This window comes from Methylobacterium nonmethylotrophicum, from assembly GCF_004745635.1.
GTDB classification, from domain to species: Bacteria; Pseudomonadota; Alphaproteobacteria; order Rhizobiales; family Beijerinckiaceae; genus Methylobacterium; species Methylobacterium nonmethylotrophicum.
Genome location: NZ_SRLB01000044.1, coordinates 1 through 49,749 on the forward strand (window position 1 = coordinate 1; position 49,749 = coordinate 49,749).

Sequence of the window (49,749 nt, forward strand, 5' to 3'; positions counted from 1 at the left end):
ACTGCATGCCGCGTGAGCCGAGACCCCAGAGCTTGGCTGGACAAGCACCCGTCAGCACCGAAAGTGCGGATGAACCCTTATTCCACGCCTAATCACACACGATCGCACCTTTCCGCCAGCCGGAGAGCGACGGCGATCTGTTCGCCATCCGCTCGCGGGGCGTGGCATCCGCCGTCCTTCAATGTTCATGATTCTTAAAAGCGCTCTTTCGGCGCGAACGACATTGACGGATCATGGTTACGTCACGATCAATGTAAGCTATCTCCTGTTTTCGACAAATTTTCTGGTTGGATGTCAGAGATTTCCCTTTCCGATTACCTGCATGAACCAATCGGCCGCGATGTCCGGGTCAACCCGTGCGTCGACCACGAAGACTCCGGGCGCGCCACGCTCGACCCAGGCTTTGAGGGCGGCAAGGTCCTCTGGCTTGCGTATCGTAGCCCCGTCGGCCCCGAGCCCTCGGGCAGCACGGGCGAAATCAGTCTCGGGGAAGCGCACGATGTCCAGAGCGTAGCCATGCTTGAAATGATGAACCTCGGCACTGTACGCCGCATCGTTGTAGATCAGGATGCACATCCTGCAATCGAGGCGCACCGCAGTCTCGAGTTCCGCCAGCGACATCAGGAAGCCGCCATCGCCGGCCGCGAGAACCACAAGGCGCTGGGGGAAGGAGACCGAGGCACCGACCGCGGCGGCAAGACCGAGGCCGATCGATTGAAACGCGATCGGAATGCAAAAGCTCCCGGCATTGGGGACCGAGAGGTGGTGGATGGGCCAGCCCGTGAAATGCCCGCCGTCGAGCACTACGATCCGGTCGGCCGGCAGGATCGCATCCACCGCTTTGGTGAAGGTGCGCGGGTCGATGTAACGTCCGTCGCTCCGATCGCCGTAGATCAGGTGCCGATGGCTCTTGTCGTGGATCACGGCCGCGACCTCAGGAGTACGCCAGCGGCCGATCGGGGAAGAGCCGCTGGCTGCGAGGGCTTCGAGGATCCGGCGGGCGGTCTGCGCGGCATCGCCATGGATGCGCAGCGCGACCTCGCTGAAGCGGCCGAACCGCCCGGCGCGGGACTCGACCTGAACGATACGTGTGTCGTTCCGGATGAGCCGTCCGTTCTTCGTGGTCCACATGTTCAGCGACGCGCCGAACACGATCACGAGATCGCTCTGCCGGATCAGGTCCGAGGCAGCCGGTGAGGCATAGCCTCCGGCGATGCCAAGGTTCCATGGATGATCCGCGAACATCCCATGCGCCTGAAGGGACGTTGCGAGCAGCCCATCGACAGCACCTGCGAGGCGATCCAGCAGGCTCTCCGCATCGGCGACATCGGCGCCATGGCCGGCAAGAATCAACGGCCGCCGCGCCGTACGAATCATGTCCACCACGGCATCGATCGCGGTGTCGTCCGGCTGCGGCGGTGTGAGGCTGTCGAGCGGAGACCATGGACCCGCCTCGGACATCTGCTCCTGGACATCGGTCGGGAGGCTGATCACTACCACCTGACGCTCGCGCAAGGCGTGGGCCGCTGCCTCCCGCACGCTCCGGTAGCTGCTGGAGGGCTCGTCGATCTGGATCCAGGATGCACCCACTGATCGGACGAGGTCCTCCTGCCGGATGCTGAAGCTCGACGTGCGGTCACCCACGGGCACGTCGCCGGCCAGGATCACGAGCGGCGTGTCGCTCTTCGCAGCCTCGCCGATCCCGGTGATCGCGTTGGTCAGCCCAGGGCCCGCCGTGACGCTGACGATCGTCAAGGCGCCGGTGAGCCGCGCCGACGCATCCGCCATCGTGACGGCACCGCCCTCATGGCGAGCCGAGACGAACGGGATGCCCAACTCGGTGAGTGCATGCGTGACCTTGAAGTTCGCTCCACCAACGAGGCCGAAGCACCGGATGGCTCCGTGGTCGCAGAGCGCTTGTGCGACTTGGCGCCAGACCGGCTGATCGGCCATCGGCCGTGTTGCCAGAGATGATGCATGCATGCCTCTTGCCCCATGATTCATGGTTGCTACGTTGTCGCGAAAATATCGAAGCGGATTGACCCACATTTTCTGATTTGATAATTTAATTGCGCAATATCTATGTATCCGGCTATTGCTGTATATGCCGATCAAATTTTCTCAGGTTCTTCTGAACAAACCAACTCTACAAACTGGATAAATTATTAGGTGAATTGCGCGATCGATTATCTGTGATTTTGTGACAATGAGATAGTTAGTACTTAAAATGTCAAATTATAATGTATTTTGCTGACAATATTGTTTAACAATTCCAATTCACTTTTACTTAAGCCATCAAAGGCCCTATCCGATAATCGCGAAACCTTTTTTCTGATTTGCTGAATCACCTCTCGTCCGGACTCTGTGATCGTCACAATCGTCGTCCGTGCGTCGTCCGGCGACTGTCTTGTCGAGACGAGATCTTGAGCGGTCATCCTTTGAATGATTTTGGCCATAGTTGACATCTTCGTGACCGCAATCTCTGAAATCTCGGTGACGCTGGAGGGGCCTTGGCTCGAGACGATCATCAGCACGCGCCAACGCGGGACATCCATCCCGATGGGCTTGAGCATCGCATCGAGTTTCAAATGATAACGGCCGGCAAGCTGAACGATGCCGAAGAACGGCCAATTCCTGATATCGAAATCTTCACTTTCCGGATCAACATGGATCCGATCAGACGCGCTATGCTTGATCGACACTCCAGCTCCCCAACCATCTCCGGGATGAAGGGGCGCGATACCCGACGCGGCACGTGCACGGCGGTACTGCTCGGCGACCCTCTCCGGGTATTGCGTTTGACCGATGCCCCGTGCGACCTCGCGTCGGCGTAGGTCCAAATCGATTGATGTGTCAACCGCGTCCCGTCTCCCAGCCGCGTGGCGCCAGAGGCCGCGTCGGCGCGAAGCGTGATTGCCGGCTCGGGAACCGTCAGCGGGCGACGGCGTGAGATGCCGCTCCCCCTTCATCGCGCAAGGCCGTTTAGGCAAGTCCATCATCATACGTCTGATCAGGATCATGGTCGAAAGGTCGGGTTAGCCGTTTGCGCGCCTGCGAGACGACGGGTTTCCTGGTCGGCCTCAAGCGGAGTCGACAGATTTGTGGCTGCCGCCCCGCAGCACCATCGCGGTCACGAGCGCGCCGACACGACCGCCGAGGGCGTCCGCCGTCATCGCGCCACTTTCCTCCGGCCAGCGATGAACGGAGTTGACCAAGCCGATGATCGCGTGAGCGGCCACCGCCGGATCGGCCACGTCAAAGTCTCCCGACACCGTGCCGTGGGCGAGAAGCTCCGTGAGCTTGCCTTCGACGCCCCGCTTGAGCCGGTCGATGGTGTGGAGGCTTTGCGCAGGGGCGACGGCCTCCCGGTCGAAGAACTCGCGCACGATCCCGAGCGAACCCGCGCTGATCTGCGAGAATTGCTGGATGAAGTCGTCGAGCTGCTGCGCCGGGGGGACTCGTTTCGCGACGGCAGCCTCGATCGCGGCGTCGATCCGGCCGATCACCTGCTCGTAGGCGCGGAAGTCGTGATCATTGGCCCGGACGAGACTCGCCCAGGTCCCGTCCATGAAGAGGAGCGGGGTTGCCGCCGGTGCCGCCAGGATGGCCTCCACCTGTCCGACGAACAGGACGTGCGAGCTGAGGTCGATCGCCTGTACGACGCGGCAGTCGAAGGCCGCCGCGCCGTCGAGGAGCACCGGCGAGCCGGTCGCGGGGCAGCTCCAGCGGCCCTCGGTGAAGCGCTCCTCGCCCTTCACGCCGTCGGCGCCGGCGAACCGGCGCGCCAGGCCGGCCTGATCGTGGCGGAGGACGTTCACCGCGAAGACGCCCGAGCCGGCGATCGCCGGGCAGGACGCGCCGCTGCGGTTGACCGCGATGCCGAGTTGCGGCGGCTCCGCCGTCAGCGACATGACCGCCGTCGCCGTCATGCCGGCCCGGACGCCCTCGTGAATCGTGGTCACGATGGTCACGGCGGCGGCGAGCTGGCGCATGCCGGCGCGGAACTCCCCCGGGAGACGGGCGTGGGCATGGCGCGCCCCTGGACGGCCGTGAGGGGACTGGATTCGTCGATCATCGGGGTCCTCCTGGCGGCGGGGCCGAACGTCACTCGAAGTCGGGATCGTCACGGGCCGGGAGCGGGACGGCGGCCTGCATGAAATCCGCCTCCGCCAGCCCCATGGCCCGCTCCGGATCGGCGATGTCGGCAATCCGGATCATCGCCCTGCCGTAGGGATCGGCCCACTTCTGGACGACGCGGACCTGAAAATCCTGATAGGCATAGCAGCCCCACATCTGCGCTTCCGCGTCCGGCATCGTTGTGTCCCCGGTCCCTCACGCTTCCATGGTCTCGTGCAACGACATCCAGACGGGTGTCGGACGATCCGGCCGGTCGAGGAGAAGGGCCGTCGACCGGCGGAGGTTATCGACCTCGCCGAAGGTCTGCCGCTCGCGGTAGGTGACGAGGGCGGAGCGCGCGTCGGCGAACTGCACCATGACGTCCGTGATCGTCATGACGAGGCCCGGCCGGCTGCCGCGCAGACCGGGGAAGGCGCGCGCGAAGGTCTCGAAGGGGAGAATGCCGCCGGCCGGCGTCGTCATGCTGAAGCGCTCGTCGAAATGGGCGAGGACCGGCGCGGGATCGTCGGAGCCCTCGGCCCGGAACCACGCCTGGAGCAGGCGGTGCAGGGCGTCGATCTCGGCGGCGGCGCGCTCGGGAAACGGGAGGGTCGGGGCGGTCATGGTCGGGTTTCCGAAGGCGTGAGGAGGGAGGGGCGACGGGCCGCGGCGGCCAGGCGCGGCAGGATGATCAGGGACGCATCAGGACGGAGGTCTGCGGATGAACGACCCCGTGCGCCGGGGGGAGCGGCGTCACGAAGACGTTCTCGGTCCGTGTCCGCGTGATCTTCCACGCCCCGTCGATGCGGCGGAACGCATTGTTGAGGCGGCTCGAGCGCAGGAGCGCCGAGCCGTCGGAGAAGATCCAGGGCTGGCAATGCACCCACTGGCCGTCGGCCTCGTCGCCGGACACGTGGATCTGTTCCGATGTCAGGTAATGAACGTTCAGCACCAGCGCCGGATCGCGCTTGCCGCCCCAGAAGCTGCGGAAATGGGCCCGGATGGCGTCGTGGCCGACCGCGCGGCCGAACTGGCCGTCGTAATAGGCGCCGACGCCCTCCCAGACCGCGTCCGGCGCGTAGAGCGCCATGATGCGCGCGATGCGCTCCTCGTCGTCGGCGATGCCGAATTCCGGGCAGGGCGTGTCGCAGAGGAACATGTAGCGGGCCTGGATGCGCCGGATCTCGGCCTCGGCCTCCAGCACGGCGACGCGCTGCGACAGTTCGGCCAGCCGCGCCGGAAGATCATCATTAGTCATGGGTCGCATCCTTCCGTCGCGGGCGCGGTCAGAGTTCGATGACCAGCTGCGGCGTCTTCGCGCGCGAGCAGCAGAGCAGCATCTGGTCGTTGGCTTGCTTCTCCTCGTCGGTCAGGTACGTGTCGCGGTGGTCGGGGATGCCGTCGAGGACGGTGCAGAGGCAGGTCCCGCAGACGCCGTTCTCGCACGAGACCTCGACCGTGATGCCGGCCTCGGCGAGTGCCTTCACGATCGACAGGCCGCTCGGAACCGTGACGGTCCTGCCGTCGACCACCACCTCGAAGGCGTCGCCGGTGGCGTCGATCGCGGCCCTGAAGTCCTCGCGGTGAAGCCGGTCCTCACCGAAGCCGGCCTGGCGGGCCCCGGCGACCACCCAGTCCATGAAGCCGGTCGGGCCGCAGACGTAGAGATGCGTTCCGGGCGCGGCGGGAGGCAGGCCAGCCAGGTCGAGGCGTTGGTCGGCCGGGCCGTCGTCGAAGTGGAGATGCGTCCGCGCGGCGAAGGCGGGTTCGGCCAGCTCGGTCAGGAAGGCGGCCCTGGTCTGGTCGCGGGCGCAGTAATGGAGCTCGAACGAACGCCCGGCGGCGAGGAGCGCGTGCGCCATCGACAGAAGCGGCGTGATGCCGATGCCGCCGCCGATCAGCACCGTATACGCCGCCTCCGGCACCAGCGGGAAGTGATTGCGCGGCCGGCCGACCAAGACGCTCTCGCCGACCCGGAAGGTGCGGTGGATGGCCGCCGATCCGCCGCGCGAGGCCGGGTCCAGCAGGATGCCGAGCCGGTATCGCCCGCGCTCGGCCGGGTTGCCGGCCAGGGAATATTGCCGGACGAGACCGTTCCCGACATGGACATCGACATGCGCCCCCGCCTCGTAGGCCGGCAGATCGGCGCCGCCCGGGTCCGCGAGATCGATGACGACGACGTCCGCCTGCGTCTCCCTGCGGACGATGCAAAGGTTCATGACGTCCTGGGTCACGACAGAAGCTCCTCAGCATCCTCCGCCGAAGTGGTTACCGGTTCGGCGAAAAAAAACGATGCAAAAACAACAACCTAAGCGGAGCTGCATGACGCAGCTCTGCGGCGCCAGGGCGTCAGCGCATGAAGAGGCCGCCGTTCAGGTCGATCGTCGCCCCGTTGGCGAAGGCCGCCCGCGGCGAGGCGAGCTGGACGATCATCTCGCCGACGAAGCCGGGATCGCCGATGTCGCCGACAGGGATCGCCTGCTTCAGCGCGGCGAGCCGCTCCGGCGGGACCATCCGGTGCACCGCCGGCAGGTCCAGCGGCCCGGGCGCGACCGCATTGACTGTCACCCCGTGGGGGCCGAGGTCGCGGGCGAAGACCTTGGTCAGGGTGACGATCGCCCCCTTCGAGGCAGCGTAGTGCGCGCCGGTGGCGGTGCCGCCGTTCTGGCCGGCCAGCGAGGCGAGGTTGATGATCCGCCCGTAGCCGCGGTCGCGGAAATGGGCGCCGAAGACCTGGCAGCCGAAGAAGGTGCCGCGCAGGTTCACGGCGATCACCGCGTCGAATTCCTCCGCGGTGATGTCCATGACCGGCCGGGCGGCGGTCACGGCGGCGTTGTTCACCAGGACCGCGACACCGCCCCAGCGGTCCGCGAGGTCGGTGCAGGCCCGTTCGAAATCGCCCTTGAGGCGCACGTCGAGTCGCAGCGGGTGAGCGGTGTCGCCCGAGGGATCAAGACGGGCGGCGGCCTCCCGTGCCGCGTCGAGGTCGAGATCCGCGAGGGCGACCGCGTAGCCGGCCCGGTGCAGGCACCCGGCGACCACCGCGCCGAGGCCGTTCCCGGCCCCGGTCACCAGGGCGGCGGAGCGTGGAGCGGTCGCGCTCACAGGATGTAGCTCACGCCGGTGATCGCGTCGGACGCGTTGATGAGGCGCACGACCTTCCGGGCGATGCGCAGGCCGTCCGGGGTCCGCACCAGCACGAAGGTGATGTCGGCCGTATGCATCCGTTCGCGCTCGCGCCGGTACTCCGTGAGGATCTGCGCGCAGCGCAGCTCGCACCGCCCTGCCTCCGAGGACAGGATGCGGAATCGCGAGAGCAGGCGGACCGTCCGCGCCACCGGCGAGGCCGATACGGACTGGCCGCTGCGCAGGCGCTCGACCCGCTTGGCGCGCATCGCGGCGTCGTCATAGGCGATGTTGAGGGTGTTCTCGAAGTCGTCGCCCGCGGGCTCCACCGGCACGACGTAGATCGCATCCGGTGTCCAGAGCGCGAGCCACGGGTCGTAATCGGCACTGTCGAGAAGGTCGGCCTCGAGCCAGGCGACCTCCATGGCGTCCTGCAGCGAGATGGCGGTGGGGGTCGTCGCGTCCATGGCGTTCAGGCCTCCATCATCCGCTTCCACTGCCGGTAGGCGGCGCGCATGCCGGTCTCGGCGCTGACGTCGCTGCGCTTGCGGCCCTCAGCCCCGACCTCCTCGTGGCTGAGGCCGCGGTGCAGCATGATCGGCATGCCGGCGGCCCCTCGGGCGCCGTGCTGGACGCGGTCCCAGACCTCGGCGTCGTCCGGGCTGCCGAAGCCCATCGGCCCCTGGAAGAACTCGTGGATGCGCAGGCGCGCGCGGTTCGCCGCCGCGGGTCCGCCCTCCATGCCGAGCGCGACGTGGCGAACCTCGGTCTCGTCGACCGAGATCGGTTGCAGGACCCGGAAGAAGGCGGCCGAGCAGCCGAGATTGGGAAACAGGTTCAGGTTGAAGCCGCATCCGCCGACCGCGCGGACGATCCGGCGCACCTGGTCCTCGGGATGGCTCTGCCGAAGCTCCTCGGCCAGGGCCGCGAACTTCTCGGGGATCGGCGCGTCCAGGTTCTCCTCGAGATCGACGAGTTCCGGCATCATCACCATGACGCTGTGGCCGTTGCCGAGATCCTCGACGAAACCACCCTTGTTCATGATGTCCCACGAATCCTCGGTCTCCTGGTCGGCTGCCGACAGGAACGACTTGTGGACGAGCGGAAAATGGTAGGCGTCGGTGGTGTTCTCCAGCTGGATCTTCCAGTTGCCGGGGAACCGGAACTTGTGCTCGCCTATCGCCTTGATCGGGAAGCCGGCGCCCTGTTTCATGAACAGGTCGATCCACGTCTTCGCCGGACCGAGAAAATCGGAGAGTGATTGGATCTCGCGGGCGAACGTCGCGAAGATGAGGCCGTGATACTCCTCGACGCGGAGAGACAGGAGCGGGAAGTCGGCCTTGTTCAGGCTGTCGTCGTACCCCTTCTCGTAGGGAACGCCGCGCAGGGAGCCGTCGAGGGCGTAGGCCCATCCGTGATAGGGGCAGACGAAGCTGTTGGTCTTGCCCTTGCGGACCTCGCACAGGGTCGCGGCCCGGTGGCGGCACCGGTTGACGTGGACGTGGACCGCCCCTTTGCGGTCGCGCACCACGATCACCGGCTGAAGGCCGACCTGCGCCATCTTGAAGTCGCCGGCCTTCGGGATCTCGCTCGCATGCGCGACCCAGACCCAGGTGTTCTCGAAGATCCGGCTCATCTCGGCCGCGAAGATGGCGGGATCCGTGTAGAGCGCGGAACCGGCCCGGTCCTCGCCGACCAGGGCGCCGGCATCCAGCATCGGCGTGACGGGAAATGCGACAGTCATCGTCGTCGATCCTCGGCGGGGGCGGTGCGGGAGGGTCACGGGAAACCGGCCGTGGTCGGCAGGCCGAGCAGGACGCGGCCGGCGCTCATCAGCGTGCCCTCGCCGAGGAAGGCGTGCTGAGCCACGACGAGGCTGTCGCAGAGCGCCCGCGAGAGGCGGTGGCCGTTGTAGATCGCGGTCGTTCCCGCCAGTGCGAAGGCGGCCCGCGATACGTCCGCACCCGTGCGGGCTGCATGGGTCGCCGCGAGGCGCAAGGTGGCGACAGCCTCGGTCGAGGGCCGATCGCCGGCGAGCACGGTCTGCCAGGTCGCCTCGGTCGCCTCGTAGAAGAAGGCCTGGGCGGAGCGCAGGGCCGCCTCGGCCTTGGCGACCTCGATCTGGACATGGGCGCGGTCGGCCATGCGCGGCGCTCCGGTGAGCGAGGCCCGACCCCCGGCCATCGCGGCGACCTCGCTCAGCGCCGAGCGGGCGACGCCCAGGCCTACCACCGCCAGCACCTGGGCGGCGAAGGCCATCGTCGGGTAGCGGTAGATGGCGGCGTCGACGGAGGGGGCGCCGCCGCGGATCAGCGTCCATTCCTCGGGCACGAACACGTCCCGGACCACGAGGTCGTGGCTGCCGGTCCCCTGCAGCCCGATCACGTCCCAGTCGGGGACGATCTCGACCTGGGCGGCCGGCATCACGGCGACCCGCGGCAGGCCGCCGGTCGTGTCGCCCTCGACGGTGATGCCGACGCCGATGTGACTGGCACCGGTCGAGCCGCTGCCGAACTTCCAGCGCCCGTTCACGACGAAGCCGCCCTCGACCTTGCGGGCCGGCTGGAGCGGAAAAAGGCCCCCGGCGAAGACGATGTCGGGGCCGTCGGCGTAGAGCGCCTCGAGGGTCGGCTCAGGCAGGGCCGCCAGGTAGGTGGCCGAGACGCCGAAGCTCGCGACCCAGCCGGCGGAGCCGTCGGCCTCGGCGATGGCCTCGATCATCCGGCAGAACTCGGCCGGGCTCCGTTCGTCGCCCCCGAACCGGCGCGCGACCACCGCCCGGTAGAGGCCGAGCGCCTTCAGACGCTCGATCACGTCGGGGGCGATCTGGCGGGTGGCCATGAACTCCTCGCGCCGCTCGGCGAGCACGCGCACCAGAGCCGGCAGGCCGGCCTCGAACCGCCCCGGGGGCTCGGTGCCGAAGGGCACGGCGGGCAGCCGCGTCGTGTCGAAGGCGTAGGTCACTCTCCCCTCCTCAAGGCTCTGATCCGGCGTGTGCATCGCGAAGGGCGGCCTCGATCCGCGCCGCGACGGCGCAGAGTTCCGCGTCGCCGTTCATCGGGCCGACCAGCTGAAGGCCGACCGGACCGGCGGCCTCGCCACGAACCGGGAGCGACAGGGCCGGGTGACCGCTCAGGTTGAACGGACGGACGAGGCGGGTGCTCTCGCGCGCGGCCATCGCATCGTCGGCCCGGTCGACGGTGAGCGGCAGGTCGGGCAGGGTCGGGAGCGCGAGAGCGTCGCACCCCGCGAGAGCGCGGTCGACCTCGGCGCGGAAGCGGAGCCTGACCGTCTCCGCCGCAGCGACCTGCTCCGGTTGAATGGAGAGGGAGTGGCGCAGGCGCGCCTCGATGTCGGCGCCGAGCCGGCCGGATTCGAGCAGATGTCCGAAGCTCCGGGCCATCTCGGCATTCATGATCGTCAGGCCGGCCTCGTAGGCGGCGTCGAGGTCCGGCAGCGACACCGGCACGATCGCCGCGCCGCAGGCATCGAGGCAAGAATCGAGAGCGGAGCGGACCTGCGCGCCAACCCGCGGGCTCGCGCCGCACTCGACCCAGCCGAGGCGCAGGCGCCCCGGCGCCGCGGCGGGCACGAAGGCCGGATCGAGGATCGCCATGGCCTGGACGATGGCGGCGACGCTGCGGCCGAGCGGCCCGACGCAATCGAGGGAACTCTCCGCCGGCGTCAGGCCCCGGCGGCTCAGGCGGCCGACGCTGGGCTTGAGGCCGACCACCCCGCAGCAGGCCGCCGGGATGCGGATCGACCCGCCCGTGTCGGTGCCGAGGGAGAAATCGACCAGGCCGGCGGCCACGACGGTCGCGGACCCGCTCGACGATCCCCCCGGCACGAAATCCGGGAAATCCGGGTTCGGCGGCGTGCCGGCCCAGGCGTTGATGCCGGTCACCCCGAAAGCGAGTTCGTGCATCCGCAGCTTGCCGACGATCCGGCAGTCGGCGGCCAGCAGCGCCTCGACCACCGCCGCGTGACGGCTGGCCGGCGCGGCATCCGCGAGGGCGCGGGATCCCGCCCGGGTCGGGCGGCCGGCGACGTCGATCACGTCCTTGATCGCGACGACCGGCCCGGCTCCGCCGAGCGCGAGCGTCTCGCAGAGATGGAGCGCCAGGGCGTCCCGATCCCGGGACGCGGAAAGGGCCGGACTTGTTTCCACGACCTGCCTCCATCGAGCGCGACGAGCGACCAAGGCGTCTCAGTCTGATAGCGATTTCAATGTAATTTTCAAGTGAAAATTACAACATCTTCCATGTCGGGGCCCGTCCCGGGTGGCACCGTCCCGGTCAGCCGCCGGAGCGCGTCCCGAGATAGGTCTGGATCACCCTGGGATCGCTCGCGATGTCCCGCGCCGGCCCCGTCGCGACGAACCGGCCGGATTCCATCACGCAGGCCGTATCGGCGATCGCCAGGGCGGCGCGGGCGTTCTGCTCGACGAGCAGGCAGGAGAGGCCGCGATCCCGCAAACGAGCGACCGTCGCGAGGATGTCGCGGGTCACGAGCGGCGCCAGGCCGAGGCTGGGCTCGTCGAGCATCAGGAGCTTAGGCGCCGACATGAGGGCCCGCCCCATCGCGAGCATCTGCCGCTCGCCGCCGGAGAGCGTTCCGGCGGCCTGTTCCCTGCGCTCGTGCAGGCGGGGGAACAGGGCGTAGATCTCGGACAGGCTCGCCGCGAGGGTGCGGTCGCCGCGGCGATAGCGGTCGAAGGCACCGAGACGCAGGTTGTCCTCGACCGACAGGCTGGTGAAGAGTTCGCGCTTCTCGGGGATGAGGGCCACCCCGCGCCGCACGAGCGCGCCGACCTCGGGCCCGTCGGCCAAGGTCTCGCCGAACACCGCCATGGTGCCGGACAGGGGAAGCAGGCCCATCAGGCCGGCGAGCAGCGTCGTCTTGCCGGCGCCGTTCGGCCCGATGATCGCGACGATCTCGCCCTCGCGGATCGTCAGCGACACGTCCCGGACCGCCTCGACCCTTCCGTAGGCGATGCGGACGTCGCGGACCTCCAGGACGGGCTTGCGGGAAGGGGCGGGAAAGGCCGCGACGGTCATGCGGCGGCTCCGAGATAGGCCTCGATCACGGCCGGGTTGCGCTGGATCGACGAGGGATCGCCCTCGGCGAGTTTCACGCCGAACTGGATGACGAGGACGCGGTCGGCGATTCCCATGAGGAAATCCATGTCGTGCTCGACGAGGAGGATACCCATTCCCTCCGACCGGAGCTGGACCAGCAGGTCCGCGAGGGCCTGCTTCTCCAGGTGGCGCAGGCCGGCGGCCGGCTCGTCGAGGAGCAGGAGGCAAGGATCGCTGGCGAGCGCCCGGGCGATCTCGAGCAGGCGCTGCTGGCCCAGCGACAGGCTTCCGGCGCTCCGCATCGCGAGGTGACCGAGGCCGACCCGATCGAGCTGGCGCTGGGCCTCGGCGATGATCCGGGCCTCCTCGCCCCGGTCCAGGCGCAGGGCCGCACGGACCAGCCCGCTGCGGCCGCGGGCATGGGCGCCGAGCGCCACGTTGTCGAGCACCGACATGCCGGGAAGGATGCGGACATGCTGGAAGGTGCGTCCCATGCCGCCGAGCGACAGCGCCCGCAAGGACAGTCCGGTCCGCCCGCGGAACGCGACCGTGCCGGAGGTCGGCGGGGTGATGCCAGAGACGATGTCGAACAGGGTGCTCTTGCCGGCTCCGTTCGGGCCGATCAGCGCCAGGATCTCGCCGGCCCGCACGTCGAGGCTGATGTCGCGGTTGGCCATCAGGGCGCCGAACGCCTTGTGGATCCCGCGCACCGCCAGAACCGTCTCGCCCAGGCCCGGCTTGTCGCGGGCCGTCAGGGCCGGGGTGCCGAGGGCGGGCGGGCCGGCGCCGGGGGGCCGCAGCCGCAGCAGGGCCGCCACGGCCGGCCAGATCCCGTTCGGCAGCCATTGCAGCATCAGGATGGCCGCGAGCCCGAACACGATGACCTCGAAATCGCCCTGCGCCCCGAGAAGCCGCGGCAGCACCGACTGGAGCCACTGGTTGCCCATCACCACGATCGCGGCCCCCGTCACCGCGCCGAAGAGGCTGCCGGCGCCGCCGATCACCGCCATGAACAGGTAGTTGATGCCCTGGGTGATCGAGAACGGCGACGGGTTCAGGAAGCGCTGGAAATGGGCGTAGAGCCAGCCCGAGAACCCGGCGAGCAGGCAGGCGACGACGAAGCTTGCGATCTTCATCAGGCGGGTGTCGACGCCGACGCTCTCGGCCATCACCAGGCCGGACCTCAGGGCACGGATCGCCCGGCCGGGGCGGGAATCGAGCAGGTTGCGCAGGGCGAGCATGCCCCCGAGGACGGCGACCCAGATGACGGCGTAGAACGGCCGCGGCCCCTGGAGCGGATGGCCGAAGAAGGTCAGTCCGGGCACGTTGGCCATGCCGGACTGGCCGCCGGTCACCTCCAGGGTGCCGAACAGGGAGTAGGCGACGAGGCCGAGCGCGAGGGTCGCGAGCGGCAGATAGTGGCCCGACAGCCGGACCGTCAGCAGGCCGGCGGCGAGCGCCAGCACGCCGGAGGCCACGAGGACCGCCGGCAGGGTGAGCCAGGGCGACAGGCCGTAGGCCGAGGACAGGTAGCCGGTGATGTAGGCGCCGAGCCCGACATAGGCCGCCTGGGCGAAGGAGGTCAGCCCGGCGATCCCGGTGAGCAGCACGAGGCCGAGCGCCACGATCGCCGCGAGGCCGACATAGTCGAGGATGGCGAGGGAATAGTCGGACAGGACGAAGGGGGCCGCGGCGAGGCCGGCGACGAAGGCGGCCGTTAGCGCCCGCTGCGTCCAGGCCTGCCGCCGCAGCGCCTCCGGGCTATCGTCGAGGACGACCACCGGCGCTGCCTCGTGGTCGTCCTCGTTCAGGCGACCCTGGCGGAGGGTGCGCGCCAGCAGGATCGGCACCACCAGGCCGAAGACGATCACCTCCTTGTAGGCGCTGGCGAAGAACGAGGCGTAGCTCTCCAAAAGGCCGACCAGCACCGCCCCGAGGGCCGCGAGGGGGAAGCTCGCGAGACCGCCGAGGATCGCCCCGACGAAGCCCTTCAGCCCGAGCAGGAAGCCGGTGTCGTAGAGGATCGTGGTCGAGGAGGCGGCGATGACCCCCGACAGCGCCCCGATGATGCCGGCGATCAGGAAGCACAGCCGGCCGGCGAGCGGCGCCGAGATCCCCATCAGCCGCGCGCCGACCGGGTTGATCGCCGCCGCGCGCATCGCCTTGCCGTAGAGCGTGTTGCGGGAGGCCCAGGAGAGCGCGCCGATCAGGAGCACGGTCGTGGCCAGCGTCATCACGGTCTGACCGGTGACCGGCACGTCGAGGATTGGAACGCGCAGGTCGAGGAGCGGGGCCAAGCGCACGCCCCCGGGCCCGAACAGCGCCAGGGCGCCGCCGACCAGCACGAGATGGAGCGCCACCGACACGATCAGCAGGGTGAGGACCGACGCCTCGGCGAGGGGCTGGTAGACCAGCCGGTAGAGCAGCGGGCCCAAAGCCGCCACCAGGGCGACCGCCAGGACGGCATTGACGGCGAGGGGGAACCCGGCCGTGGGCAGCACGACGCTGCCGAGGGCAAGGCCGAGGGGCAAAGCGGCCTGGCGCAGGCCCGCTCGCAGGGCCGGCACCGGACGCCCGCGGCGCAGGCCGGCGACCGCCTCCACCGCGAGGCAGGCCATCGCGAGAAGCCCGACGAGACCGGCGGTGGCGCCGCCGTTGCCTTCCTGAAGCCCGAGATAGGTCAGCGCCCCGAAAGCGACGAACTCGCCGAGCGGGATGAAGATCACCCGCGTCACGGAAAACACCAGGACGATCGCGATCGCCAGGAGCGCATAGATGGCGCCGTTGGCAATTCCGTCCTGGGCGAGATAGAGGGCGACGAATGGTGTCAAGGTCTCGACTCCAGGCAGACTACGAGACGGTTCGACGCGAGTGGAATCGAGGAGCGTGACCGGACCGTGCGGACTACTTCTTCAGCAGCGTCCACGTCCCGTTCTTGACCACGATCGGCACGACGTTGCGGGCATCGAAGCCGCTATGGTCCTCGGGCGTCATGTTGTAGACCCCCTGGGCGCCGACGAGGTCGCGGGTGCCCTCGATCGCGTCGCGCAGGGCCGCCCGGAACTCGGGCGTGCCGGGACGGGCCCTGGCGGCGGCGATCGGGACGGCTCGCTCCAGCAGCAGGCCGGCATCGAACACGTTGGCGCCGAAAGTCCCTGGCTCGGTGCCGTACTTCGCCTTGTAGCGGTCGATATAGGCGAGGGCGACGCGCTTCGACGGGACGTCGTCACCCAGTTCGTTGAGGACCAGCATCGGGCTTGCGGCGAGCAGCGTCCCCTCGACCTTCTTGCCGCCGAGTTTCAGGAATTCCGGTGTGGCCGCGCCGTGCGTCTGGACGAGCCGGCCGCGATAGCCCTGATCGACCAGGGTGACCTCCGGCAGGATCGTCGCGGCGCCGGCGGTCCCGATCAGCACCGCGTCGGGGTTGGCCGACAGGATCCGCAGCGCCTGGCCCGTGACCGAGGTGTCGGTGCGGGCATAGCGCTCGCTCGCGACGATCCGGATGCCCGTCTTCTCGGCCGCGATCCGCGCGGCCTTCTCGAAGCTCTCGCCGAGGGGGTCGCTGGTGCCGATGAAGGCGAGCGTCTTGCCTCCGCTCTTCTTCAGTTCGCCGAACAGGGCGTCCATCACGAGGTCGTCGTTCTGGGTGGTCTTGAAGACCCAGCGGCGCTGGGCATCCATCGGCAGTACCACCGCCGTGCTGCCGACCGGCGCCAGCAGCGGTGTCTTCGCCTCGGCGATGAACGGCAGCACCGCCATCGCGCCCGGCGTGCCGGACGGTCCGATGATCGCGTCGACCTTGTCCTCGATCAGCAGCCTCTGGACGTTCTTGACCGACTGCGTCGGATCGCTGGCGTCGTCGAGGAAGACGTAAGCGACGTCGAGCGAGCCGATCTTGCGGGGCAGGATCTCGACGGTGTTCTTCTGCTGGATCCCGACCACCGACACCGGCCCGGTCGAGGACGAGATCACCCCGACCTTGACCTGTGCGCTTGCCCCGAACGCCGTCACGGTGAGCGCGGCTGCCACGAGAATTCGCGCGATCATGGTGTCCTCCGATGCGGCAGCACGCCAGCCAAGCCGCAGGTTGCCGACTTGGCGCTTCCAAGGGATGGCAGAACCCACCACATTTCGTGTGAATATTCCACGTATTTTGCGATCTTTGCAATATATTCATGCGATATGCCTAAGAGTTAGGCACATTAGTGCGACCTAGCCTTCGATCCGGGCAGTCTCGGGAACTCTTGGGCTGGACGTCTCCCACCCCATCGGCGCACCTGACCCTAACATTCCACTCGGGCCACCCCGTGGGGGCTGATCATTCGCAGCTCGCTGGACAAACGAGTTCGGCGGTCTCCGTCTCCGCCGGAAATCCTTACAAGGCGCTGACTTAAATTTGCTCGGTCACGACACGTGAGGGGCGCATCGCTATCGCCGCGCTTCGATGGCCGAGGCAGGCCCGTTCCAGGCCGGGGGCGGGGCGAGCTTGCACCGGGCGGGCCGCCCGATGGCGCCATTCGCTCGGTGCCGCGTCCTGTGTGCCCGCGGTCGCGTCACGGTAAACCCGGCCTTGCGACGTGCCGCGCAATCCGACCCGCCGCCGGTGCGCCGATCTTTACGTCTCCCTGCGAGCCTCGGCCCATCCGCCTGGAGACGCCCGATGCCCGCCCGCCCCGACACTGAACCCGTGACCTCGGTCCGGCCGTGCGCCGCGACGGACCCGCAGCGCCTCGCCTGGGTCGACGTCGCCAAGGGTATCTGCATCATCCTGGTGGTGATGATGCACGCGACCCTCGGGGTCGGCGAGGCGATGGGGGCCGAGGGCTTCATGCACCACGTCGTCGCCTTCGCCAAACCGTTCCGGATCCCGGACTTCTTCCTCCTGTCCGGCCTGTTCGTCGGCCGCGTCGTCGACCGCGACTGGCGGCTGTTCGCCGACCGGCGCATCGTCCACTTCGCCTACTTCTACCTGCTCTGGCTGGTGATCCAGTCGGCGGTGAAGTACGGCCAGGTCACCGACGGGGCGGGCCCGGCGGCGTTCCTCGCCCATCTCGCCCACGGGTTGATCGAGCCCTACTCGACCCTGTGGTTCATCTACCTGCTGGCGGTGTTCTCGGTCGCCGTGAAGCTCCTGCGCCGGGTGCCCGGGCCGCTGCTGCTGATCGGCGCCGCCTTGCTGCAGCTCGCCGGGATCGAGACCGGCTCGACCCTCGTCGACGAGTTCTGCGCCCGCTTCGTCTACTTCGTCGGCGGCACCCTCTTCGCGGCCCGCATCTTCGCGCTCGCCGACGCGGTGCGGGAGAAGGCGGCCCTCGCGCTCCTCGGCCTCGCCGCCTGGGCGGTGATCGAGGGCGTGCTCGCCTTCACGGCTTCCGGGGTGCCGGCCCATCCGACGCTGGCGAGCCTGCCGGGCGTGAGCCTGGGGCTGGGGGCGGCCGGGGCGCTCGCCATCGTGGCGGCGGCCGCGCTGCTGACCCGGGCCGGCGGCCCGGTGACCGCGGCGTTGCGCGCCTGCGGCGAGCGCTCGATCGTGATCTACCTCGCGTTCTTCCTGCCGATGGCGGCGGCGCGCACCGCCTTCATCCGCAGCGGCATCGTCGACGATGTCGGGCTCGTCTCCCTCGCGGTGACGCTGGCGGCGGTGGCGATCCCCCTCGGGATCGAGCGGCTGGTGCGTCACACCCCGGCCCGGTTCCTGTTCCGCCGGCCCGCCGCCCTCCACCTCGTCCGCGAGGAGCAGCCGCGCCCGGCGCCGCACCTCGCCCCGGTGCGCCCGACCTGAGGCCGGGGCTCCGGTCCGCCCTCGCGCGGCGCCCCTCGGGGCGCCGTCGTCATGTCGGGGCCATGACTGAGAGGACGGATCTGCATTTATTCCTGATCATCCGGGATCCGGCCTGCCGGTCGTTCCGCTAGTGTTGCGATGACTTGCGTTTACCACTCGCCAGCGATTTTGACGCAATTTTCCCGTTAGTTCACGGAACCGGAGCGAACCGGGATGGATGCGCGAGCCCGCCTCCGGGACGGTGCCGGCCTGCTGCTCCTGCTCCTCACTCCGCTGCTGGTCGTCGCCCTGCCGCGGTCGGAGACGGTGGCGGTGCTCGGTCGGCCCGGGGGCGGCGCGCGCGACGCGGTCGCGATCGTGGCGGCGGCGGGCGGCACGCTCCTGCGGGCGGGCGGCGCCGGGCTGGTGGTAGCGCGATCGGACGAGGCGGGCTTCGTGCGGCGCCTCTACGGCGCCGGCGCCTGGCTGGTGCTCGATCCGGCCGTCGCCGGCGGCTGCGACCCCGTCGCGATGCCCAAAAATCCCTCACCACCCTCGAGCCCTGCCCGATGATGACCGACATCGACGATCTCCGCCGCTCCTTCGCCCGTATCCTGATCGGCCTGCTCTGGGCCCACCTGCCGGTCGCCGCCGCGGTGCCGCTCATGGCCGGCGCCGGGGTCTCGGCCGGCCCGGCCGCGGTCGCGGCCCTGATCGCCGGCCTCGCCACCCTGTCCTGGTGGCGCGACCCGATCGGACTGCGGACCCGGATCGCCACCGCCCTGGCCCTCGTCGGGATGGCGGCGGTGCTGCTCTACGCCAGCGCCGGCCATCCCTGGCAGATCGACCTGCACATGTACTTCTTCGCCTGCCTGGCGGTGCTGGCCGGCTGGTGCGACTGGCGCGTCATCCTGACAGCCACCGGCGCCACGGCCCTGCACCATCTCGTCCTCGACCTCGCCCTGCCGGCCGCCGTCTTCCCGAGCGGGGGCAGCCTCGAGCGGGTGCTGCTGCATGCCGGGATCCTGGCGATCGAGGCGGCGATGCTGGCCTGGATCGGCCGCACCGTCGCCCGCACGCTGGCCGGGCTCGCCGCCTCCGAGCGGGAGGCGCAAGGCCGGATGGCGCGGCTCCTGGAGCTCGAGCGCGACGGCGAGGCGGCCCGCAGCGCCGCCGAGCACCACCGTCGCGAGGGCGTGTTGCGGATGGCCGCCGCCTTCGAGGCGGCGGTGGGCGGCATCGTCGGCGAGGTCGCGGCGGCCGCGGGCGAACTCCAGGCGACCGCCCGCGCCATGTCGCAGCAGGCCGGCAGCGCCGCCGGGCGCTCGGCCGAGGCGAGGGCCGCCGCCGGCCAGGCGGCCGACGACGTCGGCGCGGTCGCGGCGGCGACGGAGGAGCTCGGCGCCTCGGTGCGCGAGGTCGGCCAGCAGGTCGGCGAGTCGGCCGGCCTCGCCCGGGCCGCCGTCGCCGAGGCCGACCGGACCGCCGCCCTGGTCGGGGACTTGAGCGAGGCCGCGTCCCGCATCGGCGACGTGGTGACGATGATCTCGGGCGTCGCCGACCAGACCAACCTTCTGGCCCTCAACGCGACGATCGAGGCCGCGCGGGCCGGCGCCGCCGGCCGCGGCTTCGCGGTGGTGGCCGCCGAGGTCAAGGAGCTTGCCGCCCAGACCGCCCGGGCCACCGAGGAGATCGGCGGCCAGATCGGCCGCATCCAGGGCGCCACCCGCGATGCCGTCCGGGCGATCGAGGCGATCGGCGGGCGCATCCGCGGCATCGACGGCGTCGCGGCCGCGGTCGCGGCGGCGGTGGAGGAGCAGGGCGCGGCGACGCAGGAGATCATCCGCGCCATGGACCGGGCCGCCTCCGGCACCGGGTCGCTCACCGCGACCATCGGCGCCGTCGCGGAGGCCGCCGACCAGACCGGCTCCGCCGCCGACCGGGTGCTCGCCTCCGCGGGCGCGCTGACGCACCAGGCCGAGCATCTCGGGGCCGAGGTCGAGCGGTTCCTGCGCGGCGTGCGGGCGGCCTGAGGGCCGTCAGGCGGCGCGTCGGCGCACCCGCACCAGCCGGTCGAGGAAGTTCCCGATCTCGCGCCGCCGCCGCTCCGGCACCAGCACCTCGGCGGTGACGCCGAGGCGCCAGGCGAGGTCGGGCCGTCCCTCCGGGTCGCGGTGCAGGTCGCGCAGGGCATCGGCATAGGCGTGGAGCGCCGCCTCGTCCGGGCACAGGCCGGCTTCCACCACCCCGGCGGCGGAGAGGCGCAGCATCGCCGCGACCTCGTCGAGGTCGAGCTCGGGATGGTACTGCGTGCCCCAGAACACCCCGTCGCCGACCCGGATCTCGATCGCCTGGACGTCGAGGCGGTCGTTGCCGGCCAGCACCGTGCTGCCCGGCGGCGGGTCGATCACCGCGTCGTCGTGGATGGCCGGCGCGTCCCAGGCCGGCGGCCGGCCGGCGAGCAGCGGGTGGTCCGCTCCCGCCGGCGTCCGGCTGATGGCGCGGGCGAGCCCGTATTCCGGGCCGCGCGGGTTGCGGGCGGCCCGGCCGCCCGCGATCGTGGCGGCGACCTGCACGCCCCAGCACGAGCCGAAGACCGGCAGGCCGGCCGCCAGGGCCGCCCGCACCAGGTCGCATTGCCGGGTCACCGCGGGGCCGCCGTCCTGGACATGCAGGGTCGAGCCGGTGAGCACCAGGGCGTCGCACGCGGTGAGCGCCCGGGGCAGCACCGCGTCCGCATCGGCCGGGGCCGCCAGGTGGCAGACCGCGTCCGGCGCGAGGTGCTGCAGGACGCCCGCATAGGTCTCGGCCGAGGTCTTGCCGCAGACCGATTCGTGCGTCGCGCGGCCGGACCGCTCGTTTCCATCCGCGACCAGCAGGTGCAGCATGTCGGCTCCGTGTTAGAGCGACCGCAACGCTCGCGGGTGCGCGCCGTTCCGGCGCGGCTTGCCGCAGCCCGTCCGCCCATCGGCTAAGCCCCCGGATTTGCAGAGGAAAATTTCGGTTAACGGCCCTTAAACCCGCCTCATTTAACGTGCCTTGAATGCCCCGCGCGGACCGGCTCGTCCGGGGGCGATGGGAAAACGGCAGGATGGCGAAGGGACGCGAGCGGACACGTCGGGTCGAGCCGCGGTTCGAGGCGGACGGGCCCGCGGACCCGGCGATCCTCGACCTGCGCCTCTCGCGCGGCGACCGGGCGGGGGGCGGCGTGGCCAAGGGAACCGCGAAGTCAACGGCGGGCGGAGCCGGCAAGGACGCCGGCAAGCGAGCGAAGAAGCCTGCGCGCGGCCGCGCGGTCGCGGCGCCGCGCCGGCGGCGCTCGCTCCTCGGCCACCTCGTCCACGCCACGTTGATCCTCGGCCTGTGGGGCCTCGTGGCGGTCGCCGGCATCGTGGCCTACCACGCCTCGCAGCTGCCGCCGATCGACCAGCTGGCCGTCCCGAAGCGCCCGCCCAACATCGCGATCCTGGCCTCCGACGGCTCGCTCCTGGCCAACCGCGGCGAGACCGGCGGCCGCACGGTGAGCATCCGCGAATTGCCGCCCTACCTGCCCCGCGCCTTCGTGGCGATCGAGGATCGGCGCTTCTACAACCATCTCGGCATCGACCCGATCGGCATCGCCCGCGCCATCGCCCAGAACCTGACCCGCCGCGGCGTGGCCCAGGGCGGCTCGACCCTGACCCAGCAGCTCGCCAAGAACCTGTTCCTGACCCAGGAGCGCACCGCCTCGCGCAAGATCCAGGAGGCGATCCTGGCGCTCTGGCTCGAGCACACGTATTCGAAGGACGAGATCCTCGCGCTCTATCTCAACCGGGTCTATTTCGGCGCCGGCGCCTACGGCGTCGAGGCGGCGGCGCAGCGCTACTTCGCCAAGCCCGCCAAGGACGTGACCCTGGCCGAGGCCGCGATGCTCGGGGGCCTCGTCCAGGCCCCGTCGCGCCTTGCCCCCAACCGCAACCTCGCGGCGGCGCAAGCCCGCGCCGCCCAGGTGCTCGCGGCGATGCAGGACCTGGGCTTCGCCAAGCCGAACGACGTCACGGCGGCGCTGGCCCAGCCGGCCAAGCCCGCCCGCGCGGCGGGCGGCGGCTCGGCCAACTACGTCGCCGACCTCGTGATGGACGTCCTCGACGATTACGTCGGCAAGATCGAGACCGACGTCTCGGTCCAGACCACCGTCGACCCGAGCCTGCAGGGGATCGCCGAGCGGGCGCTGGTCGACGAGCTGAACCAGAAGGGTGGACGCTTCAACGTCGCCCAGGGCGCCGTCGTGGCGATGCGGCCGGACGGGGCGATCCGGGCGCTGATCGGCGGGCGCGACTACGCCCAGAGCCAGTTCAACCGGGCCACCACGGCCAAGCGCCAGCCCGGCTCGGCCTTCAAGCCCTTCGTCTACCTGGCGGCGGTCGAGCGCGGCCTGACGCCCGACACGGTCCGCGACGACGCGCCGGTCTCCATCAAGGGCTGGAGCCCGGAGAACTTCTCGCGCAGCTTCAGCGGGCCCATCACCCTGCGCGAGGCTTTGGCCCACTCCGTCAACACCGTGGCGGTGCGGCTCAGCCAGGAGGTCGGCCCGAAGGCGGTGGTGCAGACCGCCCAGCGCCTCGGCATCACCTCGCCCCTCCAGGCCAATGCCTCGATCGCCCTCGGCACCTCCGAGGTCACGCCGCTCGAGCTCGTCGGCGCCTACGCGGCCTTCGCCAATGGCGGCACCGGGGTGATCCCCTACGTGATCGCCAGCGTGAAGACCGTCGACGGCCGCAGCGTCTACAAGCGCGGGCCCAGCGGCCTCGGCCGGGTGATCGAGCCCGGCGCCGTCGGCATGATGAACGCGATGATGCACGAGGTCTTCGCCAGCGGCACGGCGAAGAAGGGCGACATCCCGGGCTGGGACCTCGCCGGCAAGACCGGCACCACCCAGGACTTCAAGGATGCGTGGGTGGTCGGCTATTCCGGCACCCTCGTCACCGGCGTCTGGCTCGGCAACGACGACAACGAGGCGACCAAGCGCGTCTCCGGCGGCAACCTGCCGGTCGAGGTCTGGAACCGCGTGATGACCGCCGCCCTGCGCGGCGACAAGCCGGTGCCCCTGCCGGGCGCCGCCCGCTGGCGCCGGGGCGGCAACGCCGTCGCGGCGGCGAGCCCGGGCGAGCCGCAGACGCTCGGCGGCTTCATCGACAGCCTCGTCGGCGGCAGCCCGCCCCCGTCCCGCCCGCCGGTGCCGCCCCGCGGCGGCCCGAGCCGGGAGGACAAGAACTTCCTGGAGCGGCTGTTCGGGATCGACTGAGGATCCCGCGAGCGGCGATGGGCGCGACGCTCCGGGCCGACCCGTCCGTGCGGCGAACGCCGCTCGACCGGGTGATCTCACCACGCACTCCGCTTGGCCTCCCGGCGGGTTCGGGTCATGCGCGTCGCGGCGTGGAAGTCGTCCGGCTTGGTTCGCACCCAGGCCAGGAAGCGGGCGATCTCGGGTTCGGCCCGCAGGCTCCCGACGTCGCTGAGGCGCCGCGCCAGCTCCGCCTCGCTGTGGCGGGCGTGGATCGCCGAATGGCAGATCTGGTGCAGCCGCACGGTCTCGCCGTGGGTGCCGCCCTTGAGCTTCGGTGTCAGGTGATGCCGGCTCTGGCGGGCGCCGGGCGGGATCGGCCGCTCGCAGAGCGGGCAGATCACGGGGTCGGGCCCTGTCGGGCCGTGGGTGGAGGGGTCGTCGTCGCGCCAGCGCCGGGCTCGGCGTCCCAAGGCAAGCTCCTGAAGGCGGGGGATGGCCCCCGTATCTGGGTCGGCGCGCCGGCGCGTTTCAAGGCCGAGGCCGGGATGCCGCGGCGTCTTCGCGCCCAGCTTGCGATTGACAAACCCCACACCTCACCCGACAGTCGGCCCGTTACCGAGGGGAGCCCCGCCGACGGGGGCTGAGATTGGACGAGCGCGCGTCCTGACCCTTGAACCTGATCCGGTTCGTACCGGCGGAGGGACGGGAACCTGCCATGACGACAGTCCATGACGGCTTTGCCCGTGCGTCCTCGCGCCCCGAGGCCGGATCGTCTCCCTGGGAGGGATCCATGAACGCACCCGTCCTCGCGAAAGACCTGCCCCCGAAAGACCTGCCGCAGAGCGTCACCACCGGGCCGGTCACCGGCTCGGCCAAGGCCTACGCCTCACCGAAGGACCGCCCCGACATCCTGGTGCCGTACCGTGCGATCGCGCTCTCCGACGCGAGCGAGCCGCCGGTGCGGGTCTACGATCCCTCCGGCCCCTACACGGAGGCGGAGGCCCGCATCGACCTCGCCGCCGGCCTGCCCGAGATCCGCGCCGGCTGGATCGCCGCGCGCGGCTATCAGGCCGTGGCGCCCCGGGCGGTGCGGCCGGAGGACAACGGGTTTGCCGCCGCGGACCGGCTGGTGGCGCCGTGCCCGGCCGCCCGCACCGTGCGCCGCGGCGCACCGGGCCAGCCGGTCACGCAGTACGAGTTCGCGCGGGCCGGGATCGTCACGGAGGAGATGATCTACGTCGCCCACCGGGAGAATCTCTGCCGCGAGGCGATGCTGGCGGAGGCGGAAGGGAGGATCGCCGACGGCGAGGGCTTCGGGGCGGCGGTCCCGCCCTTCGTCACGCCCGAATTCGTGCGCGACGAGGTGGCGCGGGGGCGGGCGATCATCCCGGCCAACATCAACCACACCGAACTCGAGCCGATGGCGATCGGCCGCAACTTCCTGGTCAAGATCAACGCCAATATCGGCAACTCGGCCGTGACCTCGTCGGCGGCCGAGGAGGTCGAGAAGATGGTGTGGGCGATCCGCTGGGGCGCCGACACGGTGATGGACCTCTCGACGGGCCGCAACATCCACAACATCCGCGGCTGGATCCTGCGCAACGCGCCCGTGCCGATCGGCACGGTGCCGATCTACCAGGCGCTGGAGAAGGTCGGCGGCGATCCGCTCAAGCTCGACTGGGAGGTGTTCAAGGACACGCTGATCGAGCAGGCCGAGCAAGGCGTGGATTACTTCACCATCCATGCCGGCGTGCGCCTCGCCCACGTGCCGCTGACGGCGCGGCGCGTCACCGGCATCGTCTCCCGCGGCGGCTCGATCATGGCGCGCTGGTGCCTCGCCGGGCACCGGGAATCGTTCCTCTACGAGCGGTTCGAGGAGATCTGCGACATCTGCCGGGCCTACGACGTGTCGTTCTCCCTCGGCGACGGCCTGCGCCCGGGCTCGATCGCCGACGCCAACGACGCGGCGCAGTTCGCCGAGCTCAAGACCCTGGGCGAGCTGACGACGATCGCCCACGCCAAGGGCTGCCAGGTGATGATCGAGGGCCCCGGCCACGTGCCGATGCACAAGATCAAGGTCAACATGGACAAGCAGCTCGCCGCGTGCGGCGAGGCGCCGTTCTACACGCTGGGCCCGCTCACCACCGACGTGGCGCCCGGCTACGACCACATCACCTCCGGCATCGGCGCGGCGATGATCGGCTGGTTCGGCACCGCGATGCTCTGCTACGTGACCCCGAAGGAGCATCTCGGCCTGCCGAACCGCGACGACGTGAAGACCGGCGTCATCACCTACAAGATCGCCGCCCATGCCGCCGACCTCGCCAAGGGCCACCCGGCGGCGCGGGAGCGGGACGACGCCCTGTCGCGGGCCCGGTTCGACTTCCGCTGGGAGGACCAGTTCAACCTGTCGCTCGATCCCGACACGGCGCGGGCCTACCACGACGAGACCCTGCCGAAGGACGCCCACAAGGTCGCGCATTTCTGCTCGATGTGCGGCCCGAAATTCTGCTCGATGAAGATCACCCAGGACCTGCGCGCCGAGGTGCTGGCGATCGAGGCGGCCGGCGCTGGGGTCGCCGATGCCACACCGCTCAGCGAGGCGGACCGCCAGGCCGGCATGGCCCAAAAATCGGCGGAATTCTTGGGCCGAGGCGGGGTGCTCTACGTCGAGCCCGGCGAGTAGGACCACGACTCCATGGTGATGCAGGCCCCCGCGGCCCCGCGGGGGCCTGCCCCGCTTGGTGCGACGCCGTCCGCCCGTCCCGGCTCGATCGTGCGCCGCCTCGTCGTCTTCGCCCTCGGCCTGGCGCTGCCGATCCTGGTCTTCGGGGGCGTCGTGCTGTGGCAGTTCGCCGTCGCGGCCCGGGACCGCCTGGAGAGCGAGGCGCTCGGCCGCGCCCGGATGGAGGCGGCGGCGGTGGACCGGGAGGTGGCCAACCTCGTCGCCACCCTCGAAACGTTGGGCCTCGCCAACGCGCTGCAGCGCGGGGACGTGACGGCCTTCCGGGAGCAGGTGCAGGAGCTGGCCCGCCGCAGCGGCCTGCCGGCGACCCTGCGCGACCCGGACGGGCGTCGCCTGATCGACCTCGGCAGCGAGCCGATGCCGGAGCGCCTCGACGCCACCGACGAGGCGGCGCTCGGCGGACGGCCGACGGTCTCGGGCGTCGTCGACGGACGCTTCCGGGTGACGGTGCCGGTCCTGCGCCGGGGCGGCGACGCGGTGCTCTACCTCCTGTCCTTCGCCCTGCCGACGACGCGGATCCGCGACGTGCTGGCCTCCGGCGGCCTGCCCGACGGCTGGGTGATGACCGTCATCGACCGCGACGACCGCGTCCTGACCCGCACGCGGGCGGCGGAGCGGTTCACCGGCGCCAAGGCGCCGGACGAGCTGCGCCAGGCCACAGGACCGGAGGGCAGCTGGCGCGGCGCCTCGATGGAGGGTGATCCCGTCTTCGTCGCCTATGCGCGGGCCGGCGTGCCGGATTGGCGCGTCGCCGTCGGCGTCCCCGAGGAGGCGCTGGCGGCGCCGGTCCGGGCCTCGCTCGTCTGGTTCGCCGGGCTCGGCGGCATGCTGGCCGCCATCGCGGGCGTCCTGGCCCTGGCCTTCGCCCGCGGCATCGCGGCCCCGCTCCGGGCCCTGCGCGACCAGGCGCAGGCGCTCGGCCTCGGCCGGCCGGCGCCGGTCCTCGCCGGGGTGCCGGCGGAGGTGGCGGCGGTGAGCGCCGAGATCGCGAGCGCGGCCCAGCGCCAGCGCGAGCGGGTGACCGAGCGCGAGCGGGCCGCCGCGGCGCTCCGCTCCGAGACCCAGCGCCTCGAGGTGCTGCACCGCCTCGGCACGGCGCTGGCGAGCGAGCTCGACCGCCAGCGCCTCGGCGACACCGTGGTGGAGGCCGCGACGCGGCTCACCGGCGCGGCCTACGGCGCCCTGTTCGAGCGCATCCCCGACGGGCCGGACGGGCCCGAGCACTGGCGGCTCCTCAGCCTCACGGGCGCGCCGCGGGAGGCCTTCACCCGCTTCGGCCTCCCGCGGGCCACGACCCTGTTCAGCCAGACCTTCGCGGCCGGCGGGGTGGTCCTGAGCGAGGACGTGACGGCGGATCCCCGCTACGGCAGCCATGGCGGCATGCCGAAGGGCCACCTGCCGGTGCGCTCCTACCTCGCGGTGCCGGTGGTCTCCGGCACCGGCGCCACCCTCGGCGCCCTGCTGTTCGGCCATCCCGAGTCGCACCGCTTCGGCACCCGCGAGGCCGCCCTGGTCGAGGGCCTGGCCGGCCAGGCCGCCGTCGCCCTCGACAATGCCCGCCTGTTCGCCTCGGTGCGGCGCGAGCAGGACCGGTTCGCGGCGGCCGTCCAGGCGGTGCGGGGCGTCCTCTGGACGAACGACGCCTCCGGCCGGATGAGCGGCGACCAGCCGGCCTGGTCGGCCCTCACCGGCCAGGCGCCCGAGGAGTATGCCGGCTTCGGCTGGGCCGAGGCGGTGCACCCGGACGACCGCGCCGCCAGCATCGAGACCTGGAACGCGGCGGTGGCGGAGCGCCGGCGCTACACCCACGAGCACCGGGTGCGCCGCCACGACGGGATCTTCCGCACCTTCGCGATCCAGGCGGTGCCGGTGCTCGATCCGGACGGCGCGATCCGCGAGTGGGTCGGGGTGCATTCCGACATCACCGAGCAGCGCGCCGCCGAGGCCGCCTTGCGCGAATCGAACGAGGAGATCCAGCGCTACGCCTACATCGTCAGCCACGACCTGCGGGCGCCGCTCGTCAACATCATGGGCTTCACGAGCGAGATCGAGGCGAGCCAGGAGGACATCCGGACGGCGCTCGCCGGGCGGCAGCAAGCCGAGCGGATCGACCGGGACCTCGCCGAATCGGTGAGCTTCATCAAGGCCGCGATCACCAAGATGGACGGGCTGATCAACGCCATCCTCAAGCTGTCGCGGGAGGGCCGGCGCACCTTCCAGCCCGAGCTCCTGGCGATGACCGCCCTGGTGCAGGGCCTGGCGGACGCGCAGCGCCACCAGGCCGACACGGCGGGAGCGGTGATCGAGATCGGCGAGCTGCCCGCGATCACCGCCGACCGGCTCGCCGTGGAGCAGATCTTCGGCAACCTGATCGACAATGCGATCAAGTACCTCGCCAGGGACCGCGCCGGCCGGATCACCGTCACCGGGGGGGCGTCGGACGGGCTCGCGACCTTCCGGGTGACCGACAACGGCCGCGGCATCGATGCCCGCGACCATGCCCGGGTGTTCGAGCTCTTCCGCCGCTCCGGCGCCCAGGACCGGCCGGGGGACGGGATCGGGCTCGCCCATGTCCGCACCCTGGTGCGGGCGCTCGGGGGCCGGATCGACCTGTCCTCCGAGATCGGCGTCGGCACCACCTTCACTGTGACGCTGCCCCTGCGCCAGGGCTGACATGGACCCAGGGGGAGGCGCGCCAATCGGGAGGTGCAGCGAGCGTGGGTGCAACGCCAGGTTAACGTGACGGCGATGTTTTCTACGCCCGGCGCGTGTCCAACGGGGTGGAATCCGGTCTAGAAAGAGTATGACGGGAGCACGTCTCTCCGCGGGCGCCCGCGGTCGGTGCGGGTCTGCCAGCCAGCGAAGAGGCGTCCCGGCGCGGCCGGGTCCGCGCCACGAGGAGTCGAGAAGGTGCCGGCCGTACACATCGTGATGATCGAGGACGACGAGGGCCATGCCCGGCTGATCGAGCGGAACATCCGCCGCGCCGGGGTGAACAACGTCATCGAGTCGTTCCGGGACGGGACGTCCGCCCTCGCCGCCCTGTTCGGGCCCGACGGCAGCGGCGAGATCAATGCCGGCCGGCCGCTCCTGATCCTGCTCGACCTCAACCTGCCGGACATGACCGGCATCGACATCCTGCAGAAGGTGAAGTCGAACCCGCACCTGCGGCGCTCCCCGGTGGTGATCCTGACCACCACCGACGACCAGCGCGAGATCCAGCGCTGCTACGACCTCGGCTGCAACGTCTACATCACCAAGCCGGTGAACTACGAGGGCTTCGCCAACGCGATCCGCCAGCTCGGCCTGTTCTTCTCGGTGATGCAGGTTCCGGAGAGCGCGTGACCGTGATCTGCCCACGCGGCCGTGCGGCCGGGCGGCGGGCCGCCCCGTGACCGAGCCGGTCCGCCTGCTCTACATCGACGACGATCCCGGCCTGGCGCGGCTGGTCACCCGCACGCTGGCGGGACGGGGCTGCGAGGTCGTGCACGCGCCCGACGGCGAGGCGGGCCTCGCCCTCATCGCGTCCGAGCGCTTCGACGTCGTCGCCCTCGACCACCACATGCCGCTGGAGACCGGCCTCGACATCCTGCCGCGCATCCGCGCCCTCGCCGACCCGCCGCCGGTGATCTACGTCACCGGCTCGGAGGACAGCCGCGTCGCGGTCGCGGCGCTCAAGGCCGGCGCCGTCGACTACGTCTGGAAGGACCTCCAGGGCCATTTTCGCGAATTGCTCGCCGAGGCGGTCGCGACCGCCGTGCTGCAGGACCGCACCCGGCGGGAGAAGGAGCGGGCGGAGGCCGAGGTGCGGGAGGCCCGCGACCGGGCCGAGCTGCTGCTGCGCGAGGTCAACCACCGGGTGGCCAACAGCCTCGCCCTGGTGGCGGCGCTGGTGCGGATGCAGGCCAACACCGTCACGGACGCCGCCGCCCGGGCCGCGCTCGAGGAGACCCAGACCCGCATCACCGCGATCGCCGGCATCCACCGGCGCCTCTACACCTCGGACGACGTGCGGGTGGTGGCGGTGGACGCCTACCTGGCGACCCTGGTGGAGGACCTCGACGGGGCGATGAACGCCACCGGCCAGCGCCACCGCCTGCTGCTCGAGGCCGAGCCGGTCGAGGTGGCGACCGACAAGGCGGTCTCCCTCGGGGTGATCGTCACCGAGCTCGTCACCAACGCCTACAAGTACGCCTATCCGGACGGCGTCACCGGCGAGATCCGCATCACGGCGCGGCGCGACGGCGACATGCTGCGCCTCACGGTGGCGGATGACGGCGTCGGCTGGCAGGGCTCAGGCACCCCGCGGGGCACCGGCCTCGGCTCGCGCATCGTGCGCGCCATGGCGTCGAACCTGCGGGCGCAGATCGATTACGCCCAGGCCGAGAAGGGGACGGCGGCGAGCATCGACATCGCGCTCTGAGGGCGGCCGGCTCCGCGCGCCCGGCCGGCAGATCCGCGCAATTCTACCGGTCGCGGCAGCCATGTCTTAAGGGCGTCTTCACGCCGATGCCGCGCGTTAAGATCCGGGTAGGCAGCGTGGCGGCTCACTGGTCTTCGAACCGATCGTCCGAGAGGATTTTCGTCGTGATCGAGACCAGCAGCCTTGCCGCGGCCTATCCGCCCGCCGCGGTCGACCCGATCGTGCGGATCAGCCCAGCCCGCCCGCCGCAGACCGGCGCCGGCCCGTCCCTCGAATCGCCGGTAACCCTCGACCTCAGCCCGGATGCCCGGCAGCAGGGCGGGCCGACGACCGGCCAGGCGCAGGAGAGCCCGGAGGCGGTGCCGGACCGCGCCCATTACCGCCGCGACCTCGACAGCCAGGAGATCGTGTTCCAGGTCGTCGACCCGGACGGGGCGGTGGTCGAGCAACTGCCCTCCGAGGCCGCCCTCCGTGCCCGGACCTACGCCCGCCAGGTGGAGGCGGCCCGCACGACCGAGATCGGCACGAGCGTCGCCCGCTCGGCCTGAGGGGCGACGAGCCTCGGTCCCATGGGATCGGACCCGATCTCGGGGCCGGCCCGGCTCCGGAGCATCAGCACCGATCCGACGGATCAGCCCTGATCCGTCGGATCAGCCCTGATCCGAAAGATCAGCCTGATCCAGAGGATCGGCCTGATGGCCGAGCATCGCGTCCGCGCCATTTCCTGTACGCTCGCGCTCCGATGCGCATCTGGAGCCGGACGCCATGGAAACGACGCCCCCCTCCTTCGACGCGGCGACCTATGCCGACCTGCGCGAGGCCGTCGGCGACGCGGCGCTGCCGGTGCTGCTCGGGCGCTTCCGGATCCAGCTGCGGGACTGGGCGATGACCGGGGAGCCCGCGGAGCTGGGTGCTGCGGCGCACGGCGTCATCGCCTCCTCGGGGCTGATCGGCTTCGTCCGGCTGTCGCGCCTCTGCGCCGCCCTGGAGACGGCCTGCCAGGGGGGCGACCTCGACGCGGTCCGCACGCTCGCCGCCGCGGTCGCAGACGAGAAGGCGGCCGCGGAGGCCGAGATCCCGCGGCTGATCGCGGCGGGCTGATCGTCAGGCGACCCGCCTCGTGTCGGTCCAGGTCGCGCCGCCGGCGAGGCGGTAATCGACGCTCTCGGAGAGCCGGCCGGTCGGCACGACCCGCACCGCCTCGGGCCGGGCGAGCTCGTCGCGGCGGGCCAGCGCCTCGTCGACGTCGCGGGGCGCCGGCATCGCGCCGCCCAGCCGCCGCCACCACTGCACCGCCTTCTCGCGGGCGAACCCGGAGGCCTCGAGGTCGAGGCGCACGGTCATCGCGTCCTCCGCCCCCGCGAGCGCCACCGCCAGCAGGTCGGGTCCGCGCGGGCACGTCTCGCGCCGGAACTCCCAGGCGGCGACCGGCCACCAGCGCGCCTGCGCCTCGCGGACCACCGCGACGGTGCCGGCCGAGAGGATCGCGGCCTCGTCGTCGGCCACCGCCTCGTGCGGCGTCTCCGCCTCGTCCGCCTCGGGCTCGACCCAGCAGGCCTCGCAGGTGCTGGCATTGAGCGCGATCAGCGCGCCGCAGCCGGGGCAGGGCTTCGCCCGCGGCCCGCCGCCCTCGCCGAGGAGGCGCGCCCGCGCCACGGCATTCGCCGAGAGGACGTCGATCGGCCCGTGCCGGCGCACGAGGCCGGCATAGTCGAGGACCAGGGCATCGCTCTTGCCCGGCGCACGCCGCAGGCCCCGGCCGACCTGCTGCACGTAGAGGCCGGTGCTCTGGGTCGGGCGCAGGAGCGCGATCAGGTCGACCTCCGGCACGTTGAAGCCGGTCGCCAGCACGCCGACCGAGGTGAGGCAGCGCAGGCGCCCGGCCCGGAAGTCGCGCACGATGCGGTCGCGCTCGCGCTTGCCCGTCTCGCCCGAGAGCGATTCGCAGGAAAACCCCTCCGCCCGGATCGCGTCGCGCACGGCGTCGGCGTGCTTCACCCCGGCGCAGAAAGCGAGCCAGGCCCGGCGCCCGGCGCCGTAGGCCACCATCTCGGCGACGGCGGCCCTGGTGACGACGTCGCGGTTCACCGCCGCCTCCAGCGCCCCCGGCACGTAGTCGCCGGCCCGGACCGGCACGCCGCTGACGTCGAGGATCGTGGCGGTCGCCTTCGAGACCAGGAGCGCGAGGTAGCCCTCGCGGATCAGGTCGCCGACCTGGGCCTCGTAGACGATGCGGTCGAAGACGCGGCCCTGTCCCTCGTCGAGGCGGCCGCTGTCGAGCCGGTAGGGCGTGGCGGTGAGCCCGACGAGGCGCATCCGGGGGGAGCGCGCCCGCACCGCGTCGAGGAAGCGGCCGTAGCGGGTATCGGCGTCGCGGGGGATCAGGTGGGCCTCGTCGACGATCACGAGGTCGAAACCGCCGGTCGCCTCGACCCGGTTCCAGACCGACTGGATGCCGCAGAACAGGATCGGCCTCGTCTCCTCCCGCCGGCCGAGCCCGGCCGAGACGATGCCGGCCGGCGCCTCCGGCCACAGCCGCATGAGCTCGGCGTGGTTCTGGGCGATCAGCTCGCGGGTATGGGTGACGACGGCGACCCGGGCCGCGGGATCGCGCAGCAGCGTCTCCCGCACCAGGGTGGCGATGACGAGGCTCTTGCCGGCCCCGGTCGGCAGCACGATCAGGCCGTTGCGACCGCCGCGCGCCCAATCGGCCTGGAGCGCGTCGAGGCTCGCGCGCTGGTAGGAACGAAGCAGCATCGCGCCGCCATAGCCGGAGGACGATCGATCATCCAGGCTTGACAGCGGCGGGAGGCGGGCCGTGTGCCGACCGGCGTCCCGGGCGAATCAGAGCACGAGCCGGGCAACAAGGGCGCCGCACCCCCTCCTTGCCATGCTGAGACCCATGCCATTGAAGGTCTTCGATACTTGGAGAAACCGCGAAAATCGAAGATCTTGCAGCCCAGCTCGATGGTATCTTCAGGGTTCGAAGATGCTCCGGACGCCGATGCCGTCGACCGAATGCTGACGTCTACAGCTGTCATAAGATTTCCGCTTGATCCATTCGAATAAAGATAATGCGCATCTCCCCCCTCCCACAGCTTGCAGCGATACCAGGCGAGCCTGATATCGCCTGGAGAGGGGGGTCCCGCGCCATATTCGTCTTGCAATATGTCAAGCGGAATTCGTCTCATCGGAGGCGAGGACCCGGGATGCGAGCCCGGAACATCCGCGGCACCTCGGTCCCCTGGTTCCGCTCAGGAAGCCAGGCGCCGGCCGCGGCGGCGGGCGTGCAGGTCCTGCGCCGCCCGCGTGGCGTGGCGCGGGCTGCGGAAGACCCGTCCCTCCAGCGTGTGGAAGTCCGGATGGGCGGAGAAGAAGCGGAAGCCGTCGGTCTCGGGCACGACGATGCCGGCCGAGGTCTCGCCGACCTCGACGATGCGGGCGGGTTGCATGGCCAAAAATCTCCGGTCGCGGCCGCCGCTCGGGGGCGCCGCGGGCTGACGTCTCGGGGAATGCGTGAAGCGGTCGGGCCGGATTCAGCGGCCCGGGCGGACGGCGCGAGGGCCCTCGCGGCGGCCGCCGCCACGACAGGGACCGCCGACGGAGCAAGCTGGAGCGACGCGGCAGACAGGGGGCATGCGGCAGGGCAGCATCGCTGAGCGTCTCCGGGTTGGCCCACCGGCGCGTCGCCGGCGCCGGGGTGGTTTAGCGTTTGGTGTCGCGGCGCAATCGCCTCAAATCACCGCGGCGGCGGGACCGGCGAACGGCCCCAGATGCCAGGACAGGATCGGTCGGACGAGCGCTCCTGTCAACGAGAATGTTCTTTTTATGGAACAGCTTGAAAGACGAGAAGCTTCTCGTCCGGAGCTTTGCCGGAGAATAACCGGCACCATCCCGAACACCGCTCCGCGATCCGCTCGGCCCCGACCGATCATCGTTCTTTATAGCGAACAACGCACCCGAGGACCCGCTTGGCGTGCCACCGCGGCGTGGCGCAGGATGGGGTTCCGACAGACCGGAGATGGCCGATGTCCCACGCGCCGCACGATGATCACCCGCACGACCATCCGCACGATGATCACCCGCATGACGCGCCGCGCTGGAAGCACGACGGGGTGCGGGTCATCACCGGCGACAAGCTCGACCCCAACACCGCGCAGACGCCCGGCATGTTCCGCCAGGCGGCGATCACCCATGCCCGGGTCGGCGCGCAGAAGATCTGGGCCGGCACCGTGGCGATCGAGCCCGACGCCAAGACCGGCGTGCACCATCACGGGGCGCTCGAGAGCGTGATCTACGTCGTGCGCGGCCGCGCCCGGATGCGGTGGGGCGAGCGGCTGGAATTCGTCGCCGAGGCGGGACCGGGCGACTTCATCTACGTCCCCCCTTACGTTCCGCACCAGGAGATCAACGCCTCGCCCGACGAGGCGCTCGAATGCGTGCTGGTGCGCTCGGACAACGAGGCGGTGGTCGTCAACATCACCGACATCGAGCCCGTCGAGCGGCCGGAGGCGGTCTACTGGGTCGATCCGATCCACACGCATCCGTGAGGGACGCGAGGCGCCCGGGACGGGCGCCTCCGCAGACAGGGCGGGACAACGCAGGAGAGTATTCCGGGTTCCACGCGAGATGTTTCGAGCAGCCCGCAGTCCCCGATGCGCGAATGTCGCAGGTTTCCCGCGTCCTCCACTGCGCCGGCCGGCGAACGGCGGGATGGGGGGCGGATCCAGCCTCCGTTACGACAGTGGCGCGCGAGCATCACGTCTCCGCACGACTTGGATCCGGCGGATTTCTGGGCCGCCCTTAATTTCTTGTTAAGCACGAGGCGCGACCCTCGGTGCAATCCGAGAACGCTGAAGGTTCCTCATGCCCGCGCCGCAGGCCCGCCCCCCCTCCACCGACGATTGCCCGGTCTCCCTCGACCTCCTCGGCACGCTCTATCGCGGCGACGCCGAGGTGGTGGAGACCATCCTCGCCGACATCCCGTCGGGCACCCGCGCGCGCCTCGCCGCCTATCTGTATGGCAAGAGCCACCTCCACGCCCTGGGCCTGCGGGTCGCCGCGGCCTGCACCGAGACCGACCTCGTGCGGGTGGCCGGGACCGCGGGGGCCGTGCTGTTCGCCCAGTCCCGCGCCGCGCCGCGTTCGATGGAGGTCCGCACGCCCGGCCAGCGCCGCATCAGCCTGGCGGGCAGCCGCTCGGTCGCCTGACGACAAGGGCGTGAGGACCTGCGCGTGAGGATCTGCCGCTGACGGCTTCGACGCGGCCCTGCGGCGGTTGCCGCCCCGGCCGCGGCGCAGTACCCCTGAGGGCATGAGCCAGACCGCCCGCTTCCAGAGCTTCGAGGATCCCAGCCACCGCGAGGGCGCCGGCCGCATCGCCGCTCTGCGGGCCGCGATGGCCCAGCGGGGCTTCAGCGGCTTCGTGGTGCCGCGGGCCGACGAGCACCAGTCGGAATACGTGCCGCCGAACGCCGAGCGGCTGGCCTGGCTCACGGGCTTCACCGGTTCGGCCGGCACCGCCCTGGTGCTCGCCGACCGGGCCGCCCTGGTGGTGGACGGGCGCTACACCCTCCAGGCCGCCGAGCAGGTCGATACGGGGGTCGTCACCCCGGTGCCGCTGGCCGAGACCAGCGTCGAGGCCTGGATCGAGGCCAACCTGCCGGCGGGCGGAATCCTGGCCTACGATCCCTGGTTGCACACGCCGGACGGGCTCGCCCGCCTCGAGCGGGCCGCCAAGGCCGCGGGCGGGCGGGTCGCGCCGACGCCGCTCAACCTCGTCGACCTCGTCTGGATCGACCGCCCGGCCGCGCCGCGCGCGCCGGTGGTGACCCATCCGGAGACCCTCGCGGGCGAGGCCGCCGCCGACAAGCTCGGGCGGGTGCGCGAGGCGCTCGCCAAGGCCCGCCTCGACGCCCTCGTCGTGTCGGACCCGCACAACCTTGCCTGGCTGTTCAATCTGCGGGGGAGCGACGTGGCGCACACGCCCCTGCCGCTGGGCTACGCGATCGTGTCCCGGGAGGGCCGGCCGCGCCTGTTCCTCGACCCCGAGAAGATCACCGCTGAAGCCGAGCGTGCCCTCGACGGCCTCGCCGACCGCGACGCGCCCGGCGCGCTGCCCGCCGCCCTCGACGCGCTGGGGAGCGCCAAGGCGCGGGTGCGCCTCGACGCGGCGACCGGCGCCGTGGCGCTGAAGGAGCGGATCGCGGCGGCCGGCGGCACGGTCGATGTCGGGCCGGACCCGATCACCGCCATGAAGGCGATGAAGAACGCGGCCGAGATCGCCGGCTCCCGCGCCGCGCATCGGCGCGACGGCGCCGCGGTGACGCGCTTCCTCGCCTGGCTCGCCCGCGAGGCCCCGGGGGGCGCGATCTCGGAGATCGACGCCGTGGTGCGGCTCGAGGGATTCCGGGCCGAGGCCAACGATCTGCGCGAGATCGCCTTCCCGACCATCTCGGGCTCTGGGCCGAACGGCGCCATCGTGCATTACCGCGTCACGCGCGGCACCGACCGGCGGGTGCGGCCGGGCGAGCTGTTCCTCATCGATTCCGGCGCCCAGTACGGCGACGGCACCACCGACATCACCCGCACGGTGGCGGTCGGCACGCCGAGCCAGGAGATGCGCGACCGCTTCACCCGGGTGCTGAAGGGCCACATCGCCATCGCGACGGCGGTCTTTCCCCGCGGTACGACGGGGGCGCAGATCGACGCCTTCGCCCGCCGCCCGCTCTGGGAGGCCGGCCTCGACTTCGACCACGGCACCGGCCACGGCGTCGGCGCCTTCCTGTCGGTGCATGAGGGGCCGCAGCGCATCGCCAAGACCGGCACGGTGGCGCTCCAGCCCGGGATGATCGTCTCGAACGAGCCCGGCTATTACAAGGCGCGCGAGTTCGGCATCCGGATCGAGAACCTGGTCCTGGTCGAGGAGCGCGAGATCGCCGGGGCCGAGCGCCCGATGCTCGGCTTCGAGACCCTGACCCTCGCGCCGATCGACCTCGCCCTGGTGGCGCCGGAGCTGCTCACCCCGGCGGAGACGGCCTGGCTCGACGCCTACCACGCCCGGGTGCGCGACACGCTCGCCGATCTGGTCGACCCGGAGACGCGGGAATGGCTGATCGCGGCGACGCGGCCGCTCGGCGGCTAAGCATCATGCCGCCGGTCGCGAGCGACCGGTGCCGAAATGGTCGCCGGTTCGGCGGCAAGAATGATGCAAGACCAGGAGCGACGCAGAGTTGCCCCGTGCGACTCTGCTTCGCCGCACCACCGCGCGGCCGGGATCGGCGGCGCGAGACAGCCTGAGGATGTGACGGCGCGACCGATTCGCGTTGCCGTTATGTTGCGCCTTTGTGTCGCAGAAACCGGCGCTTGCCAGTCCGACACACCACGCCGCTAACTGAACTGACGAGTTCAGTCAGGCCCTCATGAGCGACTCCGCACGCCAGGTCGATCGCTCTTATGGCGATCGTCCGAACACCGATCGCGCGCCCGATCCGGAGCGCCGCCGCCGCATCCTCGAGGCCGGAATGGGGCTGTTTTCCGCCCTGCCCTACGCGGCCGTGCACATGGACGCGGTCGCGGCGGCGGCCGGCGTCGCCAAGCCGACGCTCTACCGCTACGTCCCCACCAAGGAAGCCCTGTTCATCGACGGCCTCGCCTGGACGCTGGCGGAGCTGCGCGAGGCCATCGGGGCGATCCGGGCCGTCGATGCGCCCGCGCGCCTGCGCGCCGCGGTCGGGCTGGTGCTCGAGCGGGTCGGCGCCCTGTCGCCGGCACTCACCGCGATCGAGGGACGGGGCGCCGAGTTCGGCGAGCACAGCCGGCGCGTCCTGCGCGAGGGCTTCGACGGCCTGCGCGGGGCCCTCGCCGATCTCCTGCGCCAGGGCGTCGCGGCGGGCGAGCTGCACGTGCCCGACATCGACCTCGCGGTGCTGATGATCCTCGGCGGCATCCGCATGGCGGTGCACGGCACCGGGCGGCGGCCGCCGGCCTCGGCGGCCGTCGCCGATTTCTTCCTCAACGGTCTCGGCGCCCAGCCCGCGCCGCGCAACGGAGCCCCGCGATGATCCGCCTCCTCCTGGTCCTCCTGGTCGCCCTCGCGGCCGGGGCGGGATGGCTCGTGCAGCGCCACGGCGGCGACACCCGCGCCGCCTGGAGCACGGCCCGGGGGGCGCTGCCGCCGGCGATCGCCCAAGCCCTGCCCGAGCACCTGCCGGTCGCCTACGTCCCGCCGCCGGCCCCGGCGCCGGTCCAGAACCCCGCCGCCGCCCGCCCGACGGTGACGACCGTGGCGGCCGGGATCACCGACCTCGCGCTCACTCGCTCCGCCGTCGGCTGGGTCGAGCCGATGGCGAGCGTCGTGGTGCGCCCGCGCATCGACGGGGTCATCACCGAGCAGCTCGCCCGCGACGGGCAGGTGGTGAAGGTCGGCGACGTGCTCTACCGCCTCGACGACCGGGAGATCCGGGCCCAGCTCGCCCGCGACGAGGCGGCGCTGGCCCGCGACCAGGCGACCCAGGTCCGCACCCAGAACGACGTCCGCCGCGTCGGCGAGCTTCTCTCCCGCAACTCCGCCTCGCAGGCGCAGTTCGACGTCGCGACCGCCGAGGCCAAGGTGGCGGCCGCCAACGTGGCGGCGTCGCAGGCCGCGATCGAGGCCGACAAGGTCCGGCTCGACTACACCACCGTGCGGGCGCCGATCGCCGGTCGCCTCGGCCGGGTGCTGGTCACCACCGGCAACCTCGTCAAGGGCAACGAATCGGCCGGGACTGGCCTCGTCACCATCACGCAGATGCGGCCCCTTCGCGCCACCTTCTCGCTGCCCGAGCGCGACCTCGACGGGTTGCGGACCGCGCTCGCGCGCCCCGGCACCGCGCCGGTGCGGGTCTATCCGAGCGGCGGCGAGGCGGTGCTGGCGACCGGCCGGCTCTCCTTCGTCGATTCGAGCGTCGACCAGGCCTCCGGCACCGTCACCGCCTGGGCGCTCTTCCCGAACGAGGACGACCGGCTCTGGCCCGGCCAGTACGTCCGGATCGAGGTCGATCTCGGCTCGCGGCCCGGCACCGTCACGGTGCCGCAGGCCGCGGTGCAGCCGGGGCAGGAGGGCAGCTTCGTCTGGGTCGTGCGCCCCGACCGGACGGTCGAGCGCCGCGGCGTCGAGGTGCTGGCCTCCCGCGACGGCCGCGCCGCCCTGGCGCAGGGGCTGAAGACCGGTGAGCGGGTGGTGGTCGAGGGCCAGTTCCGGGTCCGGCCGGGCCTGCCCGTCAACGAGCGACCGCAGGACGCGACCGAGGCGCAGGCCACCGCGCCGCGCGCCGCCACCCGGATCGAGTGACCCCATGAACCTCTCGGCCCCGTTCATCCGCCGGCCCGTCGCCACGATCCTGCTCTCGATCGCGCTGACGCTCTCGGGGCTGTTCGCCTACCGCTTCCTGCCGGTGGCCGCGCTCCCGACCGTGGACTTCCCGACGATCTCGGTTACCGCGCAGCTCCCCGGCGCCTCGCCGGAATCGATGGCCGCCTCCGTGGCGACGCCGCTCATCAAGGAATTCTCGACGATTCCCGCGATCGCCACGATCTCGGCGACGAACTACCAGGGCTTCACCTCGATCACCGTCGAGTTCGAGCTGTCGCGCAACATCGACCAGGCGGCGGCCGACGTGCAGGCGGCGATCACCCGCACCCTGCGCCGCCTGCCGATCGAGCTGACGATCCCGCCGAGCTTCCGCAAGCTCAACCCCGCCGACGCGCCGGTGATCCTCCTCGCCTTGTCGAGCGAGACGACGCCGCTGCCGACGCTGGACGCCTTCGCCCAGACGGTGATCTCGCCGTCCCTGTCCACCATCACCGGCGTCGGCCAGGTGCTGGTCTACGGCAGCCAGAAATTCGCCGTGCGGGTCCAGCTCGATCCCAACGTGCTCGCCGCCCGCGGCATCGGCGTCGACGAGGTCCAGGCGGGAATCCAGAACGCCAACACCTCGACGCCGGTCGGCGTGGTCGAGGGGCGGGGCCAGAACCTCACCATCCAGACCAACACCCAGCTGATGAACGCCGACGGGTTCCGCGACGTGATCGTGGCGGTGCGCAACGGCCGGCCGGTGCGCCTCGGCGAGGTCGCGCGGGTCATCGACTCGGTCGAGAACAACCGCATCGCCTCGTGGAAGGACGGCACCCGCGCCCTGGTGCTGGCCGTCCAGCGCCAGCCCGACGCCAACACCGTCGACGTGGTCGACCGCGTCCGCGCCATGCTGCCGAAGTTCCAGGAGCAGCTCGGCGCCAGAGGCACCATCGACGTCGTCAACGACCGCTCGGTCTCGATCCGCGAGGCGGTGCACGACGTGCAGTTCACGCTGGTGCTGACCATCGGCCTCGTCGTCGCGGTGATCTACCTCTTCCTCGGGCGGCTCGCCGCGACGCTGATCCCGTCGGTGGCGGTGCCGATCTCGATCATCGCCACCTTCGGGGCGATGTACGTGCTCGGCTACTCGATCGACAACATCTCGCTGCTCGGCCTCACGCTGGCGGTCGGCCTCGTCGTCGACGACGCGATCGTGATGCTGGAAAACATCGTCCGGCACGTCGAGGAGGGGATGAAGCCGTTCGAGGCGGCGCTGAAGGGCGCCGGCGAGATCGGCTTCACCATCCTGTCGATCACCATCTCGCTCATCGCCGTGTTCATCCCCGTCCTGCTGATGGGCGGCGTCGTCGGGCGCATCTTCAACGAGTTCGCCATCGTGGTGACCATCGCGATCGTCGCCTCGGCGGTGATCTCGCTGACGCTGACCCCGATGCTCGCCGCCCGCCTGCCGGCGGACTCCGCCGGCCACGGCCAGAAGAAGAACCTGTTCGAGCGCGGCTTCTCGCGCATGCAGGGCGCCTACGAGCGCGGCGTCGACCTCTGCCTGCGCTGGCCGTTCTCGGTGCTGATGGTGTTCTTCGCCTCTGTCGCGCTCACCGCCTGGATGTTCGTGGTCATCCCGAAGGGCTTCTTCCCGTCCGAGGATATCGGCCAGCTCCAGATCGCCACGGAAGCCGGACAGGACGTCTCCTTCGACGCCATGACCGCGCTCCAGCACGAGGCCGAGGTGATCCTCGCCCGTCACCCGGCGGTGGCCCATGTGGTGAGCCGGGCGGGCTCGAACGGCTTCTCCGGCACCCTCAACCAGGGCTCGTTCTTCGTCGAGCTGAAGGACCGCGACCAGCGTCCTCCGTTGAGCCGGACGATCGCGGAGCTGCGGCGCGACCTCGCCGCGGTGCCGGGCCTGACCTCGTTCATCACGCCCGTCCAGAACCTGCGCCTCGGCGGTCGCCAGTCGAAGAGCCAGTACCAGTACGTCGTGCAGGGCCTCGACCGCGCGGAGCTCGAGCGCTGGTCCGAGCGCCTGACCGAGGCGCTGGCGAAGGACCGCGCCACCTTCGCGGGCGTCACCAGCGACCTGCAGAACGCCGCGCTCCAGGCCAGGGTGACGGTCGACACCGACAAGGCCCAGGCGCTCGGCATCACCTCAGACCAGATCCGCCAGACCCTCTACACCGGCTTCGGCACCCGCCAGGTCTCGACGATCTACGGCACCGCCGACAGCTACCAGGTCATCACCGAGTTCGACCCCCGCCTGAACTGGACCGCCGACCGGCTCGACGACATCCGCCTGCGCGCGAGCAACGGACGTCTCGTCCCGCTCTCGGCGGTCGCCAGCATCACCCGGGTCCCGGGCCCGCTCTCGATCAACCAGCTCGGCCTCCTGCCGGCGGTGACGATCTCCTTCGACGTACCCCCCGGCGTGGCGCTCGGCCAGGCGGTCAACCGCATCGCCGAGATCAAGGCGACGCTCGGGGTGCCGGGCACCATCACCACGACGTTTGCCGGCACCGCCCAGGTGTTCCAGGACGCGCTCGCCAACCAGGGCCTGCTGCTCGCGGCCGCCGTCATCACGATCTACCTCGTGCTCGGCATCCTCTACGAGAGCTTCATCCACCCGCTCACCATCCTCACCGGCCTGCCGGCGGCGGCGATCGGGGCGCTCGGCGCGCTCCAGCTCTACGGCATGGACCTCTCGGTGATCGCGATCATCGGCGTGCTGATGCTGATCGGCATCGTGAAGAAGAACGCCATCATGATGATCGACGTCGCCCTGGTGCTGCAGCGCGAGCAGAACTGGACTCCCGCGGCGGCGATCCGCGAGGCCTGTGCCTTGCGCTTCCGCCCGATCATGATGACCACCGCGGCCGCCGTGATGGGCACGCTGCCGATCGCCATCGGCCACGGCGCCAGCGCCGAATTGCGCCAGCCTCTCGGCGTCGCAGTGGTGGGCGGGCTCCTGGTGTCGCAGCTCCTCACGCTGTTCATCACCCCGGTGCTCTACCTCTACATGGACCGCCTCGGGACCGGCGCGACCCGCCTCGTCCTGTCCCTTCGCCGCGGCCGCCGGCCGGCGAGCCGGCCGGAGGAGGCGGATGCGTCCGGGCGGCTGCCGGCGGAATAGCCGGGTTTTTCGGACGGGCCGCATCGTGACGAAGCACTCAGAGCCTGTTTGACGTGCTTGGCAAATTTATCCCACCCTCAACCTCATCCTGAGGTCGTGATTGGGATGGATCAGGTCCATGCGATACCGTTCTCGGCGGTCAAACAAGGTCTCAGCAGAGTTGCATGGCGCAACTCTGCTGAGACCTTGTTTTTGCATCATGTTCTCCGCCGAACCGGTGACCACTTCGGCACCGGTCGATCACGACCGGCGGAATGATGCTTGGATCCCCGTCCCATTCGGGCGAGGAAATCGTGCGCAAACTAAAAACCGGCAATGCAGGTGATACGGCGTACCGTGACTGGAGTCGGCTGCGAAGAACCATCGCCGCACTGACCCCGGAACGGAATTCGTCAAATATCCGACAATCCCGCGCGCCGCCTCATCCGAATGAGGGATGACGGCGATAGCCGTTATCTCTAAGTCTGTCAGGAATAACGAAGTAGCACGAACGTGCCCGCCGGACCGTTGCTTCGGCGGATGGGTGATCGTTGGCGTCCGGCATGCCGGATCCTGCGTGCGGTCGCGCGGCTGGAACGACCCTTGGAGCGACGCGGTCCTCGCGGATCGCCAACCGTGGACGGGCGGACCCGCGCGGCCGATGCCGCATGCCCGCTCGAGAACGCCGCCACCCCGGCCCGCGCTACGGGCTGCAACCCGGCCCACGTCCTGGGCCGCGATCCGGCCTGCCCGGCAGGCCGCAGGAGGCCGACATGCGTGTTCTGACCCTTCTCGGCGCCCTCGCCCTCGCCACCGGGCTGTTCTGGGGCACGATGCTGACCCACCCGCCGACCAGCGAGGCGCGGCCCGGCATCGGCATCGACACCCGCGAGCTCACGCTCAAGGCGGACCTCAACGACGCGGATCCCTGCGACGCCAACTGAGCGGGCGGAGGCCGCAGCAAGCGGCCTCGCGGCCATCCCGAGCAGCCCCCCATCGGCCGCCGTCAGTGCTCCTTGGCGGTGGCGGTGACCGCGACGACGGGCTCCGGCATCGCCGAGGAATGGTGGTGCGCGATCAGCCACGCGCCGTCGCGCAGGACGTAGACGAAGCTGTAGCGCGCCGGCACCACGACCTGCTCGCCCGGGTTCTTGCCGTCGATCAGGAAGGTGTAGGTGCCCACATCCGTCGCCAGGTTGCAGCCGATCCTGATCGTGTGGGTGTTGATGGTGCCCTGCGGGTGCTTCTGCAGGAAGTGGACGAAGTAGTCCTCGATCATCGCCCGGTCGGTGCGCGGCGTGTTGGACACCGTCGGCAGCAGCACCGCATCGGCGGCGTAGTTCGCCGCGACCTTCTTCGGGTCGAGCGTCGCCAGCGACGCGTTCCAGCGGTCGAACAGCCCCTCGATCTGGCGCTCGGTCACGGTGGCGCATTGCATCGCCTCGGCCTGCGCCGGCGCGGAGCCGAGCAGCGCCACCCCGGCGGCCAGGACCGCCAGCATCGTCGTCTTCATGGATTCGAAAGTCCCCTGCCGCGATCGGCAGCGGAACTGCCGCCTCGGCATCAGGACAATACGGCGGAACGGTTGCCGGAATCGAGCGAAATGCGTGCGGTTCCCGCCCGATCGCGAATTCTTTCGATCTATTTCGAAAGGTGTAGGACTGACGGACCGAGCCAAAAATCCTACAAGATTTGTCCCGGCGTCTCACGGCCCACCTCGGTCTTTGCCGTCCGGACGTCGCGGGGCGGGCCCGGGAGCCCGCCCGCTTCTCCCGGCCGATCCGGCTAAAACAGATGGATCGCGTGCGGGGCGAACAGGCCGACCGCCAGCATGGCGATGCCCGCCACCCCGAGCGCCCCGCCCGCGAAGGCGAGGGCCGCGATGCCGGTGATGACCTGGGCAGAGGCCAGCACGATGCCGATCTGGAAGGCGGCCGAGCCGAGCTCGTAGTGATGGTAGCGGGCGAGAGACAGGTCGCGCTTGGCCTCCGCCGCCTTGGCCTTGGCGGCCAGCTCCTTGCGGCCGTCGCCGGAGGCCGGGTCGGATTCCCAGCGCGCAATGGTCTTGGCCCAGTCCTCGACCTGCTTCTTCACCGCCTCGGGGGGCGCGCCGGGCTCGAGGGCGACCTGCTCGCCGGCGGTCTTCAGCACCGTGGCGCGGATCGTGCGGGCCTGGAAGTAGGCCCACTGGTTGGCGGCCTCGACGTTGGCGCCGAGCGCGTCGGTCTGCGCGCTCTTCGCCAGGGTCTCGCCGAGGGCGAGGAACAGCGCCAGGATCGAGATCAGCAGCGCGACCTTCTTGTTGGAGGCGTCGACCGCCCCGTGACCACCCGACATCGTCGTCTCCCCTCAAGCCAGTCATGATCGGCGCGTGCGTGCGACGTCCTGTCTGGCGGAACCCTGCGACAGGACGAAGAACAGCCGGGCGCGCGGCAGCGAATCGGCGGCGAACCGGCGGCGCCCGCGCCTTCTTAGCCGGGCCGCGGCGGCGCGCCAGCCCCCCGCCTGCACCGGCTTGCGGCGGGGCCCCGGACCGGGCACCCCTGCGCGACGGCCCCCTCGCGACGGACCGACCGGACGACGCGCCCCAGACGAGACGCCCCGCCATGCCGTATGCCCGCTTCCTCGCGCCCCTGCTGACGCTCCTCGCCGCGCTGCCGGCCCGCGCCGCGGGGCCCGACTGGCCCGACACCTACCTGTCCCGCGTCGAGGCGCTGGCGGTGGTGCAGAGCCTCAACGCCGCCCTGCTGGCGAGCCGCAGCGCCACCGCGACGCTCGAGGGCTGGTGCGCCGCCCACCGCATGGCCGGGACGCCGCGCCTCGCCGCCCTGGTGGATCGCGGCATCGACCGCCCGGCGAGCGCGGAGACCCGCAAGCGCCTCGGGGTCGGGCCGGACGAGCCCCTGCGCTACCGGCAGTTGCGTCTCGCCTGCGGCGAGCACGTCCTGTCGGAGGCCGACAATTGGTACGTGCCGGCCCGCCTGACCCCGGAGATGAACCGGCTGCTCGAGACCACCGACACGCCGTTCGGCCGGGCGGTGGCGCCGCTCGGCATCACCCGCCAGACCGTCGGCGCCGAGCCGCACTGGCAGCCCCTGCCCGAGGGCTGGGAGCAGGCGCCGCCGCCGGCCGCCGCCTGCGGCACGCTCGCGGTGCCCGAGCGGCTGTTCAGCCACCGGGCCGTGGTGTTCACGGCGGAGCGGCAGCCGATCTCGGAGGTGGTCGAGACCTACACGAGGGCGGTCCTGGACTTCGCCCGCGCCGCGCGCCCGGCCGACCCGGCCTGCCCGAAGCCCTGACGGGCCGCGGACTCTCTCTGGTCCGAAACCCTGACGGGCCGCGGACTTTCTCTGGTCCGAAACCCTGACGGGCCGCGGACTTGCATCCCGGCCAGGAACCGCGATGCTCGGGACCTGTATCCTCAGAGCGGACCGGACGGAGGCCGACCCCGACGGATGGACACCACGCTGACCCTCATCGACCTCTGCGGCGCCGTGGCGTTGCTGCTCTGGGGCATCCACATGGTGCAGACCGGAGTGCAGCGCGCCCTCGGGCCGCAGCTGCGGCGGGTGCTCGGGGTGGCGCTGGCCAACCGGGTCAAGGCGCTGGCGGCGGGCCTCGGGGTCACGGCGCTCCTCCAGAGCAGCACCGCGACGGGGCTGATCGTGGCCTCCTTCGCCGGCAGCGGCCTGGTGGCCCTGGTGCCGGCGCTCGCCGTGATGCTGGGCGCCAATATCGGCACCACCCTGATCGTGCAGGTCCTGTCCTTCGACGTCGCCCGGGCGGCGCCGGTCCTGGTGCTGGTCGGGGTGATCCTGTTTCGCCGCGGATCGGCGCCGCGCACCCGCGACCTCGGCCGGGCGGCGATCGGCCTCGGGCTGATGCTGATGGCGCTCTCCCGCCTGATCGAGGTGATCACGCCCTACGAGGACGTGCCGGCCCTGCGGGTGCTGCTCGGCGCCGTGGCGACCGACCGGCTCGTCGCCCTGGTGCTCGGCGCGGTGCTCACCTGGGCGGCGCATTCGAGCGTGGCGACCGTGCTCCTGGTGATGTCGTTCACGCAAGGAGGGGTGCTGCCCTTCGAGGCCGGGATGGCGCTGGTGCTCGGGGCCAATCTCGGCTCGGCCCTCAACCCGGTGCTCGAAGGGGCCCGGGACGGCGAGGCGGCCGGGCGCCAGGTGGCTCTGGGCAATCTCCTCACCCGGGCGCTCGGCTGCGCGGCCGCCCTACCCTGCCTCGGCCTGGTCGGCCCGCTCCTCGTGACCTGGCAGCCCGACCTGTCGCGGGCGGTGGCCGATGCCCACACCGCCTTCAACCTCGTCCTCGCGGGGATCGCCCTGCCGCTCCTCGGCCCCTTCGCGGCGCTCCTGCGCCGGATGGTGCCGGAGCGGATCGACGCGCACGATCCCGGCCAGCCGATCCACCTCGACGCGGCCGCCCTCGAGACGCCGCCGGTGGCGCTCGGCGCCGCAGGCCGGGAGGCCCTGCGCATGGCCGACGTGCTCGCCGAGATGATGGGCGGGGCCGGCGAGGCGCTGACCGGGGGCGACCGGGCCCGGGTGGCGCAGATCCGGCGCATGGACGACACCCTCGACCGGCTGAACGCCGCCATCAAGGCGTACCTGATCCGCCTGGATCCCGAGGCCTTGAGCGAGGCGGACGAGCGCCGCATCGCCGCGCTCCTGGCCTTCACCACCAACCTGGAGCACGCCGGCGACATCCTCTCGCGCAACGTGATGACGCACGCGGCCAAGCGCCTGAAGCGCGGCCTCGCCTTCTCGCCCGACGGCGCGGCGGAGGTGGGCGCGCTGCTCACGCGGCTGCAGGCCAACCTGAGCGCGGCGGGCGCCGCCTTCCTGACCGAGGATCCCCGGGCGGCCCGCCGCCTCGCCGACGAGAAGGCGGTGTTTCGCGACCTGGAGGCGCGGGCGACCGAGGCGCATTTCCGCCGCCTGCGCGCGCATGGCGGCGCGGCCGGAACGCCCGTCCCGGCCGAGGCCGCCGCCCTCTACCCGGACCTCGTGCGCGACCTGAAGCGCGTCAACGACCACCTCGTCGCCGGCGCCGCCTACCCGGTCCTGGAGAGCCGGGGCGCGCTCCGGGCGAGCCGGCTCGAGGCGCCCTGAGCGTCAGGCGACCTGCCGCAGGAAGCGCTCGACCTCGGTATCGAGCGCCCCGGTGAGGCCGCCGACCTCGCGGGCGGCGGCATCGACCGCGTCGGCGGCCCCGGCGGTGGTGCGGGCGGCCGCGATCACCGTGTCGAAGTCCCGCGTCATGGCGCGGGCCGCCTCGGCCGCCCCGCCGGCGCTGCGGGAGATCTCCAGCGTCGCCGCACCCTGCTGCCTCACCGCGGTGGCGATGCCGCCGGTGGTCTCGTCGATCTGGTGCATGCGCGCGCGGATGCGCGCGATCGTGCCGGCCGTCTCCTCGCTGGCGCCGCGCACCCCGGCGACCTGGCGGGTGATCTCCTCCGTTGCCTTGGCGGTCTGGCCGGCGAGCGCCTTGACTTCGGCGGCGACCACCGCGAAGCCGCGGCCCGCCGCCCCGGCGCGCGCCGCCTCGATCGTGGCATTGAGCGCCAGGAGGTTGGTCTGGCTCGCGATGGCGTCGATCAGCGCCACCACGTCGCCGATCTGGGCGGAGGCCCGCACCAGCTCGCTCACCCGCTCTTCCGCCGCCTCGGCCTCGGCCAGCGCCGCGGCGGTGCTCTCCTGCGCCCGCGCCACCTGGCCGGTGATCTCGCCGACCGAGGCCGAGAGCTCCTCGGCGGCGCCCGCGACGGTCGCGACGTTGCCGGACGCGGCCTCCGAGCGGACGGACGCCCCCGCGATGGCGCCCTCGGCCGCGGCGGCCTCCGCCGCCATGGCGCCGGCCCGCTCGCTCAGGGACGCCGTGCGGCCGCCCAGGGCCGCGACCAGCCCGGCCACCTCGCCCCGGAAGGCGGCGACCGCGGCGTCGCGGGCGCGGCGGCGGCTCTCGGATTCCTGCGTGCCCAGGCGGTCCTCCTCCTCGAGCAGGCGGGCGCGCCGGCTGGTCTCGCGCAGGGTCTCGAGGGCCTTGGCGACGGCGCCGATCTCGTCGCCCCGCCCGGCATGGCGGATCGGCGTGTCGAGGTCGCCGGCGGCGAGGCCCGAGACCCGGGCCGCGATGTCGACGAGGGAGCGCACGAGCCGCCGGGCCGCCAGCCCCGCGATCAGGCAGGCCAGGACCGCGATCACGCCCGCCGCGAGGGTGATGGCCCGCATCGCCGCCGCGTAGGTGGCGTAGGAGTCCTCGATCGGCACGCCGACATAGAGCGCGCCGTTGACGCGCCCGGCGCCGTCGCGGGTCGGCTGGTACACCGTCTGGAAGCGACGGCCGAACAGCGTCACCTCGCCCCGGAAGGCCTCGCCCCGGCGCAGCAACGGCTGGGCCGGGCTGTCGGGCGCGAGCGCCGTGCCGATGGCGCGCTCGCCGTTCTCCTTGCGCACCGTGGTCGCCCGGCGCAGGAAGGCATCCCGCCCCGCATCGTAGGCGAACACCGTCGCGGTCCCGCCCACATAGGCCACCGCATCGTCGACGACCGACGCATCGGCGAACGTCGACAGCTCGGGCGCCGTCACGGCGACCACCCGCCCGTCCTGGACCTTCGTGGTGGCGCCGGGCACCCGGCCGGCGAAGACCAGCGCGAGGGTGCGCTCGTATTGCTGCGCCTGCTCTAGGGCCTGTTGTCACTTGAACCACAGTAGTGTGGAGGCAAGGCAAAGGACGCCCATGAAGCTGACGGCGGTCTTTT

The 49,749-nt window shown here is 71.3% G+C and carries 41 protein-coding genes and 1 riboswitch; of the genes, 19 read left to right on the forward strand and 22 right to left on the reverse strand.

Features of this window, described 5'->3' with window-relative positions:
• Positions 1 to 294: 294 nt before the first annotated feature.
• The 15 genes from EU555_RS32110 to EU555_RS32180 form a co-directional block, all read right to left on the reverse strand.
• Positions 295 to 1,953, reverse strand: coding sequence for a thiamine pyrophosphate-binding protein (locus EU555_RS32110; RefSeq protein ID WP_167858731.1), 1,659 nt, complete (start codon positions 1,951 to 1,953; stop codon positions 295 to 297).
• 269 nt (positions 1,954 to 2,222) lie between these two features.
• Positions 2,223 to 3,020, reverse strand: coding sequence for a MarR family winged helix-turn-helix transcriptional regulator (locus tag EU555_RS32115; RefSeq protein WP_135419400.1), 798 nt, complete (start codon positions 3,018 to 3,020; stop codon positions 2,223 to 2,225).
• A gap of 60 nt (positions 3,021 to 3,080) precedes the next feature.
• Positions 3,081 to 3,992: a flavin reductase gene (locus EU555_RS32120; RefSeq protein WP_135419401.1), complete on the reverse strand. Its 912-nt coding sequence runs from the start codon at positions 3,990 to 3,992 to the stop codon at positions 3,081 to 3,083.
• Positions 3,993 to 4,104: 112 nt separating this feature from the next.
• Positions 4,105 to 4,314, reverse strand: a complete 210-nt coding sequence (locus tag EU555_RS32125) for a hypothetical protein (RefSeq protein ID WP_135419402.1) — start codon at positions 4,312 to 4,314, stop codon at positions 4,105 to 4,107.
• 18 nt (positions 4,315 to 4,332) lie between these two features.
• Complete coding sequence (locus tag EU555_RS32130) at positions 4,333 to 4,740, reverse strand: DUF4440 domain-containing protein (RefSeq protein ID WP_135419403.1); 408 nt, start codon at positions 4,738 to 4,740, stop codon at positions 4,333 to 4,335.
• A gap of 67 nt (positions 4,741 to 4,807) precedes the next feature.
• The gene (locus EU555_RS32135) at positions 4,808 to 5,374 is read right to left on the reverse strand and encodes a nuclear transport factor 2 family protein (protein WP_135419404.1); all 567 of its coding nucleotides are present in this window, start codon (positions 5,372 to 5,374) and stop codon (positions 4,808 to 4,810) included.
• Between the two features lie 28 nt (positions 5,375 to 5,402).
• Positions 5,403 to 6,350 carry a PDR/VanB family oxidoreductase gene (locus tag EU555_RS32140; RefSeq protein WP_135419405.1) on the reverse strand — a complete coding sequence of 316 codons (948 nt, stop codon included), beginning with the start codon at positions 6,348 to 6,350 and terminating at the stop codon, positions 5,403 to 5,405.
• Positions 6,351 to 6,465: 115 nt separating this feature from the next.
• Positions 6,466 to 7,221 carry an SDR family NAD(P)-dependent oxidoreductase gene (locus tag EU555_RS32145; RefSeq protein WP_135419406.1) on the reverse strand — a complete coding sequence of 252 codons (756 nt, stop codon included), beginning with the start codon at positions 7,219 to 7,221 and terminating at the stop codon, positions 6,466 to 6,468.
• Positions 7,218 to 7,709 (reverse strand): aromatic-ring-hydroxylating dioxygenase subunit beta, encoded by a 492-nt coding sequence (locus tag EU555_RS32150; RefSeq protein ID WP_135419407.1) that lies wholly within the window; start codon positions 7,707 to 7,709, stop codon positions 7,218 to 7,220. The genes EU555_RS32145 and EU555_RS32150 overlap by 4 nt, the downstream gene beginning before the upstream one ends.
• A 5-nt stretch (positions 7,710 to 7,714) precedes the next feature.
• Positions 7,715 to 8,986 (reverse strand): aromatic ring-hydroxylating oxygenase subunit alpha, encoded by a 1,272-nt coding sequence (locus EU555_RS32155; RefSeq protein WP_135419408.1) that lies wholly within the window; start codon positions 8,984 to 8,986, stop codon positions 7,715 to 7,717.
• 35 nt (positions 8,987 to 9,021) lie between these two features.
• Positions 9,022 to 10,206, reverse strand: coding sequence for an acyl-CoA dehydrogenase family protein (locus tag EU555_RS32160; RefSeq protein WP_245524598.1), 1,185 nt, complete (start codon positions 10,204 to 10,206; stop codon positions 9,022 to 9,024).
• A gap of 10 nt (positions 10,207 to 10,216) precedes the next feature.
• On the reverse strand, positions 10,217 to 11,410 hold the full coding sequence (locus EU555_RS32165) for an amidase (protein ID WP_245524599.1): 1,194 nt from the start codon (positions 11,408 to 11,410) through the stop codon (positions 10,217 to 10,219).
• 127 nt (positions 11,411 to 11,537) lie between these two features.
• Complete coding sequence (locus EU555_RS32170) at positions 11,538 to 12,299, reverse strand: ABC transporter ATP-binding protein (RefSeq protein ID WP_135419410.1); 762 nt, start codon at positions 12,297 to 12,299, stop codon at positions 11,538 to 11,540.
• Positions 12,296 to 15,151 (reverse strand): branched-chain amino acid ABC transporter permease/ATP-binding protein, encoded by a 2,856-nt coding sequence (locus tag EU555_RS32175; protein ID WP_135419411.1) that lies wholly within the window; start codon positions 15,149 to 15,151, stop codon positions 12,296 to 12,298. Before EU555_RS32175 ends, EU555_RS32170 begins: the two co-directional genes overlap by 4 nt.
• Positions 15,152 to 15,224: 73 nt before the next feature.
• Positions 15,225 to 16,367, reverse strand: coding sequence for an ABC transporter substrate-binding protein (locus EU555_RS32180; RefSeq protein WP_135419412.1), 1,143 nt, complete (start codon positions 16,365 to 16,367; stop codon positions 15,225 to 15,227).
• Positions 16,368 to 16,980: 613 nt separating this feature from the next.
• Between EU555_RS32180 and EU555_RS32185 the strand changes: the two genes are divergently transcribed.
• The 3 genes from EU555_RS32185 to EU555_RS32195 all read left to right on the forward strand — a co-directional run bounded on the left by EU555_RS32185 (position 16,981) and on the right by EU555_RS32195 (position 20,114).
• Complete coding sequence (locus EU555_RS32185; RefSeq protein ID WP_135419413.1) at positions 16,981 to 18,102, forward strand: acyltransferase family protein; 1,122 nt, start codon at positions 16,981 to 16,983, stop codon at positions 18,100 to 18,102.
• A gap of 213 nt (positions 18,103 to 18,315) precedes the next feature.
• Complete coding sequence (locus tag EU555_RS32190) at positions 18,316 to 18,654, forward strand: hypothetical protein (RefSeq protein ID WP_135419414.1); 339 nt, start codon at positions 18,316 to 18,318, stop codon at positions 18,652 to 18,654.
• Positions 18,651 to 20,114, forward strand: a complete 1,464-nt coding sequence (locus EU555_RS32195; RefSeq protein ID WP_245524600.1) for a methyl-accepting chemotaxis protein — start codon at positions 18,651 to 18,653, stop codon at positions 20,112 to 20,114. Before EU555_RS32190 ends, EU555_RS32195 begins: the two co-directional genes overlap by 4 nt.
• Positions 20,115 to 20,120: 6 nt before the next feature.
• Here EU555_RS32195 and EU555_RS32200 read toward each other — a convergent pair whose 3' ends face one another.
• Positions 20,121 to 20,969, reverse strand: a complete 849-nt coding sequence (locus EU555_RS32200; protein ID WP_135419415.1) for a type 1 glutamine amidotransferase — start codon at positions 20,967 to 20,969, stop codon at positions 20,121 to 20,123.
• 203 nt (positions 20,970 to 21,172) lie between these two features.
• Between EU555_RS32200 and EU555_RS32205 the strand changes: the two genes are divergently transcribed.
• Positions 21,173 to 23,365, forward strand: coding sequence for a transglycosylase domain-containing protein (locus EU555_RS32205; RefSeq protein WP_135419416.1), 2,193 nt, complete (start codon positions 21,173 to 21,175; stop codon positions 23,363 to 23,365).
• Positions 23,366 to 23,442: 77 nt separating this feature from the next.
• On the opposite strand, the gene EU555_RS32210 is transcribed toward EU555_RS32205, so the two are convergent.
• Positions 23,443 to 23,817 (reverse strand): HNH endonuclease family protein, encoded by a 375-nt coding sequence (locus EU555_RS32210; RefSeq protein WP_135419417.1) that lies wholly within the window; start codon positions 23,815 to 23,817, stop codon positions 23,443 to 23,445.
• A gap of 138 nt (positions 23,818 to 23,955) precedes the next feature.
• Positions 23,956 to 24,067: riboswitch (TPP riboswitch) on the forward strand.
• Between the two features lie 70 nt (positions 24,068 to 24,137).
• Here EU555_RS32210 and thiC point away from each other — a divergent pair.
• The 6 genes from thiC to EU555_RS32240 all read left to right on the forward strand — a co-directional run bounded on the left by thiC (position 24,138) and on the right by EU555_RS32240 (position 31,617).
• Positions 24,138 to 26,033, forward strand: a complete 1,896-nt coding sequence (gene thiC, locus EU555_RS32215) for a phosphomethylpyrimidine synthase ThiC (protein ID WP_135419418.1) — start codon at positions 24,138 to 24,140, stop codon at positions 26,031 to 26,033.
• 885 nt (positions 26,034 to 26,918) lie between these two features.
• The gene (locus EU555_RS32220; protein ID WP_135419436.1) at positions 26,919 to 28,766 is read left to right on the forward strand and encodes an ATP-binding protein; all 1,848 of its coding nucleotides are present in this window, start codon (positions 26,919 to 26,921) and stop codon (positions 28,764 to 28,766) included.
• A 258-nt stretch (positions 28,767 to 29,024) separates the two neighbouring features.
• Positions 29,025 to 29,438, forward strand: a complete 414-nt coding sequence (locus EU555_RS32225) for a response regulator (protein ID WP_064503883.1) — start codon at positions 29,025 to 29,027, stop codon at positions 29,436 to 29,438.
• Between the two features lie 46 nt (positions 29,439 to 29,484).
• On the forward strand, positions 29,485 to 30,516 hold the full coding sequence (locus tag EU555_RS32230) for a sensor histidine kinase (protein ID WP_135419419.1): 1,032 nt from the start codon (positions 29,485 to 29,487) through the stop codon (positions 30,514 to 30,516).
• A 164-nt stretch (positions 30,517 to 30,680) separates the two neighbouring features.
• The gene (locus EU555_RS32235) at positions 30,681 to 31,064 is read left to right on the forward strand and encodes a hypothetical protein (RefSeq protein ID WP_135419420.1); all 384 of its coding nucleotides are present in this window, start codon (positions 30,681 to 30,683) and stop codon (positions 31,062 to 31,064) included.
• Positions 31,065 to 31,281: 217 nt separating this feature from the next.
• Positions 31,282 to 31,617: an Hpt domain-containing protein gene (locus tag EU555_RS32240; RefSeq protein WP_135419421.1), complete on the forward strand. Its 336-nt coding sequence runs from the start codon at positions 31,282 to 31,284 to the stop codon at positions 31,615 to 31,617.
• A gap of 3 nt (positions 31,618 to 31,620) precedes the next feature.
• Here the strand turns inward: EU555_RS32240 and EU555_RS32245 are convergent, their stop codons facing one another.
• On the reverse strand, positions 31,621 to 33,273 hold the full coding sequence (locus EU555_RS32245; protein ID WP_135419422.1) for a DEAD/DEAH box helicase: 1,653 nt from the start codon (positions 33,271 to 33,273) through the stop codon (positions 31,621 to 31,623).
• A 497-nt stretch (positions 33,274 to 33,770) separates the two neighbouring features.
• Positions 33,771 to 33,968 (reverse strand): hypothetical protein, encoded by a 198-nt coding sequence (locus EU555_RS32250; RefSeq protein ID WP_135419423.1) that lies wholly within the window; start codon positions 33,966 to 33,968, stop codon positions 33,771 to 33,773.
• Between the two features lie 576 nt (positions 33,969 to 34,544).
• Between EU555_RS32250 and EU555_RS32255 the strand changes: the two genes are divergently transcribed.
• From EU555_RS32255 to EU555_RS36475, 7 genes are all read left to right on the forward strand, one after another.
• Positions 34,545 to 35,066 carry a cupin domain-containing protein gene (locus EU555_RS32255; RefSeq protein ID WP_135419424.1) on the forward strand — a complete coding sequence of 174 codons (522 nt, stop codon included), beginning with the start codon at positions 34,545 to 34,547 and terminating at the stop codon, positions 35,064 to 35,066.
• A 316-nt stretch (positions 35,067 to 35,382) separates the two neighbouring features.
• Positions 35,383 to 35,727 (forward strand): hypothetical protein, encoded by a 345-nt coding sequence (locus EU555_RS32260; protein WP_135419425.1) that lies wholly within the window; start codon positions 35,383 to 35,385, stop codon positions 35,725 to 35,727.
• 103 nt (positions 35,728 to 35,830) lie between these two features.
• The gene (locus tag EU555_RS32265) at positions 35,831 to 37,660 is read left to right on the forward strand and encodes an aminopeptidase P family protein (protein ID WP_135419426.1); all 1,830 of its coding nucleotides are present in this window, start codon (positions 35,831 to 35,833) and stop codon (positions 37,658 to 37,660) included.
• Positions 37,661 to 37,937: 277 nt separating this feature from the next.
• Positions 37,938 to 38,579, forward strand: coding sequence for a TetR/AcrR family transcriptional regulator (locus EU555_RS32270; RefSeq protein ID WP_245524602.1), 642 nt, complete (start codon positions 37,938 to 37,940; stop codon positions 38,577 to 38,579).
• Complete coding sequence (locus EU555_RS32275) at positions 38,576 to 39,847, forward strand: efflux RND transporter periplasmic adaptor subunit (RefSeq protein ID WP_135419427.1); 1,272 nt, start codon at positions 38,576 to 38,578, stop codon at positions 39,845 to 39,847. Before EU555_RS32270 ends, EU555_RS32275 begins: the two co-directional genes overlap by 4 nt.
• A 4-nt stretch (positions 39,848 to 39,851) precedes the next feature.
• Positions 39,852 to 42,995, forward strand: a complete 3,144-nt coding sequence (locus EU555_RS32280; protein WP_135419428.1) for an efflux RND transporter permease subunit — start codon at positions 39,852 to 39,854, stop codon at positions 42,993 to 42,995.
• A gap of 752 nt (positions 42,996 to 43,747) precedes the next feature.
• Positions 43,748 to 43,918 (forward strand): hypothetical protein, encoded by a 171-nt coding sequence (locus tag EU555_RS36475; RefSeq protein ID WP_167858732.1) that lies wholly within the window; start codon positions 43,748 to 43,750, stop codon positions 43,916 to 43,918.
• Positions 43,919 to 43,980: 62 nt separating this feature from the next.
• On the opposite strand, the gene EU555_RS32285 is transcribed toward EU555_RS36475, so the two are convergent.
• Together EU555_RS32285 and EU555_RS32290 are read right to left on the reverse strand one after the other, a co-directional pair.
• Complete coding sequence (locus EU555_RS32285; protein WP_135419429.1) at positions 43,981 to 44,487, reverse strand: SgcJ/EcaC family oxidoreductase; 507 nt, start codon at positions 44,485 to 44,487, stop codon at positions 43,981 to 43,983.
• 272 nt (positions 44,488 to 44,759) lie between these two features.
• Entirely contained in the window at positions 44,760 to 45,311 is a 552-nt protein-coding gene (locus EU555_RS32290; RefSeq protein ID WP_135419430.1) for a DUF4337 domain-containing protein, read from the reverse strand.
• Between the two features lie 269 nt (positions 45,312 to 45,580).
• Between EU555_RS32290 and EU555_RS32295 the strand changes: the two genes are divergently transcribed.
• Both EU555_RS32295 and EU555_RS32300 read left to right on the forward strand, forming a co-directional pair.
• On the forward strand, positions 45,581 to 46,273 hold the full coding sequence (locus EU555_RS32295; RefSeq protein ID WP_135419431.1) for a hypothetical protein: 693 nt from the start codon (positions 45,581 to 45,583) through the stop codon (positions 46,271 to 46,273).
• Between the two features lie 156 nt (positions 46,274 to 46,429).
• Complete coding sequence (locus EU555_RS32300) at positions 46,430 to 48,100, forward strand: Na/Pi cotransporter family protein (protein ID WP_135419432.1); 1,671 nt, start codon at positions 46,430 to 46,432, stop codon at positions 48,098 to 48,100.
• Positions 48,101 to 48,103: 3 nt separating this feature from the next.
• Here the strand turns inward: EU555_RS32300 and EU555_RS32305 are convergent, their stop codons facing one another.
• Positions 48,104 to 49,621, reverse strand: a complete 1,518-nt coding sequence (locus EU555_RS32305; RefSeq protein WP_135419433.1) for a methyl-accepting chemotaxis protein — start codon at positions 49,619 to 49,621, stop codon at positions 48,104 to 48,106.
• Between the last annotated feature and the right edge of the window lie 128 nt (positions 49,622 to 49,749).

Coding starts and splice junctions, on each gene's coding strand:
- EU555_RS32190 (WP_135419414.1), top strand. CDS start 18,316: ATGGATGCGCGAGCCCGCCTCCGGGACGGTGCCGGCCTGCTGCTCCTG.
- EU555_RS32225 (WP_064503883.1), top strand. CDS start 29,025: ATGATCGAGGACGACGAGGGCCATGCCCGGCTGATCGAGCGGAACATC.
- EU555_RS32130 (WP_135419403.1), bottom strand. CDS start 4,740: ATGACCGCCCCGACCCTCCCGTTTCCCGAGCGCGCCGCCGCCGAGATC.
- EU555_RS32245 (WP_135419422.1), bottom strand. CDS start 33,273: ATGCTGCTTCGTTCCTACCAGCGCGCGAGCCTCGACGCGCTCCAGGCC.
- EU555_RS32220 (WP_135419436.1), top strand. CDS start 26,919: ATGCTGGCCGCCATCGCGGGCGTCCTGGCCCTGGCCTTCGCCCGCGGC.
- EU555_RS32155 (WP_135419408.1), bottom strand. CDS start 8,986: ATGACTGTCGCATTTCCCGTCACGCCGATGCTGGATGCCGGCGCCCTG.
- EU555_RS32280 (WP_135419428.1), top strand. CDS start 39,852: ATGAACCTCTCGGCCCCGTTCATCCGCCGGCCCGTCGCCACGATCCTG.
- EU555_RS32170 (WP_135419410.1), bottom strand. CDS start 12,299: ATGACCGTCGCGGCCTTTCCCGCCCCTTCCCGCAAGCCCGTCCTGGAG.
- EU555_RS32250 (WP_135419423.1), bottom strand. CDS start 33,968: ATGCAACCCGCCCGCATCGTCGAGGTCGGCGAGACCTCGGCCGGCATC.
- EU555_RS32285 (WP_135419429.1), bottom strand. CDS start 44,487: ATGAAGACGACGATGCTGGCGGTCCTGGCCGCCGGGGTGGCGCTGCTC.
- EU555_RS32115 (WP_135419400.1), bottom strand. CDS start 3,020: ATGATCCTGATCAGACGTATGATGATGGACTTGCCTAAACGGCCTTGC.
- EU555_RS32135 (WP_135419404.1), bottom strand. CDS start 5,374: ATGACTAATGATGATCTTCCGGCGCGGCTGGCCGAACTGTCGCAGCGC.
- EU555_RS32125 (WP_135419402.1), bottom strand. CDS start 4,314: ATGCCGGACGCGGAAGCGCAGATGTGGGGCTGCTATGCCTATCAGGAT.
- EU555_RS32260 (WP_135419425.1), top strand. CDS start 35,383: ATGCCCGCGCCGCAGGCCCGCCCCCCCTCCACCGACGATTGCCCGGTC.
- EU555_RS32240 (WP_135419421.1), top strand. CDS start 31,282: ATGGAAACGACGCCCCCCTCCTTCGACGCGGCGACCTATGCCGACCTG.
- EU555_RS32180 (WP_135419412.1), bottom strand. CDS start 16,367: ATGATCGCGCGAATTCTCGTGGCAGCCGCGCTCACCGTGACGGCGTTC.
- EU555_RS32110 (WP_167858731.1), bottom strand. CDS start 1,953: ATGGCCGATCAGCCGGTCTGGCGCCAAGTCGCACAAGCGCTCTGCGAC.
- EU555_RS32295 (WP_135419431.1), top strand. CDS start 45,581: ATGCCGTATGCCCGCTTCCTCGCGCCCCTGCTGACGCTCCTCGCCGCG.
- thiC (WP_135419418.1), top strand. CDS start 24,138: ATGAACGCACCCGTCCTCGCGAAAGACCTGCCCCCGAAAGACCTGCCG.
- EU555_RS36475 (WP_167858732.1), top strand. CDS start 43,748: ATGCGTGTTCTGACCCTTCTCGGCGCCCTCGCCCTCGCCACCGGGCTG.
- EU555_RS32185 (WP_135419413.1), top strand. CDS start 16,981: ATGCCCGCCCGCCCCGACACTGAACCCGTGACCTCGGTCCGGCCGTGC.
- EU555_RS32195 (WP_245524600.1), top strand. CDS start 18,651: ATGATGACCGACATCGACGATCTCCGCCGCTCCTTCGCCCGTATCCTG.
- EU555_RS32290 (WP_135419430.1), bottom strand. CDS start 45,311: ATGTCGGGTGGTCACGGGGCGGTCGACGCCTCCAACAAGAAGGTCGCG.
- EU555_RS32255 (WP_135419424.1), top strand. CDS start 34,545: ATGTCCCACGCGCCGCACGATGATCACCCGCACGACCATCCGCACGAT.
- EU555_RS32150 (WP_135419407.1), bottom strand. CDS start 7,709: ATGGACGCGACGACCCCCACCGCCATCTCGCTGCAGGACGCCATGGAG.
- EU555_RS32205 (WP_135419416.1), top strand. CDS start 21,173: ATGGCGAAGGGACGCGAGCGGACACGTCGGGTCGAGCCGCGGTTCGAG.
- EU555_RS32270 (WP_245524602.1), top strand. CDS start 37,938: ATGAGCGACTCCGCACGCCAGGTCGATCGCTCTTATGGCGATCGTCCG.
- EU555_RS32200 (WP_135419415.1), bottom strand. CDS start 20,969: ATGCTGCACCTGCTGGTCGCGGATGGAAACGAGCGGTCCGGCCGCGCG.
- EU555_RS32275 (WP_135419427.1), top strand. CDS start 38,576: ATGATCCGCCTCCTCCTGGTCCTCCTGGTCGCCCTCGCGGCCGGGGCG.
- EU555_RS32120 (WP_135419401.1), bottom strand. CDS start 3,992: ATGCGCCAGCTCGCCGCCGCCGTGACCATCGTGACCACGATTCACGAG.
- EU555_RS32265 (WP_135419426.1), top strand. CDS start 35,831: ATGAGCCAGACCGCCCGCTTCCAGAGCTTCGAGGATCCCAGCCACCGC.
- EU555_RS32300 (WP_135419432.1), top strand. CDS start 46,430: ATGGACACCACGCTGACCCTCATCGACCTCTGCGGCGCCGTGGCGTTG.